The sequence below is a fragment of the Flavobacterium sp. genome, from assembly GCF_044349645.1.
Taxonomy (GTDB): domain Bacteria; phylum Bacteroidota; class Bacteroidia; order Flavobacteriales; family Flavobacteriaceae; genus Flavobacterium.
The window spans coordinates 1-57,671 of sequence record NZ_JBIKQP010000005.1; the positions used below are offsets into that span (position 1 = coordinate 1).

The following is a 57,671-nucleotide window of genomic DNA, read 5'->3' on the forward strand; positions in this document are numbered from 1 at the left end:
TTATTTTATAAAGATAATTCTAATTAAAGATTTTATTGAATTAATATTATTAAAAAGTTTTATTTATTTAAAACTATAGTTTATCTACAGTGAACTGCAAAGTATTTTGTAAATTTCAACCTTATAAGAAAAGAACTATGGGTAAAAGATTAAGAAAGCCAGTAAAAAAACAACTGGATTTTACAGAAAAAATAATAAAAATACTAACTCAAAATAGTAATAAAGCATTCAATTACAAACAAATAGCTGCTAAATTAGAATTAGATGATACACAAAGTAGAAATCAAATTATTAAAGATTTAAAACTTTTAACAGCTAAAAAACAAATTACAGAATCAGAACCAGGAAAATATTTAATACAAGAAACAAGTAAAGATTATTCTGAAGGTGTGATTGATATGACTGGAAGAAAAACAGCTTATTTTGTTTCACCTGATTTTGAAGATGATGTTTTTATTCCAACAAATAATTTAAATCATGCGTTAGATGGCGATAAAGTAAAAGTCTATGTTTACAATCGAAGAAAAGGAAAACGCGTTGAAGGGGAAGTAATTGAAATTATAGAAAGAAAGAAAACTGATTTTGTTGGTGTAATTGATATTCAGAAAAACTTTGCATTTGTGTCAACTGCAAATCCTAAGATGTATACTGATATTTTTATTTCAAAAGATAAATTAGGAGATGCTGAAAACGGTGATGTAGTTTTAGTTCATATTGAAGATTGGCCTTCAAGAGCCGATAGCCCTTTTGGAAAAGTAATAAAAGTTCTAGGAAAACCTGGAGAACATAATACCGAAATTCACGCTATTTTAGCAGAATATGGTTTACCAGCTGAATTTCCATTAGAAGTAGAATTATACGCTCAAAAAATAGATACTTCAATTCAAGAAAGTGAAATTAAAAATCGCCGAGATATGCGCGATACTTTAACTTTTACTATTGATCCTAAAGATGCTAAAGATTTTGATGATGCTTTATCTTTTAAAAAATTAGAAAATGGAAATTACGAAGTTGGAATTCATATTGCCGATGTTTCCTATTATTTACAAGAAGGAACTATTTTAGATGATGAAGCCTACCAACGCGCAACTTCTGTGTATTTAGTTGATCGTGTGGTTCCAATGTTACCGGAAGTTTTATCTAATTTTGCTTGTTCCTTACGACCAAATGAAGAAAAATATACCTTCTCTGCTATTTTTGAAATTACTGAAAAAGCAGAAGTAGTAAATAATTGGTTTGGAAGAACAGTTATTTATTCTGATCAACGATTTGCTTACGAAGAAGCGCAATATATTATTGAAACTAAAGACAGTACCATTCCAATAGAAACTTCAATTACTGGAGCAGCCTATAAAGTTTCAGATGAAATTGTAAATGCTACTTTAAAATTAGATGAATTAGCGAAAATTTTCCGAAGAAAAAGAATGGCTCAAGGTGCTATTTCATTTGATAAAGTAGAAGTAAAATTCAATTTAAATACCAATCACGAACCTGTTGGAGTTTTCTTTAAAACTTCAAAAGACGCCAATCATTTAATTGAAGAATTCATGCTTTTAGCCAATAAAAAAGTAGCTGAATTTATTGGAAAACAAAAGAAAACTTTTATTTATAGAATTCACGATGAACCAAATGAAGATAAATTAATTGCACTTCAAAATGTAATTTCAAAGTTTGGTTACAGTATCAATTTTAAATCAAAAGGAGATATTTCAATGTCTTTAAATAAATTATTGAACGATGTTCAAGGACAAAAAGAGCAGAATTTAATAGATACTTTAGCGATTCGAAGTATGAGTAAAGCCAAATATTCTACTGATAATATTGGGCATTACGGATTAGCATTTGATTATTATTCTCATTTTACTTCACCAATTCGTCGTTATCCTGATGTAATGGTACATCGATTATTACAATTTTATTTAGATGGAGGAAAATCTGTTGATGAAGAAACGTATGAAACTAAATGTTTGCATTCTTCTAATATGGAAAATCTAGCTACTCATGCGGAACGCGACAGTATAAAATACATGCAAGTTCGTTACATGCAAGATCATAAAGATCAAGAATTTTTGGGAGTAATTTCAGGAGTTACCGAGTGGGGAATTTTTGTAGAAATAATAGAAAATAAATGCGAAGGAATGGTAAGAATTCGTGAAATAAAAGACGATTATTACACTTTTGATGAAAAACAATATGCTTTAGTTGGAGCTACAACTCATAATTTACTCCAGTTAGGAGATGAAATTTATGTGAAAGTTAAAAACGCCGATTTAGTGAAAAAACAGCTGGATTTTCATTTTATAAGAGAAAAGGAATAATTGAAAATTCATTTTTTTAATTATATTTGAAGATAAAAAATCAATAAAAACCTATGTTTCAAGATATTTTAACAGCCATTCCACTCGGAATATTTTTAAGTTTTTTAATTGGCCCAGTTTTCTTTGTATTACTAGAAACAAGCGCGGTTAAAGGATTTAGAGCTGCTTTAGTATTTGATTTAGGAGTTGTTTTTGCTGATATTGTTTTTATATTAATCGCCTATTTCAGTAGTTATAAATTAATTGAAGGTTTAAAAAACGATCCCGCAATATTTATTTTTGGCGGAATTTTAATGCTTACCTACGGAATAATGTCTTTTATAAAACTAAAGAAATTAAAAAACGAAGTTTCTGAAGAGGAGATAGAAATAGTATTCCAAAAAAAGGATTATCGCGCACTTTTCATCAAAGGCTTTTTATTGAATTTTATAAATGTAGGTGTTCTACTTTTTTGGTTTTTAATATTAATTACAGTAGGACCAAAATTAGAATTAGAAACTTCCAGAATGATTACTTTTTTCGGAACTTTGATAATTACTTATTTAATTGTAGATATGGGTAAAATTTTATTAGCCAAACAGTTAAAACATAAAATGACTCCAAAAAATACACTTACTATAAAGAAAATAATTAGTGTTTTATTAATTGTTTTTGGAATAGCTATTATGCTTCAAGGATGGTTTCCTAGCGACCAAAAGATAGTAAAAAAGGCGTTGGAGAAAATGGAGTAGAATATTTTAATTAGTTATAATTAAATTAAATACTCGAGTAAGTGGCGCCAATATACTAGTTAGCCACAATTAAAACAAAATGAAGAAAAAAACAAGAAACATTTTACTTATTAGCTTCTCAATATTTGTTGCTCTATTCTTTTATGGAAGTCACAATTTTAGTAACGATAGACAAAGTTATAGAGAAATTGTATCATTAGCAGGCGTTGGTGATGTAAGTACTGCTTTTATCAAAATGGAAGAAAGAAAAAGTTTCTCAAATCCGATTGTGAACATTATTTATCAAAGATGGAAGAAAAAAATGTATGCTCGTTTTGTTTCAAAAGAAGAAGTGTTTGAAAATATCTCCGGAAACAAAATAGTTAACGATATTTCAAATATTTACCGTGAATATTGGCGAGTGGAACTGATGAAACCCTTGCCAGAAAGCAGAACAGACTCCATACTGTATAATAATATCACTGACTATTTACTATCCAACAAGTTAACAAATCTTTCAAAAGATAGTTTACTTAAGAATATTAAGGACGACTCTGTTTTGAAAGAAATAATTGAAAAAGAAGGGTTTAAAGTAGATTTTAAATACCGAAATGGTTTTCAAGAGATATTTATTTGGAATAAAGAAAGTATTAAAAAATATGAAGTGATTTTACCAAAAGTCACGGTAAAAACTACTGTTGTGTTTATTGAAAGCTATTTTATAAACGGATATGATGAATTTGCAACTTTTGGCGATTCTCAAGTGGGTGGCTGGGCTACAAAAGAATCTGCAACGTTATACTGTAATAAAGGCACTTATGATTTAAATTCAGAGGAATTTAAAGTTTCTTATTTAAAACATGAAAGTTTACATTTTACTGATTTAAACAATTATCCAAACTTAAGTTCTACCGATTTGGAATACAGGTCAAAGCTAATCGAATTGATATATTGTACAGAAGGAACTATTTATGACCGAATCTCAGAATTTGTGTCAGGAGCGAATAAAGCAGATAGGGAAAATTCCCATCCGTACGCCAATTATATTTTGATTCAAAATCTGTCGAAATTGATATTCAATTCCAATTTCAACTCAGATATTAATCAGTGGAAAAAAGTATCGGTTGATAAAATTAATAAAGCTGCATCTTCATTGTATGAATCAAGTGAAAATAAACTACGGAAAGACAATAGCTTAAATGATATAATATAAACTGTGGCAAACAGCCTTTTTCGCAATTACTTCCCCCGTTAGCGCGAGCGTCACGCTCGTGACCTGAATGAAATTTAAAAAGTCTTAAGGGTTTTTAACCCTATCTTTCCGGATTCGAACCTTACTTTAATTAATTTTTCCTAAAAATTTAAATAAAAAAACCTTCAAGGAAACTTGAAGGTTTTAGAGGCATCGTCCGGATTCGAACCGGAGTAGGAGCTTTTGCAGAGCCCAGCCTAGCCGCTCGGCCACGACGCCATTATTTAACGGATTGCAAATATAACAAAAAGTTTAAAGTTTAAAGTTTAAAGTTTAAAAAAATTAGTATAATGTATTAATTAGTAAGAATTCTAATTTCTGAATTCTTCCAATTCAATGGTAACCGCCTCAACATCACCACCAATTGGCGGATTTAACTTGGAAACCCGCAATAGTATTCTTGAAACTGAAGGAATTTCAGCAAAAGTTCTCACAATAATTCTATGTCCCACATGTTCTAATAAATTCGACCGAATTGCCATTTCCTCCACAACAATTCGATTCAACAACACATAATCTACCGTATCTTTCAACTCATCTGAAAGGCACGATTTTCTTAAATCAGTTTTTATTTCTAAATCCACAGAGTAATTAGAACCTATTTTACTTTCTTCAACCAAACAGCCGTGAAAGGAGAACGTTCTTATATTTTGTAATTTTATAGTGCCCATTATTAATATTATTTGGTTATTATGTTTTTAGTAATGATAATTAATGAAAACGAACGTATCTATCGTCTAATATCTATTATCTATCGTCTAAATTTTTATCTTTGCTAAAATTAAATAAAAATTATGTCAACCGAAGATAAATCGCTTCATTTTATTGAACAAATTATAGAAGACAGCTTAGCTAGCGGTTTTCCTCAAGATAAATTACGTTTTCGTTTTCCGCCGGAACCCAACGGTTATCTGCATATTGGCCATGCTAAAGCTATTTGTTTGAATTTCGGATTAGGATTGCGTTACAATGCTCCAGTAAATCTTCGTTTTGATGACACCAATCCTGCAAAAGAAGAGCAAGAATACGTTGACGCTATAAAAGAAGATTTGCAATGGCTTGGTTTTCAATGGGCTGAAGAAAGATATGCCTCAGATTATTTCCTACAATTGTATGATTGGGCTGTTGAAATGATTAAAAATGGTAAAGCCTATGTTGATAGTCAATCCTCAGAAGACATGGCCGCTCAAAAAGGAACTCCAACTCAACCAGGAGTTGACGGACCTTACAGAAATCGTTCTATAGAAGAAAATTTATCTTTATTTGAAGCGATGAAAAACGGAGATTTTCCTGAAGGAAGCCACGTTTTGAGAGCTAAAATTGACATGAAATCGACTAATATGTTGATGCGCGATCCGTTAATGTATCGTATTTTACACCGTCATCACCACAGAACCGGAAACGATTGGAAAATCTATCCAATGTACGATTATGCTCACGGCGAAAGCGATTATATCGAGCAAATTTCACATTCTATTTGTACGCTCGAATTTGTAATGCACCGCGAATTGTACAATTGGTTTTTAGATCAGATTTATGACGATAAAAAAGTAAGACCAAACCAATATGAATTTGCTCGATTGAACCTGAATTATACCGTAATGAGTAAACGAAAACTCTTACAATTAGTTCAAGAAAATATTGTAAACGGTTGGGACGATCCTAGAATGCCAACTATTTCAGGATTGAGAAGACGAGGGTATACCGCTAATTCTATTCGTAAATTTTGTGAAACTATTGGAGTTGCAAAACGCGAAAATGTGATTGATGTTTCGCTTTTAGAATTTTGCTTGCGCGAAGATTTAAACAAAACGGCACCTCGAGTTATGGCTGTTTTAGATCCTGTGAAAGTGGTTATTACCAATTATCCTGAAGGCAAAGAAGAATTATTAGATGCCGAAAACAATCAAGAAGACGAAAGTGCTGGTTACAGAAAAGTGCCATTTTCTAGAGAAATTTATATTGAAAGAGAAGACTTTCTAGAAGAAGCTCCTGCTAAATTTTTCCGCTTATCTTTAGGAAGAGAAGTGCGTTTAAAAAATGCCTATATTATTAAAGGAGAAAGCGTTGTAAAAGATGCACATGGGAATATCACCGAAATTCACGTAACGTATGATGACGATAGCCGAAGCGGAAGTGGAACAGAAGCCAGTCAGAGAAAAGTGGCCGGAACCTTACATTGGGTTTCCATTTCAAACGCTATTCCAGCTGAGATGAGATTGTACGACCGTTTGTTTATTGATGAAGCTCCCGACAGTCACAAGGAGAAAAATTTCCTAGATTTTATGAATCCGAATTCTTTACAAATCGTAACTGGATTTGTAGAACCGAGTTTAGAAAACGTAAACCCTGGAGATAAATTCCAATTCCAACGCATGGGTTATTTCAATGTTGATAAGGATTCAACCCCTGAAAAACTAGTTTTTAATAGAACGGTTGGATTAAAAGATACTTGGGAAGAAAAAGGCAAAAAAGAAGAAAATTTATTGATGTCGATGCAAAAAGAGATTAATAAATATGTAAAAGAAAAAGAAGAAGCTGCTGCAAATGTTACTCTGGAGGCTATCATTGAAACCATAAAAAACATCGATAATTTCAGTTTGATTTGCCAAACGATAATTAAAAACGTGAAAAATGATAACAACGCATTGTTGTTTTCAAATTTGATTTTACATTTTTCTGATAAAGTTAATTTTAAAGATATCGATTCAGAGGTTTTGACAAAACTATATTCCATGTCGTTAAAAAGTCAAATGCCATCGGTGCGAATTTTTGCAATTCGTAATTTGAAACACGATATCGAAAATTCAAACGATTTTAATTCTCAACTTTCAGAATTAAGACAATCTGAAAAAAACGAAAAAGTTTTAGAAGAATTGAAATAAACATTTTCATCAAATAAAAAAGCGCCCAAATCAGGCGCTTTTTCTATTATTGATTTTAACTATTGAATGAAGCTATGTTATAAATTTGAACGATTAAAAACGGCTTTCATATATTTATTTTAAAGAGGGTTTTTAATTTTTAGGGCAAATGCCCTATCTTTTTAAAAATGATTAGTTCTGAGCTTTTATTTCAAGTTTTAACTAAATTTTTTTTTAGCTATCCAAAATCCAACCTATAAAACTGAAATTGCTTTTTGAATTCGATTGATGGTTTCTTCTTTTCCGATAAAAGCGGCAATATCAAAAAGATGTGGTCCTTTTAATGCGCCAACCAAACTCAATCGAAACGGTTGCATAATTTTTCCCATTCCAATTTCATTTTCGGTCATCCAGTCTTTTACGATGTTTTCAATTTTCTCTGAAGTAAAAGCATCAATACTTTCCAAAACCACAATTAATTGTTTCATTAAATCGCCAGTATCTTCTTTCCAATTTTTTGTAGCTTTTTCATCGTAGGATGTTGGCGCTTCGAAAAAATAATCAGAAAGTGACCAAAATTCAGAAACAAAATTGGCCCGTTCTTTTATTAAGGAAACTAATTTTGTCAATCGCTCTTCAGAAATAGAAATTCCTTTCGATTCTAAAAATGGCGTATACGATTTTGCTAAATCAGAATCGCTTTGAATTTGTAAATAATGATGATTGAACCATTTGTTTTTTTCAGGATCAAATTTTGCTCCTGCTTTATGAACACGGTTTAAATCGAATTTATTCACTAGTTCTTCCAATGAAAACAATTCTTGTTCAGTTCCGTCATTCCAACCCAATAATGCCAAAAAGTTGATAACCGCCTCAGGATAAAATCCCGATTCTCTGTAACCAGATGAAATTCCCTCGTCTGTTTTCCATTCTAAAGGGAATACCGGAAATCCTAATTTGTCTCCATCACGCTTGGATAATTTTCCATTTCCAACAGGTTTTAAAATAAGCGGTAAGTGCGCAAATTCAGGCGCTTCCCAACCTAATGCGCGGTACAATAAAACATGTAACGGCATTGATGGCAACCATTCTTCACCACGAATTACGTGTGATGTTTCCATTAAATGATCGTCCACGATATTCGCTAAATGGTAAGTTGGCATACCATCGCTTTTAAATAAAACCTTATCGTCTAATAAATTAGTTTCAAATTTTACTTCCCCACGAATGATGTCATTTAAGTGCAAAGTTTCATTAATGGGAGTTTTAAAACGGATTACATATTCCTCTCCATTTGCAATTCTCTTTTCTGTTTCTTCATTTGAAATAACTAAAGAAGTATCTAATTTTTCACGGTTATGATGATTGTAAATAAACGTTTTCCCTTGTTCTTCATGCTGTTTTCTATGAAAATCTAACGCTTCAGCAGTATCAAAAGCATAATACGCCCAACCTGTATTTATCAACTGATCTGCGTATTGTTTGTACAAATGCTTTCTTTCACTTTGACGATAAGGCCCAAATTTTTCGTTTTTTCCAATCGTTTCATCAGGTGAAATTCCTAGCCATCCCAAAGCTTCCAAAATATAACTTTCTGCACCAGGAACAAATCTATTTTGATCGGTATCTTCAATTCTTAAAAAGAAAACTCCGCCATATTTTTTGGCAAATAAATAATTAAATAACGCGGTGCGAACTCCACCAATATGTAATGGTCCTGTAGGGCTTGGCGCAAAACGAACTCGAACTTGCTTTGACATTTTTATAAATTTTAAGCAAAGATACAATTTCAATTTATGTCTATAAAATTTACTTTTTTTTCGTCAATATAAAATCGTAATTTTATCGGTTGTAAAAACGCCATTACTATTGGAAGATTCAAAATCCATTTTTCTAAAATTAGAAACTTTTATAAAAAAGTATTATACGAATGAATTAATTCGCGGCTTGATATTTTTTATCGGCTTAGGGTTAATTTATTTCCTGTTTACCCTTTTTATAGAATATTTCCTTTGGTTGAAACCAATGGGCAGAACGATATTGTTTGCCCTTTTTGTTATTATTGAAAGCTTCTTATTTATTAGATTTGTTGTGTTTCCAATTTTTAAATTATTCAAACTTCAAAAGGGAATTAATTTTGAAGAGGCCTCAGTAATAATTGGAACTCATTTTTCAGAAGTAAGCGATAAATTAATCAATTTTCTTCAGCTTTCGGAAAATAACAATCAGGAAAAATCGGAATTGCTTTTAGCTTCCATAGAACAAAAAGCAAAATTACTAAGTCCAATTCCGTTTAGTAACGCAATAAATTTCAATGTTAACAAGAAATATTTACCATTAGCCATTCTCCCGATTTTGTTTTTCTTGTTTTTCTATGTTTCTGGAAACAGCTATGTAATTTCCCAAAGTTTTGAAAGAGTTGTTAATTTTAAAAAGCAATTTTTACCGCCAGCGCCATTTAAGTTTGTTTTGTTAAACAAGGAATTGCAAACAGAACAAAACAAAGATTTTGTTATTAAAGTTAAATCGGTTGGAAAAATTATCCCTGAAACCGTAATGATAAATATCGGTTCTGAAAGTTATTTTATGGAAAGCAATGGACGCGGAGAATTCCAATATAAAATAGAAAAACCAAATTCTAATGTTTCCTTTTTTATGGAAGCTGGAGAAGTTTCGTCTTTTGATTATGAGTTAAATGTAGTTACGGTTCCTGCTATCACTAATTTAGAAATGACGCTAAATTTTCCATCCTATTTGAATAAGAAAACGGAAACAATTAAAGGAACTGGAAACGCGATTATTCCTGAAGGAACAACGGTAACTTGGAAAATGAATACCGTCGCAACCCAAAGTGTCAATTGGACCGACACTAAATCTAATATTTCCTTTTTCAAACAAGAAAATGTATTTAAATTATCTAAAAACGTTTCTCAAAACACCGAATACAATATTATTACTTCGAATAATAAAGTCAAAGATTACGAACGGTTAAGCTATCAGATTTCGGTAATAAAAGATCAATTCCCCACAATAAACGTGAATAATGCACCCGATAGTTTGAAGGTTTCTAAAAACTATGTATTAGGTCAAGTTTCTGATGATTACGGCCTAAGTAAACTGCAAATAGTTTATTACGAAAAGGACAAGCCACAAACTCAAAAAAGAGGGTTTATTTCGGTTAAAAAAGACATTTACGATCAATTTGTATTTTCGTTTCCAAGCAACCTTCCGGTAGAGCAAGGAATTGCTTATGAATATTATTTTGAAGTTTTTGATAACGATGCTATTCATAATTATAAAAGCTCAAAATCAGCAGTTTTTTACAATAGAATTGCTACTGATCAAGAAAAAGAAGAGCAAATTTTGCAAGAGCAAAATAACAATATCAACAGTTTAGAAAAGTCTTTGAGGAACCAAGACAAGCAAATTTCAGAAATTGAAAAGTTGCAAAAAAGCGGCAAAGAAAAAGAAAACCTGGAGTTTAAAGACCAACAAAAAATCAATGATTTTATTAAACGTCAAAAGCAACAAGACGAAATCATGAAGGAGTTTTCTAAAAAAATGGAAGAGAACCTTGATAAATTTAAATCAGATAAAAAAGACGAGTTTAAAGAAGAATTGCAGAAAAGGTTGGAAAACGCTGACAAAGAATTAGAAAAAAACAAGAAACTTCTAGACGAGCTTAAAGAACTAAACGATAAAATTAAAAACGAAGAATTGTTTGAAAAATTAGAAAAATTCAAACAAATTACCAAAGATCAAACTAAAACTTTAGAGCAATTAGTTGAGCTAACTAAGAAATATTACGTTGAGAAAAAGGCCGAACAAATTGCAGAAAACCTAAATAAATTGGCCGACAAGCAGGATAAATTAGCCGAAAGCGAAAAAGAAAATCAAATTGAAAAGCAAGAGGCGATCAATAAAGAATTTGATAGAATCCAACAAGATTTGAAAGATTTGGAAAAAGAAAACAAGGAATTAAAATCGCCAATTGATCTTCCAAAAGATGCAGAAAAAGAAAAAAATATCGACGAGGATTTGAAAAAAGCTACTGACGAATTGCAAAAACAAAACCAGTCAAAGGCAAAGCCAAAACAGAAAAGCGCTTCAAAGAAAATGAAAGAAATGAGCGGTGATATGATGGAAGGCATGGCCGGAGCAGAAATGGATCAGCTTGAAGAGGACGTGAAAATGCTACGCCAAATATTAGACAATTTGCTCGCTTATTCTTTTTCTCAAGAGGATTTAATGAAGCAATTTAAAGGATTAAAACGGGGTTCTCCTGCATTTAATAAGGATTTAAAAATTCAGCAAAATCTTAAGCAACAGTTTAAACATGTAGACGATAGTTTGTTTGCAATGTCTTTAAGAAACCCAAAAATAGCTGAAAACGTAACCAAAGAAATTGGGAACGTACATTATAATATAGACAAAGCACTATCAAGTTTTGTAGATTCTCAAATTCCAAAAGGCCTTTCTCGCCAGCAATATGCAATTTCTGCATCAAATAAACTGGCTGATTTTCTGAGTGATGCGTTAAACAACATGCAATCTGAAATGAAAATGTCGGGCTCTGGGAAAGGCGGTAAACCAAAACCAGGAAAAGGCCAAGGATCGGGGATGCAGCTTCCGGACATCATTAAAAAGCAACAAGGCCTTGGTGAAAAAATGAAAGACGGAATGAAAAAAGGCGACAAGCCCGGTCAAGGCGACAAGCCCGGCGAAGGGGAAAAGGGCAAGTCAAAAGGCGATGGAAAATCAGGAGATGGGAATACCCCAAGCGGAGAAAACGGCGAAGATGGCGAAGGAAATGCAGGTGAAATAATGAAAATTTATCAAGAGCAAAAGCAACTTCGGGAGGCGTTAGAAAACGCTTTAAATAAAGAAGGAATGGGCGGTGCTGGTCAAAATGCATTGTCGCAAATGAAGCAAATAGAGAAGCAATTATTGAACAAAGGTTTCAATAACGAGACGCTACAGAAGATATTAAATTTGCAATACGAGTTGTTGAAATTGGAAAAAGCAACCCAGCAGCAAGGTGAAGAAAAGAAGCGCCAATCAGAAACCAACAAAAAAGAATTCAACAATCAAAGTAAGCCGCTTCCTGTGAATTTACAAGAATATCTCAACAGCATTGAAATTTTAAACCGACAAACCTTACCTTTGCGATCAAATTTTAACCAAAAGGTTCAAGAATATTTTAAAAACAATGATTAGTTTTAATTACGAAACCGATTTTGAATTGCAGCACGAGTCCGACTTTTCCAAGTGGCTTTCGGCAGTAATTCTCTCTGAAAACAAAAAAGAAGGAGAAATCAATTACATATTTTGTGACGACGACTATTTATTGGAAATAAACCAACAATATTTAGATCATGACACACTTACCGACATCATAAGTTTCGACTATTCTGTTGGAAATGAGCTAAATGGAGATATTTTTGTGTCTGTTGAAAGGGTAAAAGAGAACGCATCTGACTATAATGTTACTTTTCAAGAAGAAATCCAGCGCGTTTTAGTTCATGGAATTTTGCATTACTGCGGATACAAAGATAAAAACGAATCCGACGAGCTTATTATGAGATCAAAAGAGGAAGAAAAAATGAAAATGTTTCACGTGGAACAATAATTTGCTGAAGCGAAATTTTAGGCTTTTCTAGAGTTTATTTTCCCGCTTTCATTCCAAATCTCTCGAAAAAATTCTCGAGGATTTTCCCTTCAATCTGGGCTAATTATTTTTTGTATTTTTGCATTTGAATTTTCAAAAAAAACGTTTCACGTGGAACATAGTTATAACGATTATTAAATAAAAAGAGATTGTTTCAAGATACTTACGATGTTATTGTTGTTGGTGCAGGGCATGCAGGTTCAGAAGCCGCTGCTGCTGCTGCTAATTTAGGAGCCAAAACCTTATTGGTTACCATGAGCTTGCAAAACATTGCTCAAATGTCCTGTAATCCTGCCATGGGAGGAATTGCAAAAGGGCAAATTGTAAGAGAAATTGACGCGCTTGGGGGTTATTCAGGAATTGTTTCTGATAAAACCGCCATCCAATTCAAAATGCTGAATAAGTCAAAAGGTCCTGCAATGTGGTCTCCAAGAGTTCAAAGCGACCGTATGCGTTTCGCAGAAGAATGGAGATTAATGTTGGAACATACACCGAATCTTGATTTTTATCAAGAAATGGTTGCGGGATTAATTATAGAAAATGGAAAAATAAAAGGAATAAAAACCTCTTTAGGAATTCAAATCAAAGCAAAAACAGTAGTCCTCACCAACGGAACTTTTCTTAATGGTTTAATTCACATAGGAGAAAAACAATTTGGCGGAGGAAGAGCTGGCGAAAGTGCCGCCTACGGAGTTACCGAAGATTTAGTAAAAGCGGGTTTTGAATCTGGAAGAATGAAAACAGGTACGCCGCCAAGAGTTGATGGAAGATCATTGGATTATTCCAAAATGAACGAGGAAAAAGGCGATATAAAACCAGATAAATTCTCTTATTCTGATATCACAAAACCTCTTACCCATCAGAAATCGTGTTATATGACCTATACTTCTTTAGATGTTCATGACATTTTAAGAGAAGGATTTGACAGATCGCCGATGTTTAACGGAAGAATTAAAAGCCTTGGTCCACGCTATTGTCCCTCAATTGAAGATAAAATTAATCGTTTTGCCGACAAAGAAAGACACCAATTATTTGTTGAACCTGAGGGTTGGAATACTGTAGAAGTTTATGTAAATGGTTTTTCAACTTCTTTACCGGAAGACATTCAATTTAAAGCTTTAAGCTCAGTTGTTGGGTTTGAAAAAGTTAAATTTTTCCGACCTGGTTATGCCATAGAATACGATTATTTCCCACCTACACAATTAAAACACACCTTAGAAACCAAGCTAGTAGAAGGACTCTATTTCGCAGGACAAATTAACGGCACAACAGGTTATGAAGAGGCTGCTTCGCAAGGTTTAATGGCGGGTATTAATGCCGCTTTAAAAGTTCAAGAAAGAGCGCCTTTAATATTGAAAAGAGACGAAGCCTATATAGGAGTTTTGATTGACGACTTAATCACAAAAGGAACCGAGGAACCTTATAGAATGTTTACCTCTAGAGCAGAATTCAGAACGCTTTTACGTCAAGACAATGCCGATTTTAGATTGACGCCGCTTTCGTTTGAAATTGGTTTGGCCTCAGAAAAACGCCTTAGAAGAATGGAACACAAGCTTAATGAATCTGAAAAAATGGTGGCTTTCTTTAAAGAAACTAGCATCACTCCAGCAGAAGCAAATCCTATTTTAGAAGCAAAAGAAACCGCCTTAATCGACCAGTCCGATAAGATGTTTAAAATGTTTTCTCGTCCTCAAATTGATCTTGAAGACATGATGAAATTAGATAAGGTTAATGATTACATAGATGCAAATGATATCGATTTGGAAATTTTGGAACAAGCAGAAATCCAAGTTAAATATTCAGGATATATTGAAAAGGAAAGAAACAACGCTAATAAATTATTACGTTTAGAAGATCTGAAAATTCCAGACGATTTCGATTATAACAACATCAAATCAATGTCGATAGAAGCCAAGCAAAAGCTCTCAAAAATCCGACCTGTTACTATTTCACAAGCGTCTAGAATTAGTGGAGTTTCGCCAAGCGACATATCGGTATTATTAATTTACATGGGGCGTTAATGATTTCTGATTTTAGATTTCAGAATGCTAATGTTCCACGTGAAACTACTTTGTAAACTCCCGCTATTATTGAGCTGTTTCGATTTTCAGATTATTATTACATTATTAAAATATGGATATTTCTAATAAAAAACACTTTCTTACCGTAACTGATTATTCTGTTTCTAAGGAAACTTTCGACTTGTATTACGACCAAGATCTTGATATGTTAATTACATCGCCGCAACCTTCCCCTGAAAATTTAGGGAGGTATTATGAAAGTAGTGATTACATTTCTCACACTGATTCGAAGAGGTCTTTATTTGAAAAAGCGTATCATTTTGTAAAAGGGATTGCTTTAAAAAACAAATTAAATTTGATTAATAATTGCAGTTTTACAAAAGGCAATTTATTAGATATTGGAGCTGGAACAGGTGACTTTTTGTTAACCGCAAAACAAAATGGCTGGAGTACAATTGGAGTTGAACCAAGTGAAAAAGCAAAAGGAATTGCCATTAGAAAAGGAATCCAATTTACAGATTCTACAGAAGAATTAGAAAGCAACTCATTTGACGTAATTACCATGTGGCACGTTTTAGAACACGTTCCAAATTTGGAAATTCAAATCAAAGAATTAAAAAGATTGGTTAAACCAAACGGCACAATAATTATTGCCGTTCCAAATTATAAATCCTATGACGCTAATTATTACGGAAAATTCTGGGCCGCATTTGATGTGCCAATCCACTTCTGGCATTTTTCAAAAACCGCCATCAAATTACTTTTTGATAAAGAAGAAATAAAATTAGAAAAAGTACTTCCAATGAAATTTGATTCTTTTTATGTGAGTTTGCTTTCCGAAAAATACAAAAACGGGAAAATGAATTTTGTAAAAGCTATTTGGATCGGATTAGTATCAAATTGGAAAGCAATTTGGAGTTCGGAATATTCTTCGCACATTTATGTGCTAAAAAACATGGAAAAAGCGATTTAAAGCGATTTAAAAGAAGATTTTTAGCTTCAACATAACTTTTATCGCCATTTTAATTTAATTGTCTGAAACTAGCTTAAATAAATTCACTTTTTATAACTTATTATTATAGTAAACCAAAAACCAATTATAAAAACTTATAGTTTGTAAATTGGACCAAGTATTAAACATTTTAGTTATTAAATTAAAATTTATACTTTTACCAACAATTAAAAAATCAATATTAAAAAAGGATGAAAAAATCATTAGTAATTATCGCAATCGCATTTTCAATTATCTCATGTAATAAAACTGCAGAAGTTGCATCAACAAAAACCGCTTACGTAGACACCTCAAAATTAATGATTGAGTACACAGAAGCAAAAGACATTGAAGCTAAATACAAAGCTAAATCTGAAGAAATGGGAAGAGAACTTGAAGCTGAAATTGCTAAATTTAAGGCAGAAGCTGGAAGTTTTCAAAAAAATGCACAAATGAACGGTGAAGCTTGGGCGCAACAAAAAGGTGCTGAATTACAAAAAAGAGAGCAACAACTTCAGTATGCACAACAATCAATAGCACAACAATTGCAACAAGAGAGCGGTGTAGAAATTGATTCGGTTGTAAGTAGCGTTAAGAAGTTTATTAAATCTTACGGAAAAGAAAAAGGATATGCCTATATTTACGGAACTGGTGATGCTGCGTCTATATTGTATGCAGAAGACAAATACGATATCACAAACGAACTAATTAAGCTTTTGAACGACAAATATAAATCTTCAAAATCAGAAGCGAAAAAAGAAACAGAAGCGCCTGAGAAAAAGAAATAATATTTCTTCATTAATATTTAAATGCCTTCAATAGAAGGCATTTTTTATTTATATTAATTTGTAATTAAAATATAAATTGTACTTTCAGCATCTAATTTACAACAATGCAAACGATATCCGAAGCCGCAGAATTTACTTTAAAATTTATCAATCAAACCAATCGTTCTATTTTTTTAACCGGGAAAGCAGGAACTGGCAAAACCACTCTTTTAAAAGAAATAATTAAAACCACACACAAAAACACCGTGGTGGTTGCGCCAACAGGAATTGCAGCTTTAAATGCTGGTGGAGTTACGATTCATTCCATGTTTCAACTCCCTTTCGGTGGATTTATTCCAGATCATTCTGCGCCACATTTTTCAGATAGCGTAAAATTTGAAACCAAAAGCACATTAGTTAGACACTTCAAAATGAGCGGTTTAAAAAAAGCGGTCATTCGAAATATGGAATTGATGATTATTGATGAAGTGAGTATGTTGCGTTCCGATTTACTAGACGCCATTGATTTTATGATGCAATCAGTCCGTAAAAATAAATCGCCTTTTGGCGGTGTTCAAGTATTATTTATAGGAGATTTATTGCAATTGCCACCTGTAATTCGAGACGAGGAGTGGAGTACCTTAAGAAAGTATTATAACGGGAAATTCTTTTTTCACTCTCATGTAATTCAGCAAAATCCACCTCTTTATATTGAATTGTCGAAGATCTTCAGACAATCGGACGACGCGTTTATTTCAATATTAAACAACCTTCGAAACAACCAAATCTCCAACCATGATATTGCTGTTTTAAATCAATATGTAAAACCCAATTTCGATTTAAATCAAAATAAAGGGTACATCATTCTTACTACTCATAATGCAAAAGCCGACGCTATAAACGCCAAAGCGCTGGAAGATTTAGATGGAAAATTAATGATTTTCAATCCCGATATTGTGGACGATTTTCCAGATAAAATTTATCCGATTGAATATAATTTACAATTGAAAGTTGGTGCTCAAATTATGTTTGTTAAAAACGATCCTTCCTTTGAAAAAAAATATTTCAACGGCAAAATGGGATTCATAAAATCACTATCAAAAAATGAAATTCTCGTTCATTTTCCGGAAGATGATTTAACTATAGAGGTTGAAAAATTTGAATGGCAAAATATCCGATATAAAATCAATGATAGCACCAAGGAAATCGAAGAAGAAATTTTAGGAACCTTTGTTCATTATCCAATAAAATTAGCTTGGGCAATTACGGTTCATAAAAGCCAAGGACTTACTTTTGACAAAGCAGCGCTTGATGTTTCGCAAGTTTTTGTTCCCGGCCAGGCCTATGTTGCATTGTCAAGACTTCGGGCTTTAAACGGACTTATTTTACTATCGCCTTTGCAAATGAATGGTATTTCAAACGATCAAGATGTAATGGATTATTCTTTGAACAAAGCTTCAGAAGAGGCGCTTGCAGAGTCGTTACAAAAAGATACTAGAAAGTACCTTCATAATTATCTGAAAGCCACTTTTGATTGGGCCGATCTAGTTCAGGATTGGAGAAATCACCAGTTTAGTTATAACGAAAAATCAGAGGTTTCTGAGAAGTCAAAACATGCCGTTTGGGCCAAAAAACAAGCAGAATGTATCGAAGAAATATTGGATCCATCCAGAAAATTTTTATCGCAATTGGATAAACTATTTGCTGCCGAGAATTTTGATATCAATCAAATATCAGAGCGAATTCATGCCGCTTACAATTATTTCTTTGCAACAATGGATCGTGTTGTTTATGAAATTTTATGGAAAATGGAACAGGTAAAACGCGCTAAAAAAGCAAAAGCCTATTTCGATGAATTAGTGCTTTTGGAAGAAATGCAAATCAAAGCTGTTTTCCAATTAATGAAAGCTAAATTACTAATAAATACGGTTGCTTCCGGGGCTGAAATTTCAAAAGAAAATTTAAATTCCAATGAAATTAAATCGTATCGAACAAATAAAATATCTGAAATACAAACAAAGTTCAGAGAGCTGAACATTACTATTGTAGAAGACGATGTCGATGTAAATCGTTACACTAAAAAGAAAAGTTCAAAAACAACCGCGCCGAAAAAATCAACCACCCAAGAAACCTATGAATTGTGGCTTCAAAGTAATTCAATAAACGAAATTGCGTCCATCAGAAAATTGACTTCACAAACCATCTACGGCCATTTTGCAAAATTAATTGAAGCGGGTCAAGTCCAACTTCAAGACGTTATGCCGGAAGACAAAATAGAAGCATTAACCCTTATTTTTAAAGGATTTAAAGGAGAATCTTTAAACGAATTAATGGAAACTCACGGTGATAAATTCACGTGGAATGACATGCGATTGTTTAAAGCAACAATAGGAAAAAAGGATTAGTTTAACCAATAAACCACCATTACGGCAGGAATAAAATAGATTACAATAGTGCGAGCGCCATCATAATCTTTCGCTAATCGTTGTCCAAAAAGCAACATTAAAAGCGTAACACAAGAGAATATTCCTGCATAAAAACCAAAAGTTCGGCCTTCATTTACATACAATTCAATTGCGCCAACAATACTTAAAACACCAGAAATTAACTCCAAAACCAGTACGTGAAACAAAGCAAAAGGAACCGCTTTTTTCAAAATGGTATTGGCAAAATGACCAGTTAACCATCCTACATTATCTTTCCAATGGAACAATTTATCGTAACCTGACTGTAAAAAAGTTAACGCTAAAAAAATCAAAACTAAAATAGAAGCTACATTATTCATAATTGGTTATTTTTTGTGAATTAAACGAGTTAGTTTTATTGATAAATCTGTTAAAATTATTTTTGCATTTCCGTTGCGTTCTATGTGATACATCGCGTCGGAAAGTTCCTTAAAAATATCATTTATATTATTTCCGTTTACAAATGGAGCAAAATTTTCCAATTGGAATTTAGGCACTTTTGTTTCCATGTATACCAGTTTTTTTGTTTCGTAATTCAGCATTAAAGCCTGGCGAAACATATCGATGCAAAAGTTCAAAAATTTTTTCTGTGTTTCCCTTCCTAAACCTGCAATTTGTTCGCTCCAGAGAATCAAATCCTGAATTGCTTCGGCATTACCTTTGGCTCTAAAAGCGGCACGAACCCAAGAAACAAACCATTCTTCAAAAGGAAGTTCTTCACTTTCTTCGTCTAGCAAAAGCAACGCTTTATTGTAATTTCCTTGTGATTGATGCGCAATTTTATCGGCTAAACTTGCTTCAATATTCTCTTTAAGAATCAAACTATCGGCTATTACTTTTTCGCTCAAACCACCAAAATGCAACACTTGGCAACGCGATAAAATAGTTTGAATTATATCTTCTTCATTTTCTGCAATTAAGATAAAAACAGTTTTTTCTGGCGGTTCTTCTAGTAATTTTAAAAGCTTGTTGGAGGCAGTTACATTCATTTTTTCGGCCATCCAAACAATTACAATTTTGTGTCCGCCTTCATAGGATTTTAAGGAAAGTAATTTCAAAATTTCCTGAGCATCGTCTACTCGAATTTCCCCTTGCTTGTTTTGAACCCCTAGAATTTTGTACCAATCAAAAAGTCCTCCGTAAGGATTTTCAGCAACAAATTGACGCCAATCTGCCATAAAATCCAAGCTTTTGGGTTTGGTTTTTACGTCCTCAGTGGTTACGGTTGGAAAAATAAAATGCAAATCGGGATGAGAAATCGAATTGAATTTTAGGTTACAAGATTCGTTTCCGTTGGTGTTTTCGCCGTCAGTATTATGGCATAAAATATATTGAGCATAAGCAATTGCCATCGCCAAAGTCCCGCAACCTTCTGGCCCTACAAACAATTGTGCATGAGGAATCCTGCCCGAAGACGCGCTTTTTGTCAAATGATTTTTAATGTATTCTTGTCCTAATATTTCGGAAAACAGCATAAAGCAAAGATAATAGAAAGTTGGGAAACACCCTATTTTGTCCATCTGAATTTATTTCAGATTCTATTTATTTGTTTAATCGCAAAGAGCGCAAAGTTTTACGCAAGGCACGCAAAGGGATTAACTATTGTGCATTTAGATATTTAAGTGTCTTTTGTTTCTTTTGTGGTGAAAAAAAATTAACCGCAAAGAGCGCAAGGGTTTGTGTGAAGAAGGATTGGCTTAAAATTTAAATATATTGTTTTTTAAATTTATCAAAATTCCAAAAACTGTTGTTCCCATCCCGATAGGAATAAAAATAATAGCTCCATTTGCACATTTTGAATCAATTGAATTTGCACTCAATATCACAGCGGATATCATACAAATCATTCCAATTATGCCGGTAGTTAATATTGAAATTACTTTAGGAAATTTAGTAAAAAATTTAGCTGTTATGTACTTTAAGTAGAGTCCAATTACTATGGGAAATAAGGTTATTAAGAAAGAAAATATAAGTAATTTCATAAACTATTTGCTTAAATGTATAATTGTCTCTTTACAAATCGCTTCTAAAATACCACAATCAAGATCCGACAATTTTTTAAAGTATATACACGCTTTTCCCATTTTGTATTTACCTAGTTTGTCAAGAAGTGAGCTATAGTCTTTATCTGGCGCCACTATATAAAGTGAGAATTCATTTTTTCGTGGGGAAAACCCAATTAGCAACGAGTCGCCTTCGTGGCCACTAGCATATTTATAATGGTAACTTCCAAAACCAACTATCGTTGGCCCCCACATTTTAGGTTCAAAACCCGACCATTTTTTCATTAATTCAATTAATTCAAAGCTGTCTTGCTTCTTTTGTTCATTGTCTACAAATGAATTGATAAAGTCAGTTACGGCGATTTCAGTTTCGGTAGTTTTATTTGTTGCCACTTTGTTTAAATTTAAAATTTGATTGTCATATTTGTTGTAAGCGAATAATTTTGGTTCTCATTTGCAACTATTTTGTCCTTAGAATGATACATTTTACCTTCAATTCTGAATTTAATTTTGCTGTTGAGATCATAGTCAATGTTGGAAGAAAGGCCAAAAGTTTGAAAGCCATTGGCGGTTCCAGTTGAAACAATTATTTGTTTTGGGTCGCTGTAATATTCACCTCTTACAGCAATTTTAGTTTTATCGGTTACGCTTTGTTTAACAATTAAAACAGGGGAGTACCAAGTTCCATTAGTTGTTAGGTCTAACTTATCCGTTCCAATGTCAAATCCCGCAATAATTCCAAACGTGTTTGAAGGTTCGTAGATTGCATAAAGATTATGAAACAATCGCCATGAGTTAATACCGTCGGGCCTATCGTTGCCTATAAAGTTACTGTAATTCAAAATTAATTTAGAGTTTGGTTTGTAATTGAGTTGTAAACCAAAGGAGGGTTGTTTGAAGTAATCGGGGGTTTTAATTTTTTGCCATCCGTTTAATACGATTAAGGAAGCATTAAATTTTTCTGATTTATTAGTATAAGATAATTTGATTCCGGTTTCATAATAAGGAGAATTTTCAGCAAGAATACTTCTCGACAAAGTCCAACAATCCGCGCTAATTGCACTTTCAAAACCGATGTGAGAAGGCATAATTCCTGCGTCCAACCAAATGTTTTGCTTTTTTGAAATCTTGAAACCTACATTGGCTTCAAAAATATATTGCGCCCAATTTGGCTCAGTCGAGAGATTGTATTGGCTATAATTTCCAAGCATAAATGCGGCATTTGCCCGAATATTATTTTGGCTGAATGACCCCTTTACGTATGCTAAATTTATATTGATTTCGTTGTTTCGTTTATGATTATAAAGGAAACTAGACTTTTCATTATTTGTCGAGTTTGACGAATCATAACCATAATATATTTCACCATAACCTTGAAAAGTGAATGGATTTAGGGAGTTTTTAGTTACTTCTGAAGCGTTTTGAGAAAACACCGAAAAAGCAGTTAACAATAAAAGGCTAAAGATGTTTTTTTTCATAAATATAAGGCGGTATTTCTTACTTTTAAGTTGCAAATTTAAAAAAATCTAGCCTTTTAATTTGGAATAGTTAATTCAAAGCTTACCTCTCCAAAAGCTTTAAGGGTATCTGTTCTTTTGCCATCATTTGAAACGCAATTTGTTACCAATCCTGCGCCTTTATAATCCAGTTCAGGAATAAATTCACTAATATGAAAACAGGTGAAACGGTACAGTCGAAATAGATTGAGCTCCGATTTAATAATTTTTAATTCCAAACTATTGGAAAGTTTGGTTTTTGCTTTGTTTTTATAACAATTCAATTTCACTATTTCAAAACTATCCGCTTGTGAAACAGGTATATAATCAAAATAAATAGCACCTCCTGGAGATTTTACACGATTTAGGGAATGGGTATAATTAAATTTATATTTTTTTACGCCGTTTTCATCAATCGATTCAGTAAAAATAAACAGGTGCTCCTTTAGTGCTTTTATATCATAAACATGAGCAACTTGAGGCCCGTCAGGCAGATTAATAATTTGCATAACATAATTGTCGTTAGTAGTTATAGCATAAGCAATTCTATCATAAATCGAATTATCATAACTAGTCGAATATTGCGCCATAACGTCAAAGTTCAGTTTTTGACCAAATAAAGCGGAGTAAGAAGTTAGAAACAGGGTTAGAAATAGTTTCATCAATTGGGATGGTTAAAAGTATAGCTATATAGGCGCAACAAACTTTCGATTATCTCTTCAAATTTAGGTTGATTAACGAAGTGCGTTTCCGCTTTATTTATTTCAAATGTAATAATTATTTGTTTTCCATTATTAAAATTCTAAAATCAGAATTCTAAAATCGGAAATCTAAAATTACTATCTTTGGCACTAATTTAATTTCTAATAAAACCCATTTCAATGAAAACGCTTCAAGACTTCAATTTTAAAAACCAAAAAGCAATAATTAGAGTCGATTTTAATGTGCCTCTAGACGAGAATTTCCACGTTACCGATACCACCAGAATTGAAGCCGCAAAACCAACCATAGACAAAATTCTTGCAGATGGAGGAAGCGTAATTTTAATGTCCCACCTTGGAAGACCAAAGGGCGTTGAAGCAAAATATTCATTGAAACACATCGTAAAAAAAGCCTCAGAAATTCTAGGAACCGAAGTACTTTTTGCCTCGGATTGCGTGGGTGATATTGCCGAAAATGCCGCGAAAAATTTACAACCAGGCCAAGTTTTATTGCTTGAAAACCTTCGCTTTTATGCTGAAGAAGAAGCTGGCGAAGTGGCATTTGCAAAACAATTAGCGTCTTTAGGCGATATTTATGTGAACGACGCTTTTGGAACTGCCCACAGAGCGCACGCCTCAACCACAATTATCGCTCAATTTTTTGAAGGTAAAAAATGCTTTGGCGCGCTACTTACTAAAGAAATCGAGAGTTTGAATCGAGTTTTGAAAAACAGTGAAAAACCAGTAACCGCAGTTCTTGGAGGGTCAAAAGTGTCTTCAAAAATTACCGTTATAGAGAATATTTTAGATAAAATTGATCATATGATTATTGGCGGCGGAATGACTTTTACCTTCGTGAAAGCCTTGGGTGGGAAAATTGGAGACTCTATTTGCGAAGACGATAAAATGGAATTGGCTTTAGAGATTTTGAAAATCGCCAAAGAGAAAGGCGTTCAAATTCATATTCCAGTGGATGTGATTGCTGCAGATGCTTTTTCAAACGACGCAAATACCAAAATCGTGGATGTGAGAGAAATTCCGGACGGTTGGCAAGGACTTGATGCAGGACCAAAATCATTGGAAGCGTTTGGAAAAGTAATTATGGAGTCGAAAACGATTCTTTGGAACGGCCCGTTGGGTGTTTTTGAATTACCAGCTTTTGCCAATGGAACGATTATTTTAGGAAATTATATTGCAAAATCAACTGCAAATGGAGCGTTTTCATTAGTTGGCGGTGGCGATTCTGTTTCGGCAGTGAAGCAATTTGGTTTGGAAGATAGAATGAGCTACGTTTCTACGGGAGGTGGCGCCATGCTTGAAATGCTGGAAGGAAGAACCCTGCCAGGAGTTGCTGCAATTTTAGAATAAAAATTAGTTTTAACACTAATTTCAGATTAATTACGTTTATTACTATTAAATTTGCACAATATCTAATGAATTGATATGTAGCATTTTGACATTAATATTTATGAATATACAAAAAATAACCCTCGGCTTTTTTCTAATTTTATCACTAAATACCTTCGCTCAAGATCCTACAGGAGCATTGAAAAAGCAAACGAAAAACGAATACCTCGATTCTATAAAATCTACCTTTGTTCAAGATAATATTGCTTCCTGTGTAGACAGTTTGTGGATGAAAGAATTATCGAATTTAGACTTATATAACGACCTATCTGTTGATATTAAAAATATCAATATCGACAAGAAAGTAGATTTTGAATTGCCTACTGAATTATTAAAATCTAGGTTGGCTTTAATGGACGCGAAATCGCCTTTTAATATCGAATACAATCAAGGGCTTGAAAATATAATCAAATCATTTTTGAAAAACAGAAAGAAATCATTTGAAAGATTAATGGCTATTTCTGAGTATTATTTTCCCATGTTTGAAGAAGCGATGGCAAGACAAAACGTGCCTTTGGAAATAAAATATTTGGCTGTTGTAGAATCGGCATTGAACCCTAAAGCAGTTTCAAGAGTGGGAGCTACTGGTTTGTGGCAATTTATGTTTCAAACGGGAAAACAATACGGATTAAACATTAACACTTATGTTGATGACCGAAGCGATCCTCTGAAAGCGAGTGATGCTGCGGCGTTGTACATGTCGAATATGTATAAAATTTTTGGCGATTGGGACTTGGTTTTGGCGTCTTATAATTCAGGTCCAGGGAATGTTGCGAAAGCCATTCGTAGATCGGGAGGTCAGCAAAACTTTTGGAATATTAGAAAACATTTGCCAAAAGAAACACAAGGTTATGTTCCTGCATTTTTAGCGACAATGTACATTTACGAATACCATAAAGAGCACGGAATTGTTCCTAATAGAGCGGTAATTAAGCACTTTGCAACCGACACCATAATGGTAAAAAGGGAAATTACTTTCAAGCAAATCTCCGATTTAATTGACATTCCAGTATCACAATTGCAATTGCTGAACCCAGCTTATAAAAGAGATGTAGTTCCTTTCATTGAAGGCGAAAACCACTATTTGCGCATGCCAAATGATAAAGTGGCGATTTATACTTCCAACGAAGATAAAATCTATGCTTATGTGAATTATGAAACGAGCAAAAGAGAACGTCCATACGAAAGTCGTTACGCTTCGAAAGATAACGAAGCAGAAGACGGTCATGTAGTTACAAAAACTAAATTCTATAAAATTAAACGTGGTGATAGCTTGAGCGAAATTGCCAATAAATTTGGAGTTTCTGTATCCGAACTTAAAAAATGGAATCGAATTAAGGGAACCTACGCTCCACGGGGTAAGATGTTGAAAATATACAGTTACGATAATGTGGCTTTAAATCCAAAAGACGTGGAATCAAAAGATGTTGCTGAGGTTAAAAAAGAGCCAGCAGACGATGCCGAAAAACCAGTAGTTGCAGAAACTAAATTCAAGGAAGAGATAGTAGTAACATTGGTTACAACCACTAAAAAGCACAAGGTAAAAAGAGGGGACAATTTAAGTTCTATAGCCAATAAATACGGCGTAACAGTTGAAGAAATTAAAGACTGGAACAATCTGAAAAAGAATAGTGTTGCAAAAGGGAAAGTCTTGAAAATCAAAATTTCTGAAAAGGTAGCCTCTAAAGTTAAGAGAGAAATTAGAACCGATAATAAAGCGATTGAAACGAAAAATGAAGTGCTTGCCGCAAATGAAAAAGCGACTAAAACCGAAAAGGAAACTCCAGTTACCGAAACAAAATCGCCAGAATATTATGTAGTTCAAAAAGGAGATAATCTGAGCAATATTGCTAAGAAATATTCTGTTTCGATAGACGATCTTAAAAAATGGAATAATTTATCTAACGGAAATATTACGTTGGGATTAAAGCTGAAATTAGCATTTGAAAAAGAAAATAACACTTTAAATTCCGATACTGAAGTAGACTTAAAAACAGAATATAAAACTCAGGAATATGTCGTTGTTAAAGGGGACAACCTTGGAAACATAGCAAAAAAGTACAAGGTTTCTACTGACGATCTTAAATTGTGGAACAATCTTACCGATAATAACATCCAATTAGGCAGTACCTTAATAGTTGCAAAAACGGAAATTGTGGCGGTTGAGAAAACAGCCAAAAAGGATAAATCAGCTTCAAAAACTAAAGTAAAAGAAGAACATTATTACGTTCAAAAAGGAGATTCACTTTATAAAATTGCTAAAAAGTATCCAGGAATTACCGTTTCGGATATTAAAAAATGGAACGGAATTAGTAATGAAAACCTCAAGCCGGGAATGAAATTAAAAATTAGCGGTTAATACAATATCTTTACTTAAATTTGGACTTTAATTCATTTAAAACAATATGAATAAAGTCCATTTTTTTTTGCTGCTTACAGCTTTGTTTTTCATTTCCTGTAAAAACAAAGGTGACGATGCCAATGAAAAAACTACTGGCGACATCAATACGATTTCTGTTTTAATTGACGACCAACTATGGAAAGGCGAGATTGGAGACACAATTAGAAATAAATTTGCCACTTCGGTAATTGGACTACCGCAAGAAGAACCCCAGTTCACCATCAATCAATATCCTATTAAGTTTTTGGAAGGGTATGTAGTAAATAGCCGTAACAGTATTGTTATAAAAAAATCGACCACAAGCGAATTTGTAATTAAAAAAAATGAGTTTGCCACTCCGCAAAATATTTTCTATATCTCAGGCAGAAACACCAATGAAATTTTAGATGTTATTGACAAACACACCGCTGAAATTATCAAGTTGATGCGGGAAACCGAAATTGTCGAAAACCAAAGAGTTATCGATACTTCGATTATAAAATCGGACCGAATAAAAAAGAAATTTAAAATTGATATCAATATTCCAAAAGGTTACAATAGTGTTTTGTCTAGAAAAAAATTCATGTGGTACAAAAAGGAAATCACCGGTGGCAGCACTAGCATTTTGATTTATCAAATACCAATTCAAAAAATCGAATCAAGTTATAAATCTAGCTTAATTAAAAACATTATTAAAACCCGAGATTCTATTGGGGCGCTCTATATTCATGGAACCGAACGGTATTCCAAAATGATCACCGAGCAAGCTTATGCACCGTATTTCATGAAAACGAAATTGGCAAAAAGAACTGCTTTTGAAACCAAAGGAACTTGGGAAATGAAAAACGATTTTATGTCGGGGCCTTTTATCAATTACTGTATTAAAGATTATAGAAATCGTAGAATTGTGGTTTTAGAAGGATTTTGTTATGCTCCATCGATGAAAAAAAGAGACCTAATGTTTGAATTGGAGGCGATAATTAAATCGGTTAAATTCATTAAAAAATAAATTTTAAAAGATGTCAATTATCTGGAAAACCAAAATCTTCAACGAGCTTTCAACGCAAGAATTATATCAAATATTGAGATTAAGATCGGAAGTATTTGTGGTTGAACAAAATTGCGTTTATCAAGATATCGACAACAAAGATCAAAAGGCATTGCATTTATTTGGATTACTTGAAGGAGAAATAATTGCATATTCCCGATTGTTTAAACCGGGCGATTATTTCGAATTTTCTTCCATTGGAAGAGTTGTAGTTGCTGAAAAACACCGAGATAAAAATTTCGGTCATGAATTAATTGACCAATCTATCTTTGAAATCAACAATCTATTTAAGGTGCAAAATATCACTATTTCTGCACAATTGTATTTGAAGAAATTCTATGAATCACATGGATTTGAGGCGACTTCAGAAACGTATTTAGAAGACGATATTCCGCACATTGAAATGAAAATCAGTAAGTAAATTCTAGTTTAGAATTTTTTTGTATTCAATTTCATTATTCAAAATTCCGACTGCTTTTTTAATTTCAGAATTGTTTTTGGTGTAATACAAATAAAGTCCTTCTTTGTATTGATAACGCTTGATTATCTCATCTAGAATTAGATTTTTGATTTCCTTTTGATTTTGATTAAGCAAATTTTCCTCACTTTTTTGCAAGGCTGAAAGCAATTGTTGGTATTCATTTGCTATTGAAGTGTCTAATTTTTCCTTTTTTGCGGCCGCTAAAGTCTTTTTTAGCGCCAACTCAGTTTCTGTATCAAATGAGAATTTTTCACGCTTTAAAAACGCTTTAAAATTAGTAAAGTCCAGATCGGAAATTACAGGAATAGTTGTTCCTAAATTAGGATTTTTATAATAATACTCGGTTACAAAATTGAAAATACCGTCGTTTTTAATCAAAGCCTCTGAAATATTACTAAGTTTCGTTTCGTCTAGAATAACATCAGGAAGAATTCCACCGCCATCATAAACGGTTCGTCCTTTCCTAGTTTTGAAGGCATTATAATCGGTTGCAGCAGTTCGAATTGCTTTTCCGTCTTTGTCTTTATTAGAATAATTCAACGCCTGAATACATCTTCCGGAAGGGGTAAAATAACGAGAAATGGTAATTTTAATTTGCGTTCCGTAGCATAAATCAATTGGTCGTTGAACCAATCCTTTTCCAAAACTTCTGCTGCCAATAATCACCGCTCGGTCTAAATCTTGCAACGCTCCTGCGACAATTTCAGATGCCGAGGCGCTTTTCCCGTCCACAATAACTACCAATGGAATTTCAGTATCTATAGGTTCTCTATTGGTTTTAAATGTAATATTGTGTTTCTCGGTTTTGGATTTTGTAGTAACTATAATTTCATCTTTTGGAACAAATAAATTACAAATGCTAACCGCTTCATTTAATAAACCCCCAGGATTTCCTCTTAAGTCCAAAACAATTTTTTCCGCACCTTCTCTCTTTAATTGCTCTAAAGCCTCTTTTACTTGTGCCGCCGCCTTATTTGTAAATTGATTCAAAACAATATATCCTGTTTTTTCGTCTATTTTGCTAAAGTAGGGAACCGCTTTTACATCTACTTCTTCTAAAGTTAAATTTGCTTTCTGAGTTTTTCCTTGGCGAATGAATTTTATTTCCACTTTAGCGTTTTTTCCACCTCTCAACAATTGGCTTGCGTCTTCTTTATAATCAGCTAAACTGATGTCGCCAATTTCAATAATTTCATCTCCGCCTTTAAGTCCAGCCTTGTCTGCAGGATAATTTTTATAGATTTCTTTTACGATTAATTTTGCTTCTTTTCGAGTAATTACAGCGCCTATTCCGGTGTATTCACCAGTATTATTAATCTTGTATTTAACAACATCTTGCTCATTGAAATAATTTGTGTAAGGGTCTAATTCCGCCAACATACTTTTGATGGCTTTATCCATTAAATCACCAGGATTTACATTATCGACATAATTACTATTTACCGCCTTGAATAAGGTCGTGAAAATTTCTATTTGCTTGGCAACTTCAAAAAAATCGTCTTTAAAGCTTACGCCAATAAACAGCATTCCGCTTGCCAATACTGGAATTATATATCGTTTGTTAATGTATTTATACATAGAATTTATTTATTTTATTTCTGTTTTTTGTGCTTCTAAAAACTTTTCAAATAACTGTACTGTCTTTTTATTGATTTCCTCAAATGGCAATCTGTCCTTACTTTGATATAAAAACATAAACGAAAAAGGCATCGATAAATTATCTAAAAGCAGGTGCTTATTCAGGCGATACGTTTCGCGAAGTACTCTTTTAAAATAGTTTCTTTCAACCGCTTTTTTAAAATGTTTTTTAGAAACCGAAACGCCCATTTTTATAGGAATTCCTTCACCAAAATCACCCTCAATATAAACCAATCGCAACGGATATTTCGAAACCGACTTTCCTTTTGAAAAAAGTAAATCAATTGTCGTTTTGCTTTTTAGTTTTTCGGCTTTTGAATAGGTGAAGTTCATTTTTATTTTCTAATTCTGATTTACAAAGGTACGAATGCATTTGAAATAAAAAACCACGGAACTTATCCCGTGGTTTTTGTATTATAATTTCAAATAATTAAAGTGTTTCTTTCAACCATTTGTAAAATTCCTTTTGCCAAACTTGTGCGTTTTGTGGTTTCAATACCCAGTGGTTTTCTTCTGGGAAATACAAGAATCTACTTTTAATTCCGCGTAATTGTGCCGCCTGAAAAGCCTCTTGAGATTGTCCGATTGGAACTCTAAAATCTATTCCACCTTGAATAATTAATATTGGCGCATTCCATTTATCTATGTGGTTTGCAGGATTAAACTCATTATAGGTTTTTTGAGCTGCTTTGTTGTCTTTTTCCCAATAAGCACCACCAAAATCCCAGTTATTAAAGAAAACTTCTTCTGTAGTTCCAAACATGCTTTGCGTGTTAAAAACACCATCGTGAGCTATAAAAGTTTTGAATCTGTTGTTGTGAATTCCAGCTAAATAAAATGCAGAATATCCTCCGTAACTCGCTCCAACACAACCTAATCTAGACTTGTCAATATAGCTTTCTTTAGCTACATCGTCAATCGCTGATAGGTAATCTTTCATCACTTGACCGCCCCAATCTTTACTGATTTGCTCGTTCCATTCTACCCCATGACCATACATTCCTCTTCGGTTTGGCGCTACAACAATGTAACCGTTAGCAGCCATTAATTGGAAATTCCAACGGAAAGAGTAAAATTGTGTCAATGGCGATTGTGGTCCACCTTGGCAATACAAAAGCGTTGGATATTTTTTTGAAGCATCAAAATTCGGAGGTAAAATTACCCAAACCAACATTTTTTTACCGTCGGTTGTGGTTACATATCTTCTTTCTGTTTTGCTTAACGCCAATGTGGAGTAGGTTGCTGTATTCACATTAGACAATTGATTCCAAACTTTTTTCTTCAAATCATACGAATACAATTCGGCAGCGTGGTTCATATCTGAACGCGTCAAAATAATAGTATCACCTACAATTCCTACCAATCCTGAAACGTCAAAATCACCATTGGTAACTTGAACAACTTGAGGCATTTTTTTGGTTAAACCAGGGAAATCAACGACAAATAATTGAAGCGTTCCGTCAACAGGTGCTTGAAAATAGACTTTCTTTCCGTCTTTACTCCAAATATAACTTTCTACACTTCCGTCCCAATTTGCCGTAAGGTTAATAGTTGTTCCTTTAAAACTAACTACAATGTCGTTTTTATCAGCTTCATAACCGTCGCGTTTCATTTGCAACCAAGTCAAATTTCCTGTTGGAGAAAAACTCGGAGCAGTATCATATCCTAAATTTCCTTCGGTTTTATTTTGTGTTTTACCGGTTTCAATGTTGTATTCGTAAATGTCGGTATTTGTAGAAATAGCATAAGCTGTTCCTGCTTTTTTCTTACATACGTATAAAATACTTTTGCTGTCTGGTGACCAAATATAATCTTCGTCACCGCCAAATGGTTTTTGAGGAGCATCGAAATTTTCACCTTTCATAATGTCAATTCCAACTGCTTTTTCAGTGTTTTCTTTATAAAAAACGTGATTGAATTTTCCTTCATTCCAAGTGTCCCAGTGGCGATAATCCAATCCATTATATATCTGAGCATTGGATTTATCCAAATTAGGATAAAAATCTTTTCCGTGCACTTTATCAATTTTCACTTCTTCGTTATAAACGGTATATTTTCCGTCCGGAGAAACATTTTTATCAGATAAAAGCGATTTGTAATCTGAAATTTCTATCACTGTCCCACCAATTACTGGAACTAAATAATACTTTGAATTTGATTTGTTTTCCTCAACAGAAGGCGTTGAGACTTTATAAATAATATTTTTCTCGTCCTTGGAAATTCCTAATGGAGAAATTCTACCCAATTTCCAAAGTAATTCAGGTGACATTAAATTTTGAGCTACAACCGCATTTACACTCATGGTAATCAATGTTAAAATCAGTAATTTTTTCATAGTTATAATTATTTTTCAAGGTTTAAAAGTACTCAATTTTTCTAATATAATTATTTTCTAATTGTCAAAAAGTAGGGTTTAGCGATTAACATTATATTTATTTACCAATATTAATTACATTTGAAATAAAAAAAGATGCAGCTCAGTTATTGGGAAATAAAAAATTGGTTTGCCAATGTTGATTATACCGTTGTAGGAAGCGGTATTGTTGGCCTTCACGCCGCATTACGACTTCGTGAACGATTCCCAAATAGTAAAATCATTGTACTTGAAAAAGGCGTCCTTCCTCAAGGCGCAAGTACTAAAAATGCTGGGTTTGCCTGTTTTGGAAGTTTGTCTGAAATTATTGACGACCTAAAATCCCATTCGGAAGAGGAAGTAATTAATTTGATTCAAAAACGCTGGGAAGGGCTTAAATTATTACGAAAACGCATTGGCGATGAAAAATTAGATTTCAAGCCTTTTGGCGGATACGAGTTGTTTTTAAAAGAACACGAATCGGATTATTTGGAATGTACCAATAAACTTCCTTTTATCAATGAAATTTTGCAACCCCTATTTAAAGCCGATGTATATTCCAAAGAAATAGATCGTTTTGGGTTTAATGGAATATTTGAAAGTGTAATTTTTAACCCTTTTGAGGGCCAAATTGATACTGGAAATCTGATGCAAGAATTATTAAAACAAGCTGCCGCAAATGATATTTTGATTTTGAACCAACAAAAAGTGAATTCATTTAATGACAATGGAACCAATGTTGAGGTGGCGCTTGAAGATTTTTCATTCAAAACCAAAAAACTATTATTTGCCACAAATGGATTCGCTTCCGAACTTACTAAAGGCGAAGTTAAACCAGCTCGAGCACAAGTTTTAATTACCCATCCAATACCAAATTTACACCTAAAAGGAACCTTTCATTTTGACAAAGGCTATTATTATTTTAGAAATATTGACGACCGAATTCTGTTTGGCGGAGGCCGAAATTTAGATTTTCAAGGCGAAGCAACCGATGAATTTGGCGAAACGCAATTAATTCAAAACCATTTGGAAATGCTATTAAAAGAAGTAATTTTACCAAATCAAGAAGTTCAAATTGATCATCGTTGGAGCGGAATTATGGGACTTGGCTCTTCAAAAAACCCAATAGTTGAACCTATTTCAAACAATGTGTTTTGTGGAGTTCGACTGGGCGGAATGGGAGTTGCAATTGGAAGTTTAATAGGCACAGAATTGGCCGATTTAATATAATTTATATGTGGAAAAAATTTGTCCGAATCGCATTTAGAGTTTTTCTTTGGTTTTTGGGAATTTCAATTGGATTAGTAATAATTTTCAAATTTGTTCCTGTCCCATTCACCCCTTTGATGGTTACTAGAGCTATTGAAATGAAATTGGACGGAAAAGAAATGGTTTGCAATCACGACTGGGTTCCTTTAGAAGATATTTCAAAAAACCTACAAAAAGCAGTAATTGCAAGTGAAGACGGTACCTTTTTAACCCACCATGGATTTGATTTTATTGCTATGAAAATGGCCCTTAAAAACAACCAAAAAGGGAAAAAAATAAAAGGAGGAAGTACTATTTCACAACAAACCGCTAAAAACGTTTTTCTTTGGCAAGGCAGAAGTTACATCCGAAAAGGATTTGAGGCCTATTTCACGGTTTTAATTGAATTGATTTGGGGTAAAGAAAGGATTATGGAGGTTTATTTAAATTCAATTGAAATGGGTGATGGAATTTATGGAGCACAAGCCGCAACGGAATATTGGTACCGTAAAGGCGCATCTAGTCTAACTCCAAGAGAAGCTGCCGGAATTGCTGCTATTTTGCCCAACCCAAGAAAATACAAAGCTACAAACTCAACCGTTTATATTAATAAAAGAAAAAGCAGAATTGTTAAGGCAATGAGGTATGTGGGGAAAATTGAGTATTAAAAAAAGCAGACTAATTTAAACTAGTCTGCTTTTTTAGAACCTGTAATTTAATTATGGCAAGCTATTAAATCCCATGTTATACAGCGTGAACGCTTGAATATCAGAAGCTTCTTCAATAGTTTTTGAAACCGGTTTCCCCGCACCGTGACCAGCATTAGTTTCTATTCGAATTAAAACGGGATTGGCTCCCACATGTTTTGCTTGTAATTCAGCAGCAAATTTAAAGCTATGTGCAGGCACCACACGATCATCATGATCTCCAGTTGTTACCAAAGTGGCAGGATATTTTGTACCCATTTTTACATTTTGAACAGGAGAATAACCTTTGATGTATTCAAACATTTCTTTCGAATCTTCAGCAGTTCCATAATCATAAGCCCATCCCGCTCCCGCAGTAAAGGTGTGGTAACGCAACATATCCATTACTCCCACTGCCGGAAGTGCTACTTTAATCAATTCTGGTTTTTGCGTCATTACTGCGCCAACTAATAAACCGCCGTTGGAACCTCCTTTGATAGCTAAGAAGTCAGATGATGTATATTTTTCAGTAATTAAATATTGTGCTGCAGCTATGAAATCATCAAATACATTTTGCTTTTGAAGCTTGGTTCCTGCATCGTGCCATTTCTTACCGTATTCTCCACCTCCACGAAGGTTAGCAACTGCATAAATTCCTCCCATTTCAAGCCAAACCGCATTTGCAATACTAAAACTTGGTGTTAAGCTTATATTGAAACCACCATAACCATAAAGAATAGTAGGGTTTTTCCCCTCTAATTTTAACCCTTTTTTGTGGGTAATAATCATTGGAATTTTAGTTCCATCCTTTGATGTATAAAAGACTTGTGTTGAAATATAATTTTCACTTTTGAAATCTACAACTGGTTTTTTATAAACCGTAGCCTTACCTTCTTTAGGATTGAAACTGTATATAGTTGCCGGAGTAGTATAATTTGTAAAAGAAAAATACAATTCGGTATCTTTTGCTTTTCCACCAAAACCAGAAGCGGTTCCAATGCCTGGAAGTGTCACTTCTCTAATTAATTTTCCTTTAAAATCATATTGTTTTACTAACGAAATAGCATCTTTCATATAAGTTGCAAAAATATATCCTGCTCCGGTACTTGGAGATAAAACATTGTCGGTTTCAGGGATAAAATCTACCCAGTTTTCAGTACCCGGATTACTTGCATCTACACTTACAATTCTTTTATTAGGTGCGTTTATATTGGTAAGGATAAATAATTTTGAACCTAAATTATCAATCACATCAACATCAAAATCAAAATTAGATACAATAGGAATTATTTTAGAATTAGGGGTGTTCAAATCTTTTAAATAAAGCTCGTTCCCTGAGGTAGAATTTGCTGCGGAAATAAACAAATAGCGATCGTCTTCAGAAACACTTCCGCCCACATAACGACGTTTTACTTTATCTCCAAAGATAACTATGTCTGTTTTTTGAGCGGTTCCTAATTGGTGAAAATACAATTTGTGTTCGTCGGTTTTAGCCGAAAGCTCACTTCCTTTTGGTTTTTCATAACTTGAGTAAAAAATCCCTTCGTTACCTTTCCAAGAAAGTCCGCTAAATTTAACATCAACAAGTGGTGTGTCAATTTCTTTTTTGGTTTTGGCATCTATGAAAATGACCGTTCTCCAGTCACTTCCTGCTTTAGAAACGGAATAAGCAACCTTAGAGCCATCTTTAGAAAAACTCACGCCATCAAGAGATGTTGTAGCGTCTTTTGAAAAAGTATTAGGATCTAAAAAAACTTCTTCTTTTCCAGATTTATCGGTTCTGTATAATACCGATTGGTTTTGAAGCCCATTGTTTTTATAGAAATAAGTGTAACCTCCTTCTTTGAAAGGAGCAGAAATTTTTTCATAATTCCATAATTTCTCCATTCGTTCTTTGATCTTATTTCTAAAAGGAATTTTAGATAAATAATCAAATGTAACTTTGTTTTCTTCCCTAACCCAAGCGGCTGTTTCCAAAGATTTGTCGTCTTCTAACCATCGATAAGGATCATTAACTTCAGTACCAAAATAAGTATCAACGGTTGCTGTTTTCTTTGTTTCTGGGTAGGTTAATGGTTCCATTTTTTGATTTTGACTAAACGTGGCAATGGAAGTAGTTACCGCCATTACTAAAATTATTTTTTTCATATGAGATTAGTTTTACACAAAAATAGGGAGTTTATTATCAATAAAATATATTTTATTGCAATGTACATTTTATAAATTAAAATTGATTCCTAAAACGATATTCCTTCCCATATTTGGGATACCATCATTTTTTAATCTTGACAAATGAGCAATATAGTTTTTATTAAACAGATTGTTTCCATTGATATTAATATTAAAATGGGTTTTCCAAAAAGTTACTTGCCCTCCAATTCCTAGATTAACCAAAGTATAGCCGTCTGTATAAGTTTCAAAACCACTAACTTTCCTTTGATCGAACGTATTTGAAACGTTCAAAGTTGCAAACCCGTCTTTCAACCAATTTTTAATATTGAATTCTGCTCTCAAGGTGTTATTCCAATTATTGGCAGGAATAAACGGTAAATATTCTCCATTTTGTTTTTCTCCTGTTACCGTTTCAAAACTACTTTCAAAGTGTAACCAATCTAATGGGTGTGGATGAAAATGAACTCCAAATTCACCGCCGTATAATTTGGCATTGGTTTGAAAATAGTTGAATACATCATAACCAGCAATTGTAATTGCCGAAGGATTTAAATAAATATAATTATTGATTTTATTATAGAATCCGTTGGCAAAAAACTCAAAATGACTGTTTTGATATTCTAAATTTAAATCCGTTTGAATATTTTGTTCAGTTGATAAATTACTGTTTCCAATTTCATATCGATTAGCACCTTCGTGAACCCCATTTGAAGTTAATTCAGCTAAATTTGGAGCTCGGAAACCTGAAGCTACATTAACTCTCAATGTAAATTCTTTAGTCAAATCAGTTTTGAAACCTAGCGAACCATTAAAACTGTTGTAGTTTTTTGCAATTGCTTCAAATGAGCCTTCATCTCCTAAAACACCATAACTTTCAGTATTGATATTTCTATTATCAAAACGAATTCCTGCCTGTAAAACACTCGAATTCCATTCATAATTTGCCGTTCCAAACACTCCAAAATCTTTTGTATTGGCATTAGGAATTAGGTATTCTGAACCTGAATTTACATTGGTTTGAGCCATACCTTGAATTCCAAAAATAGATTCTAATTTACCCGCTTTTGGCAAATGGTATTTCAAATTATAATTTAAAGTATTCAATTTCATTTTCAAATTTGCAACTTCGCTATCCTCAAATTCGCTTCGATTATTTGAAATAAATCCCAAGTCAATATCCAGTTTTGAGGTATTGAAAAATAAGGTAGAATTTAAACTTAAAAGATGATTGGTAACCGCTTGTTTTGGATATTCGGGAGTTGAACTTGTAGTTTGTTCTGCAATTCCATTTTCAGGAATTCCTAAATCCAGTTTGTTAAAATTATATCGTAAAACAGATGAAAATATTGAGTTGCTATAGCCAATTCCCGTCTTTAAATCACTTTCATTAAACCTTGTGTTTGTCACCCGATTCCCTTCTGCAATTTTATAATCCGAATGAAAACTATTGCTCCCACGAACTAGATATTTCCAATTTTCGGATGAAGCTTTTGATCCCAAAGAAGTGTTGCTTCCAAGTGTATTTGAGAACAATTTTTGACTAAAATCTCCTTCAAATGTGTTTGATTTCGCAAACTTTTCAGGATTAAAATAAAGAACCCCGCCCAAGGCATCAGATCCATAAAGTAAAGAGGCAGGCCCTTTAATAATTTCAACACTTTCCACGCCGGCATCGTTTAATCCTAATCCATGTTCGTCTCCAAATTGCTGATTTTCAAGTCGAACGCCTTGAGAATAAACCAAAACTCGATTGCCGCTTAACCCTCGAATCACTGGCTTGCCAATGGAAGCTCCTGTTGAAATTTGAGAAATCCCAGGAAGTGTTTCAAGCCCTTCAATTAAGGTAACTGTCCCTTTTTGTTGTAATGACTTAATGCTTTCATGATCTACTTTCATTACATTTTGTGATTGTAATTTATGAAATGAAGTGGCCACAATTACCTCGTCCATTTGAAACAAAGTAGGCTCTAAAATGACATCCAATGTATTCTCCCCATTTTGAACCAAAAGAGTTTTATTTTGGGATGTAAAACCTAGTAATGTAAAGGTAATTTTTATAGTTCCATTGGGAATATTATTAATTGTGTACGTTCCATTTTCATCTGTTTCTGAACTTTTATGAAGTTCTGAAACGAATATATTCACCCCTTTTATTGGGTTATTATCTTTATCTGTAATTTTTCCTGATATTTTATTTTGCGCATTTACAAATGCTGAAAACCCTATGAAAAGGGCAATTAGTATCTTTTTCATTTTTATGTTTTTTTATGTTGAAATTTCAGTTTAAATCAGCCACTTTAACTGATTTGTTAATTTTTAAACAATAAAAACAGGGGGTCCTCGAAGAAGGTATGAATTTTTATCAAAGGTTATAACAACGTCAGAATAGTAAAAACTAAACTGGGTTTTATATGATATTCTTTGTGGTTTAAATTCAAAGGCAGAAAATGATACTGCCGAACTGAAAGCAAATTCACACACAAAACAGTGTTCCAACGAATGGTGCTGGTGCGTGATTTGGTGTTTAGATGAACTTTTATGGCTACATTCTGCCTCAGCTTTTTCTTTAATAAAGTGAGCATACGAATCGTGTGATTGAAACAATATTGAAAACAATATCGCAATCACTAAAGAAAAATTAATAAGTATTTTATTCCTTTTCAACTTTCGTATTTTATTTATTCAATGCATGCAAAATTGGTTTTTATACCAAATGATTTGCTACTAAAAATTCTGCAATTTGAACCGTATTTGTAGCAGCTCCTTTTCTTAAATTATCAGCTACAATCCACATATTTAGTGTGTTTGCTTGGCTTTCGTCACGACGAATTCTTCCCACGAAAACCTCGTCATTACCTTCAGCATAAATAGGCATTGGATAATTAAAATTATCAGTGCTGTCTTGAACCACAACTCCTGCTGTGTTTTCTAAAATAGAACGCACTTCCTTAACGTCGAAATCTTTAGAAAATTCGACATTTACAGCCTCACTATGTCCGCCAACAATAGGCACACGTACTGCTGTTGCAGTAACGTTTATTGAGTTATCGCTTAATATTTTTTTAGTTTCACGAACCAATTTCATTTCTTCTTTGGTGTAACCGTTATCTTCAAAACTGTCACATTGTGGAATTGCATTTCGGTGAATTGGGTACTTGTAAGCCATATCGCCTTGAACTCCAGAATATTCATTTTCCAATTGCTGAACCGCTTTAACCCCAGTTCCAGTAATTGATTGATAAGTGGAAACGATAACGCGTTTTACATTGTATTTTTTGTGTAATGGAGCTAAAACAAGCACCATTTGTATGGTTGAGCAATTTGGATTTGCAATAATTTTATCTTCTTTTGTTAACTCTGAAGCATTTATTTCAGGCACAATTAATTTTTTTGTTGGGTCCATTCTCCATGCCGACGAATTGTCAATTACGGTAGTTCCAGCTGCAGCAAATTTTGGAGCCCACTCTAAAGAAGTGTCGCCACCAGCAGAAAACAACGCGATATCTGCCTTCATATCAACAGCAGTTTGCATACCAACAACCTTGTAAAATTTACCTTTGAATTCCACTTCTTTCCCAATAGATTTTTCAGAAGCAACCGGAATTAATTCAGTTACAGGGAAATTTCTTTCGGCTAAAACTTTTAGCATAATTTCTCCTACCATTCCTGTCGCACCAACAACTGCAATTTTCATATTTTTTTAATTTTAATTAATTTGCTTTGCAAAAGTACATAATCTTCATTTCAAAATAACAAGCTTAACAAAAATCCAACAATTGTTATGGATGTAACAAAAAAAGAACCACGCTCTTGACGTGGTTTAAATTAGAATATATAATGTAGCGGTATTATTTTTTTAATAAATCTCGAATTTCAGTTAGCAATTCTTCTTGAGTTGGACCTTTCTTTTCATGATCATCGTCAATTCCGTTTTTCTTTTTATAAACATTCACCGCTTTTACTACCAAAAACAGCACGAATGAAACGATAATAAAATTAATTAGTGACGAAATAAAAACGCCATATTTCACTCCTCCAAAAGCCACCAATTGATCAATTTCTGTAATTTTTGCTGCTTCTAATGCAGGTTTTAGAATCAGTGGCGTAATTACATCGTCAATTAAAGAGCTGATAATTTTTCCAAATGCCGCTCCAATTACAACCCCAATTGCTAATTCAATCACGTTGCCTTTCATCGCAAAGGCCTTAAATTCAGATATCATTTTCATAAAAATGGTTTTTAATTATTCTCTATAAAAAACGCGTTTCACCCTTTGGGAAATGCTGGTTAGAATTTCATAGGAAATTGTTCCTAATTTTTCAGCAATGAAACTCACCGTTGGGTTTTCACCAAATAAAACGACTTCATCGCCTTCATGACAAACAATTTCTGAAACATCGGCCATCAACATATCCATACAAATACTTCCTACAATTGTAGCTTTTTGACCGTTTATAGTTACAAATCCCACTCCATTTCCCCAATGTCTAGAAATTCCGTCGGCATAACCAATAGGAATTGTAGCAATAGTAGCTTCTTTCTGTGCTATAAATCGTCTGCCGTAGCCCACGCTTTCTCCCTCGTTTATTACTCTTATCTGAGAAATTATAGATTTTAATGTCCCTACATTCTCTAAAAATCGCTGTTCTTGAGGGTTATTCGAAACGCCATACAATCCAATTCCAAGGCGAACCATATCCAATTGTGCTTCCGGGAAATTACTTATTCCGGAAGTATTTAATAAATGACGAATCGGGGTTATATTTAACTCAGATATAATTTTTGAAGATAATTTTTCAAATAATTGAATTTGGTAAAGAGCAAAATCTCTATTATCCATGGAATCGCTGGTTGCCATGTGTGACAAAATACTTTTCACTTTTACCGACTTATTATCTTTTAAAATTGAAATAAGCGCCTCAATATTTTCTTCTTCAAATCCCAATCGGTGCATTCCGGTATCCAATTTTATATGAATTGGATAATTTTCCAACTGATTGTTTTTTGCTATTTGTAAAAAGGAATTTAAGCCTTTAAAACTATAAATTTCAGGTTCTAAATGATGTTGAATAATTGCTGAAAAACTTGTGCTTTCAGGATTTAAGACCATAATTGGCAACTTAATTCCAGCATTTTTAAGGGTAATTCCTTCATCGGCGAAAGCTACTCCTAAATAATCTACATGGTGGTGTTCTAATAGTTTTGCAATTTCAAAGCCTCCATTTCCATACCCAAAAGCTTTAACCATCACCATAATTTTGGTAGTTGGTTCCAACTTAGATTTGTAATAATTTAAGTTGTGACTAATGGCGTTTAGATTGATTTCAAGAACTGTTTCGTGTGTTTTTTCTTCCAATAAATGAACTATTTTTTCAAATTCAAATAATCTTGCCCCTTTAATTAAGATGGTTTCATTACCAAAATTAATCATATTAAAATCAGCAATAAAGGCTTCGGTGTTTTTATAGATAATGCAGTTTTCGAACTTGTTCTTATAGTCGGAAATAGTTTCTCCAATACCAATTACACGATTGATTTTATTGGAAACTATTAACTCCGAAACTTTAGAGTATAAATCCTCATTGGATAAACCACTTTGAAAAATATCAGATAGAATTATCGTTTTATTGACATGTTGTTTTTGGCTTTCAAGAAAATCCAAAGCAATTTTTAACGATTGAAAATCAGAACTATAACTATCATCAATAAGGGTGCAATTATGAATTCCAGTTTTCACTTTCAATCTCATTTCCACAGGATAAAGCAATTTTAAACGGCTTTGAATCACCGAAGTTTCGTATTTTAAATACAATAAAACCATCAGGCAATGAATAGCATTTTCTATTGAAGCATTGTCTTTAAATGGAATGGTAATTTCAATTTTTTCTCCTGAATAATTTACTTCTAGCACCGTTTTATCGGAAAGTGATTTTTGCGAAATAAATGCATCAGCAGTTGAATCATTGAAAGACCAAGAGAAGGTTTTTAAATTCCAATTTAAAAACGCTTCAACTACTTTTTCTTTTTTATAAATTAAGATTTCGGCATTTGCAAAAAGCCCTACTTTCTCTTTAATTTTTTGCTCAAAATCGGCAAATCCTTCGTCATGAGCTGAACCTAAATTAGTTAAAATCCCAATGGTTGGCTTAATAATTTGCTCCAGCTTACTCATTTCATTGGTGGTAGAAATTCCAGCTTCAAAAATCCCAAGGTTGTGATTTTCATTTATTGAAATAATTGATAGCGGAACACCCACTTGAGAATTATAACTTTTCGGACTTCTAATTATTGAAAAATCTGGGCTCAAAAGAAAATTCAGCCATTCTTTTACAATCGTTTTTCCGTTACTACCTGTGATTCCAATTATTGGAAAATGGAATAAACTTCGGTAATAACCAGCAAATTTTTGAAGTGCATCAAGGGTGTTTTCCACCACTAGAAAATTCGCTTTTTCGTTTATATTTTCTGGGATTGAGTTAACAACAAAATTTTGAACTCCTTTTTGAATTAATTCAGCAATGTAATTATGACCATTATTATTGGGTCCAACCAATGCAAAAAATAAAGTTCCAACGCCATTTTGCATCGAACGACTGTCTATTGAAATATGAGAAATTTCGGTAGCATTTGACGATCCAAACCATTTGGAATTTAAAATTTTGGCTATATTTTCAGCTTTTAAACTCAAGTCTAAATTATTTATTTTTTGCTTTTTTTAGCTGCCTTTGAACTTTCCTGATTTTCTTTCATCGCATAAAAATAGGCAGCACGACTTAGCGGTTCGTATTCTTCAGTTTCACCCAGCAAAACTAAATTATCACCATCTGCTTTTCTAAAACTATAATTGGCCAAATTTCCGGTTCTTGTGCATACGGCGTGCACTTTGGTAACATATTCTGCGGTTGCCATAAGCGCAGGCATTGGGCCAAAAGGGTTTCCTTTAAAATCCATATCCAAACCAGCAACAATTACTCGAATTCCTTGGTTTGCCAAATCATTACAAATTTTTACAATTTCATCATCAAAGAATTGCGCCTCGTCAATTCCAATCACATCACATCCCTGAGCCAAAATTGCAATATTTGCAGCAGCAGGAACAGGAGTAGAACGAATTTCATTGGCATCGTGAGAAACTACCATTTCATTGTGATAACGAGTATCAACCGAAGGCTTGAAAATTTCTACTTTTTGCTTTGCAAATTGCGCTCTTTTCAATCTACGAATTAACTCTTCGGTTTTACCAGAAAACATTGATCCGCAGATGACTTCAATCCAACCAAATTGTTCTTTATGATTTACTGTATTTTCGAGAAACATTTTTTTACTTTTCTTGCTCTTAAAATGAATAGTTTTTATTACTTTGTAACGCTAACGAAACGATATGAAAATTTTATACTTTTACGTCGATTCAAATGTAGAAAATTTTTATCAAAGGTTACTTCTTCCTTTGCCTAAATAATAGATTTAAGAAGACATTTTATACGGAAACAACCTCACACAAAATAATACTATTGTTATGAAAAAAAAGTTGGAAGCTGATTTAATCAGTATAGCACACCGAATTTTAAAGCTAAAAAACAAAGAAGATCTTGCGCAATTGCATTTAGAAACTCAAAAACTTTATGAGAAATTGTCGGTTTTGAAATTTGTTGAAGAGAACTTTTCGGATGTAAAACCAACCATTGGAAATTCTAATATTCAAGAATTAGTCAACGAAGCACTAGAAAACGAACCAGAAGTTGATGAAGTAGAAGTTGCAGTTGTTCCTGAAGAAATCGAAAACCAACAAGAATTAGTTGAAGAAATCGAGTCGGAAGAGGAAATTGAAGAAGATGATTTTTCTGAAGACGAAGAAGAAGAAACGGAAGAGGAAATTGCAGAAGAAGAATTAGAAGACGAAGAAGATTCTGAGGAAGAAGAGGAAGCTGAAGAGGAAGAAGAATCTGAAGAATCTGAAGAAGAATCAGAGGAGGAAGAAGGAGAATTCGAGCCTAACTTTGAGCTTTTCAATGTGGAAGAAGAAGAAGATAAAAAATCTAAAACTGAGGCAAAACAAATTTCATTTGAAGATTTATTAGGGTCTAATTCTGATCCTGTTTTTGAACGTGTTTTTGATCCAATTCAAGAGGAATTAAGAGACGGAGAAGAAACAGAATCCGAAGAGGATGTTTTTTCTCCTGTTTTTGAAATGGAAGCTTCAGCAGAAATTGAAGAGGTAGAAAAAGCGATTCCCAACTTTGAATTTGATAAAGAAATAAGCATCAACGAAGCTTTTGCAAAAACAATAACTTTCGGATTGAACGACAGAATTGCATTTGAAAAACAATTGTTTGCCGGAAGTAGTGAAGATTTAAATCGCGTAGTTTCTCAGTTAAGCACTTTTGATACTTATGAAGAAGCCCAAAATTTCATTGAAGACATGGTTAAACCTGACTATGATAATTGGGAAGGAAAAGAAGAATATGTTGCTCGTTTTATGGAAATTGTAGAGAAGAAATTCGCCTAAATTCCATTTAGATTTACCAATACCGTTTGAATTTAATTTATTTTTATGTCGAAATTATATATCGTTCCCACGCCTATTGGAAATTTGGAAGACATGACTTTTCGTGCCATTCGAGTGCTGAAAGAAGTCGATTTAATTTTGGCTGAAGATACTCGAACTAGCGGAAAATTGCTGAAACATTTTGAAATTGGCACCCACATGCACAGTCATCACATGCACAACGAGCACAAAACAATTGAGAATTTAATTTCAAGATTGAAAGCGGGCGACACGATGGCATTGATTTCTGACGCTGGAACCCCAGCAATTTCAGACCCTGGATTTTTATTAACGCGCGCTTGTGTAGAAAACGGAATTACCGTAGAATGTTTACCTGGAGCAACTGCATTTGTGCCCGCATTAGTCAACAGTGGATTGCCTAATGATAAATTTGTTTTTGAAGGATTTTTGCCTGACAAAAAAGGAAAACAAACACGATATTTGGCTTTAGCCGAAGAAACGCGCACAATGATTTTATACGTTTCTCCACATAAATTTGTTAAAACCTTAACCGAGTTTATTACGTATTTTGGTGAAGACCGCCCAATTTGTGTTTCTCGAGAATTGTCAAAATTACACGAAGAAAATGTTCGTGGAACTGTTCGAGAAGTCCTCACTCACTTTGAAAATAAACCTCCAAAAGGGGAAATTGTAGTTGTAGTTGGTGGAAAATCAACGAAGTAAATTAGATATTTAACCCATTCAAAATATAAATATGCGCTGGAAAATAAAATCAAAACCCGATCCCCAGAAAGTTACCGAACTCGCCAAGGCACTAAATGTTGAAGATTATGTAGCAACTCTTTTGGTGCAACGTGGCATCGAAACTTTTGACGCAGCGAAAGATTTTTTCCGTCCTAGTTTAGAACATCTGCACGATCCGTATCTTATGAAAGACATGGATAAAGCGGTTACAAGAATTGAATTGGCTATAGCCAACGAAGAAAAAATTCTCGTTTTTGGTGATTATGATGTCGATGGAACTACCGCAGTTTCATTGGTTTCATCGTATTTAAAATCCTATTATACAGATGTAGCTACTTATATTCCAGATCGTTACGACGAAGGTTACGGAATTTCTTATAAAGGAATTGATTACGCAGACGACAATGCTTTTTCTTTAATCATTGCTCTGGATTGCGGAATAAAATCTATAGATCATGTGGCTTATGCCAAAGAGCGAAACATTGACTTTATTATTTGCGATCACCACCGACCAGGAGAAATTTTGCCTGATGCAGTAGCTGTTTTAGACCCAAAAAGAGACGATTGTAATTATCCTTACGATGAATTGTGTGGCTGTGGAATTGGTTTCAAATTGATTCAAGCGTTAGGAAAAAATAGAAATCAAACCATTGAAGATTTAACGGAATATCTTGATTTAGTGGCTACCGCAATTGCAGCCGATATTGTTCCAATGACAGGTGAAAACAGAGTACTGGCGTATTTTGGACTGCAAGTAATAAACTCAGATCCAAGGCCAGGAATAAAAGCGCTTACCTATCAAATAAAAAAACAAGTGCTCGATATTACAGATGTTGTGTTTATAATCGCGCCTAGAATTAATGCAGCCGGGAGAATCAAACACGGAAATCATGCAGTAGAATTATTATCAGAATTTGATTTTGAGCAAGCTCAACAGTTTGCTTTTGAAATAGAAAAAAACAACACTGACCGAAAAGAATTAGACAAACAAATTACCATTGAAGCGCTTTCGCAAATAGAACAAAATAACGAAACCGAGGGTTTTACCACCGTAGTTTATCAAGAAAATTGGCATAAAGGAGTTATAGGTATTGTGGCGTCAAGATTAATGGAAACCTATTATCGCCCAACATTGGTTTTCACCAAAAGCGGAGATAAATTAGCCGCATCGGCACGTTCTGTAAAAGGATTTGATGTATACAATGCCTTGGAAGCCTGTGCAGAACATTTGGAACAATTTGGAGGTCATATGTATGCGGCAGGATTGACATTAAAGGAAGAAAACTACATTGCTTTCAAACAAGCATTTGAAAAAGTAGTTTCCGAAACCATTGATCCAGAATTATTATTACCAGAAATTTCGATCGATTTAGAAATTGATTTTCCTCAAATTACTCCAAAATTTCTCCGAATTATCAATCAATTTCAACCTTTTGGACCTTTGAATATGACACCTATTTTTATGTCTAAAAATATTTATGACACTGGTTTTCCTAAATTAATGGGAGCCGATCAATCGCATTTGAAACTATTTGTAAAGCAAAATAATTCTCAAGGAATTGCCGCAATTGGTTTCGGGATGGGAAATAAATTAAATTTAGTTACCAATAAAAAGCCTTTCGATGCAGCTTATTGCATAGATGAAAACGAGTGGAATGGCGCCGTTTCAATTCAACTACGATTGAGAGATATAAAAAGCAACGTATAAAAAATGGCAAAAAACGATCCTTATGCTGCGTTGAGAATAAGAGAATTTAATATTTTCTTGTTACTTCGTTTTATTATGGTTTTTTCCTGGTCAATGCAATTTATTGTAATCGAGTGGGAAGTTTATAGTTTGACGAAAAGCGCTCTTTCGCTTGGAATTGTAGGATTAATGGAAGTCGTTCCTGCTATTTTGATGGCTTTATTTGCCGGTCATTTTGTCGACCAGAATGAAAAAAAAGGTTTGCTATTGAAGTGCATAATTGGGTTTTTAATTATTAGTTTGGGTTTGTTTTTATTGACATGGGAACCATTTAGAGGCAATTTATCGGGCAAAACAATTTTATATTCCATATACTTTTTAGTGTTTCTTGGCGGAATAGTTCGAGCATTTTTAGGGCCTACTATTTTCTCGTTACTTTCATTAATTGTCCCAAAAAATCTTTATCCAAATGCTGCGACTTGGAGTAGCTCAGTATGGCAAATAAGTTCCGTTTTAGGGCCAGCAGTTGCTGGATTTTCTATAACTATAATTGGTGTTTCCGGATCGATGTTATCCGTTTTAGCGTGTTCCTTTTTAGCTTTAATTACATTAAGTCAAATAAGCACAAAGCCAATTTTAAATCCAAAAATTGGCGAACCCATAATGCAAAGTTTGAAAGAAGGAGTGAAATTTGTTTATAACAACAAAACCATTTTAGGCGCCATATCATTAGACATGGTTGCCGTTTTATTTGGTGGTGCAGTTGCATTATTACCAATTTACGCTCAAGATATTTTGAAAGTAGGACCCGAAGGATTTGGAGTTTTGCGAGCAGCACCTGCGTTAGGGGCCTTTGTTACGATGTTTATTTCTGCATATGTTCCATTGAATAAAAACGCTGGTATGAAGTTGTTATTTTCCATTTTTGCCTTTGGAATATGTATTATCGTTTTTGGAATTTCAACGTTATTTTGGTTATCAGTAATAGCATTATTTTTAAGTGGTGTAGTAGATGGAATTTCTGTGGTAATTCGACAAACTATCTTGCAACTGAAAACTCCCGATCACATGCGAGGACGAGTTTCGGCCGTGAATTCAATTTTCGTGGGTTCTTCCAACGAACTTGGCGCCTTTGAAAGCGGATTGACCGCGAAGCTAATGGGAACAGTAACTTCGGTAGTTTTTGGCGGTACAATGACGTTAATTATTGTTGTTTTTACCGGCTTTGCTTCCCCAACATTTAGAAAATTAGACTTGCAAAAAGACATCGATGAAAACGAGCAGTAATTGGAATTTTCGCGCTATAAAATCAAAAACAGTTGCGCTTTTTAAACAAGGTCTAACCCCAATTCAATTAATGCAAAGTATTCTCGTTTCGGTATTAATCTCAATTATTCCAATTCTTGGAGTAACTACTATTTTATTAACGGCGCTTTCTTTAAAAAGAAAACTAAATTTACCAATAATGATTGCCATAAGCTACATGATGTGGCCTATACAAATTATAATGATTATTCCTTTTATAAATATAGGAGAATTTATTTTTTCAGTCCCGCAATCCAATCATTCCGTTCAGGAAATTATTGCTTCATTTCAGGAGCGTTTTTTTGGGACCCTTTCCGATCTTTCTTTGGAGTTGCTTTGTGGTTTTGGAGGATGGTTGTTAACAGCAGTTCCTATATTTTCTTTAGTTTATTTGGTTTCAAATTTCTTAATTTCAAAATTTTCCCCATCGAAAACGCCGTAGGTAAAATAACTTATCCAATCCCCTAAATTTACGTATTCGGAGTTTTCACCAACGTTAATTTTCATAGGTAAATGACGATGGCCAAAAACCAAATAATTGTAGTGTTTTGTTTCTAATTTTCTTTTTGCGTAAAGCACCAACCATTCGTTTTCCTCTCCTAAAAATTTTACATCTTCATCACCAGAAATCAGTTTGTTTTTTACCGATAAATATTGACCCAATTTTATACCAATATCAGGATGAATCCATCGAAATAGTGCTTTCGAGAAGGAATTGGTAAAAACGCGTTTCATTCTTTTGTAACCTTTATCGCCAGGTCCTTTTCCGTCTCCATGTCCAATTAGGAAAGTTTTATTGTTAAAAGTAAATTCTTTATTATCGCGGTAAACAGGGATATTAAGCTCTTTTTCAAAGTAATCGCTCATCCATAAATCATGGTTTCCAACAAAAAAATAGATTGGGATTCCGCTGTCGCGAATTTCAGCAAGTTTACCTAAAACTCGAACAAACCCTTTAGGGACAACGGTTTTATATTCAAACCAAAAATCGAATAAATCTCCTAATAAAAATAAAGCTTCCGCATCCACTTTAATTTCGTCTAGCCAAGCCACAAATTTTTGTTCTCTAGGAAAACTCAATTCCGCAGTTGGCGCGCCAAAATGTTGGTCGGATGCAAAGTAGATTTTTTTGTTTGAAGATAGTTGCATGTTGGTTATTTGAAATCAAAGATATAAAATGCTAAACAAATAGGGATATTTTTATTTCAATTCATAAACGTTGTTGTCTTTTTTGACATCAGCCATAAAGCCACTTGGGTCAATTGTGATTTTTTTAATACTGGCTTTAGTAGTTGGAATCTTAAATTGATAGTTTGGATTTCCCCAAGCCCAATCGTTCAAAATCGTTCTTTTCATTGAGGGATTTGGATTGTCTTTTACAAAACTCATCATACGTAATGGCACATAAAAAGTTTCTTTTGATCCATCTAAATATTCTACCTCAAGGTCTATTGGCATTGGCATTCTACCTATTCTTTCCAAATTAATTATAGTTTTATCACCTTCTTCATTCACTGATTTTATTCCGTAATCAATGGTATTTGTTGTAAGCGTCCAATCGGTCAAATACCAATCCAATTCTGCGCCCGAAACTCGTTCTGCCGTTCTTTTAATGTCATTTGGTGTAGGATGTTTGAACTTGAATTCGGAATAATAACGCTTCAATGTTTTGTATAAATTTTCCTTTCCAATGAGGTAATGAAGTTGTGCCAAGAAAACTTCGCCTTTACTGTAGGAGGTAATGCTGTAAACTCTGTTTTCATCATATCGATCAGCATGAGTTCCTTGCGGTTGTTCCTTACCAGAATTGGCCATGTTTATATAGCTTTTATAGCTTCCTTCAAATGGGTTTTCCGATTTCTTTTCAGCCAATTCGTTCATTCCTAAATCTTCTATAAATGAAGTAAATCCTTCGTCCATCCATCCGTGTTTGCTTTCATTGGAAGCCAATATGTGTTGGAACCACGAGTGACCCATTTCATGTGCAATAACACCAAGAAGTCCGTCATACGTGCCTTCACCCAAAATTAAAGTACACATTGCATATTCCATTCCGCCATCGCCTCCTTGAATTACTGAATATTGTTCATAAGGATATTCACCAACTGTAGCATTATAAAACTGCATTAATTCAACCGTTTTTGATTGCACTTTTTTCCAGTTTTCAATAATTTTAGGATTGTTTTTATACAAAAAATGTAAAGTCGCTCCACCGGGAACTTGAGCGATGTCGTGAAGATAATTTTTGTCAGCCGCCCAAGTAAAATCGTGCACATTTGGCGCTATAAAATGCCAAGTTAGGGTTTTTGTTTTCTTTGGGTAAACCACATTTATTCCTGCATCTTGATAGCCGTGACCAATTTCGTTTTTGTGTTGTAAATACCCAGAACCTCCTAAAACATAGTTCTTATCAATAGTGATTTTTACATCAAAATTTCCCCAAACTCCGTGAAATTCTCTAGCAATGTAAGGGTCTGCATGCCATCCTTCAAAATCAAATTCTGCAATTTTTGGATACCATTGTGCCATTGAAAGTTCAACACCTTCTTTATTATTTCGACCTGAACGACGTATTTGAACTGGCACTTGTCCTTCAAAATCTAATGAAAATGTTGTTTTTTCTCCAGGCAATAAGGCTTTCGCCAATGTTACTTCTAGAATTGTTTCGACTTCTTTTGCAACAGCAGCAACACCATCTTGTTTAAAATTAGAAACATGTAAAAATCCAATTTCATTTGGTTTTAAGCTTTTTATCCTGCTTTCTTTTACTTCTTTGTCACCCACTTTAACCTTGGTTACCATTCTAGCATCGGGATCTTTGATGTTTTGCAATCTCATATCCATTTCGCTGCTTGGCTGAAAAGCGTTATTGTACAAATGATAATATACTTTTTTTAACGTATCATTTGAATTATTGGTGTAAACTAATTCTTGCTTCCCTTTGTAAAAATAGGTTTTTACATCCATGGAAACTTCCATTTTGTAATCTACTTTTTGTTGCCAATAGTTAGTATTTTGAGAAACGATATTCCCAATATTCATAATAATTAGGGAAAGCACAAAGAATTTTTTCATAAGGGACTAATGATATTAATATTAAAAAATAAGCTTGCCGAAATATATAAAATCCCTGCAAGCTTATTGATAAGTTGGATTATTTTTTATCCTTTAATTTTTACTGGAGCTGGTTTTTTAGCTAATTTTTCAGCCATAACCATTGCATTATATGCGTTTACCATTCTTCCTGATTTTGATAATTCAGAAAATAGGCGGCTTTTTTCTGGATCTCCTCCAACGGCTACACTTGTTGTAATTGCTGTTCCAGATTCCATTAAAATGTGTTTTACTTGTTTAGCAGTTAACGTTGGATAATAAGAACGAATTAAAGCTGCTACTCCAGCAACATTAGGCGCTGCCATTGAAGTACCTTGTAAAAATTGGTAAGTATTATTTGGCGTTGAAGCATAAATTTTAACCCCTGGAGCAAATACATCTACATTTAGTTTTCCGTAATTAGAAAAATCGGCAACTACATTTGTACCATATTCATAGTTTAAAGCGCCAACCGTAATCATATTGTCTGCAAACTCGTTTACTTTATCGTCAGAATCATTTGGAAAATTATCTTCTTTATCGATATCTTTTGCATCGTTTCCAGCTGCGTGAACTATAAGTACATCTTTAGATTCTGCATATTTAATTGCATCGTAAACCCATTGTTTATGAGGAGAAAATGCTTTTCCGAAACTTCCGTTAATCACTTTAGCACCGTTATCAACCGCATAACGAATTCCTAGTGCAATATCTTTATCATATTCATCTCCATCAGGAACTGCACGAACAGTAAGAATTTGAACATTATTTGCAATTCCGTCACCACCAAATTTGTTATTTCTCACTTGAGCTACAATTCCGGCAACGTGCGTTCCGTGAAGAATTTCTTCTTTGTCTGGCCCCATAACATTATTGTCACCGTATTTCGTGTCTTTAATATTATCAGGATCGTCACCTAATATTTTTCTATAATTGGTTTTCAAATTTTCACCGCTTTGAATTTTAATGTAAGATTCTAGTTCTTTTTCAATTTCTTTTTTCAAATCGGCTACACTTAATCCATAAGCAAGCATTTGTTTCATTATAGCTACACTTTGAAGTACTTCTTGATCGTTAGACTCAATTTTATCTAATTCTTCAGCAGTATAGGTTGGTTTTCCTAATAATTTTGTTAATGTTTCATCTGCTTTTTTAGTTCCATTTAATGCAAGTTCAATTTGAAATTTCGTTTGATTTGCCTCTTCAATTTTCCCGTCATTAATTGCTTTTGCTTTTAAATAAGTAGCTTCATCAACTAATTTTTTGTTATTGATAATTCTCTCGTATTCGTAATTTTCTTTGGTAATATTTCCTAAAAAATTCCATCCATAAATATCATCCACATAACCATTTTTATCGTCATCAATTTTATTACCTGGGATTTCTTTTTTGTTAGTCCAAATCACCGATTTTAAATCTTCGTGTTCAATATCTACTCCAGAATCCACAATTCCAACAATAACTGGAGTTGAATTTTTTCCTTTTAATAATTCAGAATATACTTTGTCAACGCTCATTCCAGGAATACTGTCTTTCACTAAATCCAGATGGCTCCATCTTTTTAGTTCATTTTCAGTTAAAGCTCCTTTTTTTGCTACAGCAACTTTTTCCGTCGATTGTGCATTTGCTGAAAACGACAAGGTTAATGCGGCAATTAGCGATAAATAAGTTAATTTAATTAATTTCATGTTGGTTTTGTTAAAATTATGATTCAAAAATACTTTAAGATATTCAAATTTACGATATTGATTAACACTATTTTAAGATGTCATTACAAGAAAATACTTCTTTTAATCGAACCCCCTTTTCGGTTTTTTCGACTGTTATTATTTCATTGTGAGCATCGTGTTCCAAGAATAAATAATAATTATTCTCAGCTGCAGCATTCATAAATTTCGCCTTTTCGTCCAATGTTAACAGCGGTCTTGTGTCGTATCCCATTACATATGGAATCGGAATGTGCCCGGCTGTAGCCAATAAATCAGCGCAAAAAACAATCGTTTTATCCTGGAATTTTATGTGCGGAATCATCTGTTTTTCAGTATGACCATCGGCAAAGAAAATGCCAAATCCAAGTTCAGAATTTTCTAGAAAATCACTGTTTGGTTTTTGAATAAAATTCAAATGACCGCTTTCTTGAATAGGGATGATATTTTCATGCAAAAACGAAGCTTTTTCCCTAGAATTTGGCTTTGTAGCCCATTCCCAATGGTTTTCATTAGTCCAGTATTTTGCATTTTTAAATGCAATTTCATAACCCGTTTTGCCGGAATTCCAATTCACACTTCCACCACAATGATCGAAATGCAAGTGCGTCATGAAAACATCGGTAATATCCTCTCGGTGAAATCCATATTTTGCCAAAGATTTATCAATAGAATGCGTTCCCCAAAGGGAATAATAGCTAAAAAACTTCTCCGATTGCTTGTTTCCCATTCCAGTATCAATCAAAATTAAGCGATTGCCTTCCTCAATTAATAAACACCTTGCGGCAATATCAATTAGGTTATTTTCATCGGCAGGATTGGTTTTATTCCAAATGGTTTTTGGGACAACGCCAAACATAGCGCCGCCATCCAACTTAAAATTTCCAGCTTCAATGGGATATAATTTCATGATTTATGATCTTTAATTTAATTTGTGTTGCAATTTATGAAATATCAATGGCTTTATTCCGATGAAATTCTATTTTTATATTTAATAATTCGTTAAAAAGTATTGAAGTAATTGGAGAAAAACATTTTATTGTAATATCTTTGCCCTTTATTTAGACAAAATCAAAATAAGGAATTTTCCTAGGGTTTAATTTTCAAAATAAATCAATAAAATGATACAAGTTTCAGATACAGCGAGTAAAAAAATTGTCGACATGATGAAAGACGACGGTTTTGACGCAGCCGTTGATTATGTTCGTGTTGGCGTTAAAAGTGGCGGTTGCTCAGGATTATCATATGAATTAAAATTTGATAAAGAAATTGGAGAAACCGACAAAGTTTTTGAATTAAATAACGTTCGAATTGCAGTTGAAAAAAAATCGTTTTTGTATTTAGCAGGAACTATTTTAGAATTTTCAGGCGGATTAAACGGCAAAGGATTTGTATTTAATAATCCAAACGCAAGTAGAACTTGTGGTTGTGGGGAATCTTTCTCGCTATAAATATTAAATTAAATGAGTAAATATACCGAAGACGATTTAAAAATCGAGCTCGAAACCAAGGAATACGAGTACGGATTTTACACCGATTTAAAATCGGAGACTTTCCCAATTGGTTTAAATGAAGACATTGTTCGCGCCATTTCTTTGAAAAAAGAGGAGCCAGAATGGATGACCAACTGGCGTATTGAAGCCTTTCGTGCTTGGCAAGAAATGATCGAACCAGAATGGGCAAATGTAAATTATCCAAAACCCGATTTTCAAGCTATTTCTTATTATTCTGCTCCAAAAGCAGTCGATCCTAATAAAACATTAGACGATGTAGATCCTGAACTTTTGGAAATGTATAAAAAGTTAGGAATTTCTATCGATGAACAAAAAAAGTTGAACAATGTAGCCATGGATATTGTGGTTGATTCTGTTTCTGTTGCAACTACATTCAAGAAAACATTGGCTGAAAAAGGAATTATTTTCATGAGTATTTCTGAAGCAATTCGAGAATATCCAGAATTAGTTCAAAAATATCTAGGGACCGTTGTGCCTCAAAAAGACAACTTTTATGCGGCTTTAAACTCAGCTGTTTTCTCAGATGGATCGTTTTGTTATATTCCAAAGGGTGTAAAATGTCCAATGGAACTTTCAACCTATTTCAGAATCAATCAAGCGGGAACGGGGCAATTCGAAAGAACACTTTTAATAGCTGACGAAGGTAGTTACGTATCTTATTTAGAAGGATGTACAGCACCAAGTCGTGATGAAAACCAATTGCACGCAGCGGTTGTAGAATTAATTGCCTTGGAAGATGCTGAAATAAAATATTCTACCGTTCAAAACTGGTATCCAGGGAATAAAGAAGGAAAAGGTGGAGTTTTCAATTTTGTAACTAAAAGAGGAATCTGCGAGAAAAACGCAAAAATATCTTGGACTCAAGTTGAAACAGGATCTGCAGTAACTTGGAAATATCCTTCGGTGGTTCTAAAAGGGGATAGTTCTGTTGGTGAATTTTATTCGATAGCAGTAACCAATAATTTCCAACAAGCCGATACAGGAACGAAAATGATTCATATTGGTAAAAACACTAAATCAACAATTATATCAAAAGGGATATCTGCTGGAAAATCACAAAATAGTTACAGAGGTTTAGTAAAAATTGGCCCAGGAGCTGAAAATGCTAGAAATTTCTCGCAATGCGATTCGTTATTAATGGGTAATAATTGCGGAGCACACACATTTCCTTATATCGAAAGTAAAAATACCTCTGCAAAAGTAGAGCATGAAGCAACGACCAGTAAAATTGGCGAAGACCAAGTTTTTTATTGCAACCAACGCGGAATTCCAACCGAAAAAGCCATAGCATTAATTGTAAATGGTTTCAGTAAAGACGTTTTGAATAAGTTGCCAATGGAATTTGCAGTTGAAGCGCAGAAGTTGTTAGAGATTAGTTTAGAAGGAAGTGTTGGGTAATAATTAATAAAGTATAAAAACACATTAGAAAATGTTATCAATAAAAAATTTACACGCATCAATAGGTGATAAAGAAATATTAAAAGGAATAAACCTTGAAGTGAAAGCGGGAGAAATCCATGCAATAATGGGTCCAAACGGAGCTGGTAAAAGTACACTTTCGGCAATTATTGCAGGAAATGAAAACTATGAAGTTACCGAAGGAGAAATCTTTTTAGAAGGCGAAGATATAGCGGATTTAGCTCCTGAAGAAAGAGCTCATAAAGGCGTTTTCTTGTCTTTTCAATATCCTGTTGAAATCCCTGGAGTTTCAGTAACCAATTTCATTAGAACATCAATTAATGAAACTAGAAAAGCAAATAATTTAGAGGAAATGCCCGCTAATGAAATGCTAAAAGTGATTCGTGAAAAATCGGAATTACTGGAAATAGATCGAAAATTTTTGTCTCGTTCTTTAAACGAAGGATTTTCTGGGGGAGAGAAAAAGAGAAATGAGATTTTCCAAATGGCCATGTTAGATCCTAAATTGGCGATACTTGACGAAACAGATTCAGGATTGGATATTGACGCGCTTCGTATTGTTGCCAACGGAGTAAATAAACTGAAAAGCGATAAGAATGCTATCATCGTAATCACGCATTACCAAAGACTTTTAGATTATATTGTACCTGATTTTGTTCATGTTTTATACAATGGAAAAATCGTGAAATCTGGCGATGCTTCATTGGCATTAGAATTAGAAGAAAAAGGTTACGATTGGATTAAAGCGCAAAACTAAAATGGAATTAAAAGAAAAATTAGTATCGTCTTTTATGGCATTTGAAGAGCGAATTGATGTGAATTCAGATTTACATGAAGTTCGAACTTCGGCAATAAAAAACTTTGAAAATAAAGGTTTCCCTACAAAAAAAGAGGAAGCTTGGAAATACACGTCTTTGAATTCGGTTTTGAAAAATGATTTTTCTGTTTTTCCAAAAAACGAAAATAATATTGAGTTTGCCGATGTAAAAAAATATTTCATTCACGAAATTGACACTTATAAAGTAGT

Annotated in this window: 45 protein-coding genes and 1 tRNA gene (1 of these 46 running past the window's edge); 25 read left to right on the plus strand and 21 right to left on the minus strand. The window is 33.5% G+C overall.

Annotated features, from left to right (window positions below; translation table 11 throughout):
- The first annotated feature begins 137 nt into the window (after window positions 1-137).
- The 3 genes from rnr (at window position 138) to AC9UFV_RS01865 (ending at window position 4,241) form a co-directional block, all read left to right on the plus strand.
- Complete coding sequence (rnr, locus tag AC9UFV_RS01855; protein WP_509572191.1) at window positions 138-2,318, plus strand: ribonuclease R; 2,181 nt, start codon at window positions 138-140, stop codon at window positions 2,316-2,318.
- 53 nt (window positions 2,319-2,371) lie between these two features.
- On the plus strand, window positions 2,372-3,049 hold the full coding sequence (locus tag AC9UFV_RS01860; RefSeq protein ID WP_509572193.1) for a LysE family translocator: 678 nt from the start codon (window positions 2,372-2,374) through the stop codon (window positions 3,047-3,049).
- 79 nt (window positions 3,050-3,128) lie between these two features.
- Window positions 3,129-4,241, plus strand: a complete 1,113-nt coding sequence (locus AC9UFV_RS01865; protein ID WP_509572195.1) for a hypothetical protein — start codon at window positions 3,129-3,131, stop codon at window positions 4,239-4,241.
- 187 nt (window positions 4,242-4,428) lie between these two features.
- Here the strand turns inward: AC9UFV_RS01865 and AC9UFV_RS01870 are convergent.
- A tRNA-Cys gene (locus AC9UFV_RS01870) sits at window positions 4,429-4,499 on the minus strand.
- 92 nt (window positions 4,500-4,591) lie between these two features.
- A complete protein-coding gene (gene folB, locus AC9UFV_RS01875; RefSeq protein WP_509572197.1) occupies window positions 4,592-4,951 on the minus strand; it encodes a dihydroneopterin aldolase in 360 nt (119 codons plus the stop codon).
- A 123-nt stretch (window positions 4,952-5,074) separates the two neighbouring features.
- Here folB and AC9UFV_RS01880 point away from each other — a divergent pair, with 123 nt between their 5' ends.
- On the plus strand, window positions 5,075-7,165 hold the full coding sequence (locus AC9UFV_RS01880) for a glutamine--tRNA ligase/YqeY domain fusion protein (RefSeq protein ID WP_509572199.1): 2,091 nt from the start codon (window positions 5,075-5,077) through the stop codon (window positions 7,163-7,165).
- 233 nt (window positions 7,166-7,398) lie between these two features.
- Here the strand turns inward: AC9UFV_RS01880 and gltX are convergent, their stop codons facing one another.
- Window positions 7,399-8,904 (minus strand): glutamate--tRNA ligase, encoded by a 1,506-nt coding sequence (gene gltX, locus AC9UFV_RS01885; protein WP_509572201.1) that lies wholly within the window; start codon window positions 8,902-8,904, stop codon window positions 7,399-7,401.
- 265 nt (window positions 8,905-9,169) lie between these two features.
- On the opposite strand from gltX, the gene AC9UFV_RS01890 reads away from it, so the two are divergent.
- The 6 genes from AC9UFV_RS01890 (at window position 9,170) to AC9UFV_RS01915 (ending at window position 18,996) form a co-directional block, all read left to right on the plus strand.
- Window positions 9,170-12,361, plus strand: coding sequence for a hypothetical protein (locus AC9UFV_RS01890; RefSeq protein WP_509572203.1), 3,192 nt, complete (start codon window positions 9,170-9,172; stop codon window positions 12,359-12,361).
- Complete coding sequence (gene ybeY / locus AC9UFV_RS01895; protein WP_509572205.1) at window positions 12,354-12,773, plus strand: rRNA maturation RNase YbeY; 420 nt, start codon at window positions 12,354-12,356, stop codon at window positions 12,771-12,773. Before AC9UFV_RS01890 ends, ybeY begins: the two co-directional genes overlap by 8 nt.
- A gap of 188 nt (window positions 12,774-12,961) precedes the next feature.
- Entirely contained in the window at window positions 12,962-14,833 is a 1,872-nt protein-coding gene (mnmG, locus tag AC9UFV_RS01900; protein ID WP_509572207.1) for a tRNA uridine-5-carboxymethylaminomethyl(34) synthesis enzyme MnmG, read from the plus strand.
- A gap of 112 nt (window positions 14,834-14,945) precedes the next feature.
- Window positions 14,946-15,806: a class I SAM-dependent methyltransferase gene (locus tag AC9UFV_RS01905; protein ID WP_509572209.1), complete on the plus strand. Its 861-nt coding sequence runs from the start codon at window positions 14,946-14,948 to the stop codon at window positions 15,804-15,806.
- Between the two features lie 230 nt (window positions 15,807-16,036).
- A complete protein-coding gene (locus tag AC9UFV_RS01910; protein ID WP_509572211.1) occupies window positions 16,037-16,612 on the plus strand; it encodes an OmpH/Skp family outer membrane protein in 576 nt (191 codons plus the stop codon).
- Window positions 16,613-16,716: 104 nt separating this feature from the next.
- Window positions 16,717-18,996 (plus strand): helix-turn-helix domain-containing protein, encoded by a 2,280-nt coding sequence (locus tag AC9UFV_RS01915; RefSeq protein WP_509572213.1) that lies wholly within the window; start codon window positions 16,717-16,719, stop codon window positions 18,994-18,996.
- Here AC9UFV_RS01915 and AC9UFV_RS01920 read toward each other — a convergent pair.
- From AC9UFV_RS01920 to AC9UFV_RS01940, 5 genes are all read right to left on the minus strand, one after another.
- On the minus strand, window positions 18,993-19,376 hold the full coding sequence (locus AC9UFV_RS01920; protein WP_509522404.1) for a DoxX family protein: 384 nt from the start codon (window positions 19,374-19,376) through the stop codon (window positions 18,993-18,995). The two genes, AC9UFV_RS01915 and AC9UFV_RS01920, sit on opposite strands and share 4 nt — an antisense overlap.
- A gap of 6 nt (window positions 19,377-19,382) precedes the next feature.
- Window positions 19,383-20,531: a DNA polymerase III subunit gene (locus AC9UFV_RS01925; protein WP_509572294.1), complete on the minus strand. Its 1,149-nt coding sequence runs from the start codon at window positions 20,529-20,531 to the stop codon at window positions 19,383-19,385.
- A 510-nt stretch (window positions 20,532-21,041) separates the two neighbouring features.
- Window positions 21,042-21,452: a DUF1801 domain-containing protein gene (locus AC9UFV_RS01930; protein WP_509572215.1), complete on the minus strand. Its 411-nt coding sequence runs from the start codon at window positions 21,450-21,452 to the stop codon at window positions 21,042-21,044.
- Between the two features lie 11 nt (window positions 21,453-21,463).
- Window positions 21,464-22,537: a porin gene (locus AC9UFV_RS01935; protein ID WP_509572217.1), complete on the minus strand. Its 1,074-nt coding sequence runs from the start codon at window positions 22,535-22,537 to the stop codon at window positions 21,464-21,466.
- A gap of 56 nt (window positions 22,538-22,593) precedes the next feature.
- The gene (locus AC9UFV_RS01940; RefSeq protein WP_509572219.1) at window positions 22,594-23,217 is read right to left on the minus strand and encodes a hypothetical protein; all 624 of its coding nucleotides are present in this window, start codon (window positions 23,215-23,217) and stop codon (window positions 22,594-22,596) included.
- A 219-nt stretch (window positions 23,218-23,436) separates the two neighbouring features.
- Here AC9UFV_RS01940 and AC9UFV_RS01945 point away from each other — a divergent pair, with 219 nt between their 5' ends.
- The 4 genes from AC9UFV_RS01945 (at window position 23,437) to AC9UFV_RS01960 (ending at window position 28,512) form a co-directional block, all read left to right on the plus strand.
- Window positions 23,437-24,624, plus strand: coding sequence for a phosphoglycerate kinase (locus tag AC9UFV_RS01945; protein ID WP_509572221.1), 1,188 nt, complete (start codon window positions 23,437-23,439; stop codon window positions 24,622-24,624).
- Window positions 24,625-24,724: 100 nt separating this feature from the next.
- Window positions 24,725-27,022 carry a LysM peptidoglycan-binding domain-containing protein gene (locus AC9UFV_RS01950; RefSeq protein WP_509572223.1) on the plus strand — a complete coding sequence of 766 codons (2,298 nt, stop codon included), beginning with the start codon at window positions 24,725-24,727 and terminating at the stop codon, window positions 27,020-27,022.
- A gap of 46 nt (window positions 27,023-27,068) precedes the next feature.
- Entirely contained in the window at window positions 27,069-28,052 is a 984-nt protein-coding gene (locus AC9UFV_RS01955; RefSeq protein WP_509572225.1) for a DUF4837 family protein, read from the plus strand.
- Window positions 28,053-28,062: 10 nt separating this feature from the next.
- A complete protein-coding gene (locus AC9UFV_RS01960) occupies window positions 28,063-28,512 on the plus strand; it encodes a GNAT family N-acetyltransferase (RefSeq protein WP_509572227.1) in 450 nt (149 codons plus the stop codon).
- A gap of 3 nt (window positions 28,513-28,515) precedes the next feature.
- Here the strand turns inward: AC9UFV_RS01960 and AC9UFV_RS01965 are convergent, their stop codons facing one another.
- The 3 genes from AC9UFV_RS01965 to AC9UFV_RS01975 form a co-directional block, all read right to left on the minus strand.
- Complete coding sequence (locus AC9UFV_RS01965; protein ID WP_509572229.1) at window positions 28,516-30,150, minus strand: S41 family peptidase; 1,635 nt, start codon at window positions 30,148-30,150, stop codon at window positions 28,516-28,518.
- A 9-nt stretch (window positions 30,151-30,159) separates the two neighbouring features.
- On the minus strand, window positions 30,160-30,543 hold the full coding sequence (gene rnpA / locus AC9UFV_RS01970) for a ribonuclease P protein component (protein ID WP_509572230.1): 384 nt from the start codon (window positions 30,541-30,543) through the stop codon (window positions 30,160-30,162).
- A gap of 97 nt (window positions 30,544-30,640) precedes the next feature.
- Window positions 30,641-32,545, minus strand: a complete 1,905-nt coding sequence (locus AC9UFV_RS01975; protein ID WP_509572232.1) for a S9 family peptidase — start codon at window positions 32,543-32,545, stop codon at window positions 30,641-30,643.
- A 135-nt stretch (window positions 32,546-32,680) separates the two neighbouring features.
- Between AC9UFV_RS01975 and AC9UFV_RS01980 the strand changes: the two genes are divergently transcribed.
- The gene (locus tag AC9UFV_RS01980; RefSeq protein WP_509572234.1) at window positions 32,681-33,793 is read left to right on the plus strand and encodes an NAD(P)/FAD-dependent oxidoreductase; all 1,113 of its coding nucleotides are present in this window, start codon (window positions 32,681-32,683) and stop codon (window positions 33,791-33,793) included.
- 5 nt (window positions 33,794-33,798) lie between these two features.
- A complete protein-coding gene (mtgA, locus tag AC9UFV_RS01985) occupies window positions 33,799-34,479 on the plus strand; it encodes a monofunctional biosynthetic peptidoglycan transglycosylase (RefSeq protein ID WP_509572236.1) in 681 nt (226 codons plus the stop codon).
- A gap of 51 nt (window positions 34,480-34,530) precedes the next feature.
- Here the strand turns inward: mtgA and AC9UFV_RS01990 are convergent, their stop codons facing one another.
- From AC9UFV_RS01990 to AC9UFV_RS02015, 6 genes are all read right to left on the minus strand, one after another.
- A complete protein-coding gene (locus AC9UFV_RS01990; protein WP_509572238.1) occupies window positions 34,531-36,645 on the minus strand; it encodes a prolyl oligopeptidase family serine peptidase in 2,115 nt (704 codons plus the stop codon).
- A gap of 69 nt (window positions 36,646-36,714) precedes the next feature.
- Window positions 36,715-38,922: a TonB-dependent receptor gene (locus AC9UFV_RS01995; protein WP_509572240.1), complete on the minus strand. Its 2,208-nt coding sequence runs from the start codon at window positions 38,920-38,922 to the stop codon at window positions 36,715-36,717.
- 451 nt (window positions 38,923-39,373) lie between these two features.
- Window positions 39,374-40,363: an aspartate-semialdehyde dehydrogenase gene (locus tag AC9UFV_RS02000; RefSeq protein WP_509572242.1), complete on the minus strand. Its 990-nt coding sequence runs from the start codon at window positions 40,361-40,363 to the stop codon at window positions 39,374-39,376.
- A gap of 154 nt (window positions 40,364-40,517) precedes the next feature.
- Window positions 40,518-40,898, minus strand: a complete 381-nt coding sequence (mscL, locus tag AC9UFV_RS02005; protein WP_509572244.1) for a large conductance mechanosensitive channel protein MscL — start codon at window positions 40,896-40,898, stop codon at window positions 40,518-40,520.
- A 15-nt stretch (window positions 40,899-40,913) separates the two neighbouring features.
- Window positions 40,914-43,358, minus strand: coding sequence for a bifunctional UDP-N-acetylmuramoyl-tripeptide:D-alanyl-D-alanine ligase/alanine racemase (locus AC9UFV_RS02010; protein WP_509572246.1), 2,445 nt, complete (start codon window positions 43,356-43,358; stop codon window positions 40,914-40,916).
- Between the two features lie 11 nt (window positions 43,359-43,369).
- Complete coding sequence (locus AC9UFV_RS02015; RefSeq protein ID WP_509572248.1) at window positions 43,370-43,987, minus strand: thymidine kinase; 618 nt, start codon at window positions 43,985-43,987, stop codon at window positions 43,370-43,372.
- A gap of 199 nt (window positions 43,988-44,186) precedes the next feature.
- Between AC9UFV_RS02015 and AC9UFV_RS02020 the strand changes: the two genes are divergently transcribed.
- From AC9UFV_RS02020 to AC9UFV_RS02040, 5 genes are read left to right on the plus strand one after another with little or no spacing between them, the layout of a single operon-like run.
- Window positions 44,187-45,176 carry a DUF8457 domain-containing protein gene (locus AC9UFV_RS02020; RefSeq protein WP_509572249.1) on the plus strand — a complete coding sequence of 330 codons (990 nt, stop codon included), beginning with the start codon at window positions 44,187-44,189 and terminating at the stop codon, window positions 45,174-45,176.
- Window positions 45,177-45,221: 45 nt separating this feature from the next.
- A complete protein-coding gene (gene rsmI, locus AC9UFV_RS02025) occupies window positions 45,222-45,899 on the plus strand; it encodes a 16S rRNA (cytidine(1402)-2'-O)-methyltransferase (RefSeq protein ID WP_509572251.1) in 678 nt (225 codons plus the stop codon).
- 31 nt (window positions 45,900-45,930) lie between these two features.
- Window positions 45,931-47,628: a single-stranded-DNA-specific exonuclease RecJ gene (gene recJ / locus AC9UFV_RS02030; protein ID WP_509572252.1), complete on the plus strand. Its 1,698-nt coding sequence runs from the start codon at window positions 45,931-45,933 to the stop codon at window positions 47,626-47,628.
- A 3-nt stretch (window positions 47,629-47,631) separates the two neighbouring features.
- Entirely contained in the window at window positions 47,632-48,894 is a 1,263-nt protein-coding gene (locus tag AC9UFV_RS02035) for an MFS transporter (RefSeq protein ID WP_509572254.1), read from the plus strand.
- Window positions 48,878-49,354 carry a DUF2062 domain-containing protein gene (locus AC9UFV_RS02040; RefSeq protein ID WP_509572256.1) on the plus strand — a complete coding sequence of 159 codons (477 nt, stop codon included), beginning with the start codon at window positions 48,878-48,880 and terminating at the stop codon, window positions 49,352-49,354. The genes AC9UFV_RS02035 and AC9UFV_RS02040 overlap by 17 nt, the downstream gene beginning before the upstream one ends.
- Here AC9UFV_RS02040 and AC9UFV_RS02045 read toward each other — a convergent pair.
- From AC9UFV_RS02045 to AC9UFV_RS02060, 4 genes are all read right to left on the minus strand, one after another.
- Window positions 49,300-50,061: a UDP-2,3-diacylglucosamine diphosphatase gene (locus AC9UFV_RS02045; RefSeq protein WP_509572258.1), complete on the minus strand. Its 762-nt coding sequence runs from the start codon at window positions 50,059-50,061 to the stop codon at window positions 49,300-49,302. The genes AC9UFV_RS02040 and AC9UFV_RS02045 overlap by 55 nt on opposite strands.
- A 51-nt stretch (window positions 50,062-50,112) precedes the next feature.
- Window positions 50,113-51,987, minus strand: coding sequence for a M1 family metallopeptidase (locus tag AC9UFV_RS02050; protein WP_509572260.1), 1,875 nt, complete (start codon window positions 51,985-51,987; stop codon window positions 50,113-50,115).
- Between the two features lie 86 nt (window positions 51,988-52,073).
- Window positions 52,074-53,693 (minus strand): S8 family peptidase, encoded by a 1,620-nt coding sequence (locus tag AC9UFV_RS02055; protein WP_509572262.1) that lies wholly within the window; start codon window positions 53,691-53,693, stop codon window positions 52,074-52,076.
- Between the two features lie 67 nt (window positions 53,694-53,760).
- Window positions 53,761-54,621, minus strand: a complete 861-nt coding sequence (locus tag AC9UFV_RS02060; RefSeq protein ID WP_509572264.1) for an MBL fold metallo-hydrolase — start codon at window positions 54,619-54,621, stop codon at window positions 53,761-53,763.
- A gap of 211 nt (window positions 54,622-54,832) precedes the next feature.
- Between AC9UFV_RS02060 and AC9UFV_RS02065 the strand changes: the two genes are divergently transcribed.
- The 4 genes in view from AC9UFV_RS02065 to sufD are tightly spaced (at most 31 nt apart) and all read left to right on the plus strand, a layout consistent with a single transcriptional unit that may run on beyond the window.
- Window positions 54,833-55,162 carry a HesB/IscA family protein gene (locus AC9UFV_RS02065; RefSeq protein ID WP_509572266.1) on the plus strand — a complete coding sequence of 110 codons (330 nt, stop codon included), beginning with the start codon at window positions 54,833-54,835 and terminating at the stop codon, window positions 55,160-55,162.
- A gap of 12 nt (window positions 55,163-55,174) precedes the next feature.
- The gene (gene sufB / locus AC9UFV_RS02070) at window positions 55,175-56,623 is read left to right on the plus strand and encodes a Fe-S cluster assembly protein SufB (protein WP_509572268.1); all 1,449 of its coding nucleotides are present in this window, start codon (window positions 55,175-55,177) and stop codon (window positions 56,621-56,623) included.
- Between the two features lie 31 nt (window positions 56,624-56,654).
- Window positions 56,655-57,401, plus strand: coding sequence for a Fe-S cluster assembly ATPase SufC (gene sufC, locus AC9UFV_RS02075; protein ID WP_509572269.1), 747 nt, complete (start codon window positions 56,655-56,657; stop codon window positions 57,399-57,401).
- 1 nt (window position 57,402) lies between these two features.
- Window positions 57,403-57,671, plus strand: the 5' end (the start) of a protein-coding gene (gene sufD / locus AC9UFV_RS02080) for a Fe-S cluster assembly protein SufD (protein ID WP_509572271.1). 1,048 nt of this gene lie beyond the right edge of the window; only the first 269 of its 1,317 coding nucleotides appear in the window; its start codon is at window positions 57,403-57,405; its stop codon lies beyond the right edge, outside the window.

Bases quoted from the DNA above. Each gene is read 5' to 3' on its own strand.
- AC9UFV_RS01945 (WP_509572221.1), top strand. From the start codon at position 23,437: ATGAAAACGCTTCAAGACTTCAATTTTAAAAACCAAAAAGCAATAATT.
- AC9UFV_RS01865 (WP_509572195.1), top strand. From the start codon at position 3,129: ATGAAGAAAAAAACAAGAAACATTTTACTTATTAGCTTCTCAATATTT.
- AC9UFV_RS01960 (WP_509572227.1), top strand. From the start codon at position 28,063: ATGTCAATTATCTGGAAAACCAAAATCTTCAACGAGCTTTCAACGCAA.
- folB (WP_509572197.1), bottom strand. From the start codon at position 4,951: ATGGGCACTATAAAATTACAAAATATAAGAACGTTCTCCTTTCACGGC.
- AC9UFV_RS01955 (WP_509572225.1), top strand. From the start codon at position 27,069: ATGAATAAAGTCCATTTTTTTTTGCTGCTTACAGCTTTGTTTTTCATT.
- AC9UFV_RS02020 (WP_509572249.1), top strand. From the start codon at position 44,187: ATGAAAAAAAAGTTGGAAGCTGATTTAATCAGTATAGCACACCGAATT.
- AC9UFV_RS01860 (WP_509572193.1), top strand. From the start codon at position 2,372: ATGTTTCAAGATATTTTAACAGCCATTCCACTCGGAATATTTTTAAGT.
- sufB (WP_509572268.1), top strand. From the start codon at position 55,175: ATGAGTAAATATACCGAAGACGATTTAAAAATCGAGCTCGAAACCAAG.
- AC9UFV_RS01950 (WP_509572223.1), top strand. From the start codon at position 24,725: ATGAATATACAAAAAATAACCCTCGGCTTTTTTCTAATTTTATCACTA.
- mscL (WP_509572244.1), bottom strand. From the start codon at position 40,898: ATGAAAATGATATCTGAATTTAAGGCCTTTGCGATGAAAGGCAACGTG.
- AC9UFV_RS01940 (WP_509572219.1), bottom strand. From the start codon at position 23,217: ATGAAACTATTTCTAACCCTGTTTCTAACTTCTTACTCCGCTTTATTT.
- AC9UFV_RS02050 (WP_509572260.1), bottom strand. From the start codon at position 51,987: ATGAAAAAATTCTTTGTGCTTTCCCTAATTATTATGAATATTGGGAAT.
- AC9UFV_RS01980 (WP_509572234.1), top strand. From the start codon at position 32,681: ATGCAGCTCAGTTATTGGGAAATAAAAAATTGGTTTGCCAATGTTGAT.
- AC9UFV_RS02035 (WP_509572254.1), top strand. From the start codon at position 47,632: ATGGCAAAAAACGATCCTTATGCTGCGTTGAGAATAAGAGAATTTAAT.
- AC9UFV_RS01995 (WP_509572240.1), bottom strand. From the start codon at position 38,922: ATGAAAAAGATACTAATTGCCCTTTTCATAGGGTTTTCAGCATTTGTA.
- AC9UFV_RS01925 (WP_509572294.1), bottom strand. From the start codon at position 20,531: ATGCTGTTTTCCGAAATATTAGGACAAGAATACATTAAAAATCATTTG.
- AC9UFV_RS01910 (WP_509572211.1), top strand. From the start codon at position 16,037: ATGAAAAAATCATTAGTAATTATCGCAATCGCATTTTCAATTATCTCA.
- AC9UFV_RS02015 (WP_509572248.1), bottom strand. From the start codon at position 43,987: ATGTTTCTCGAAAATACAGTAAATCATAAAGAACAATTTGGTTGGATT.
- AC9UFV_RS02065 (WP_509572266.1), top strand. From the start codon at position 54,833: ATGATACAAGTTTCAGATACAGCGAGTAAAAAAATTGTCGACATGATG.
- gltX (WP_509572201.1), bottom strand. From the start codon at position 8,904: ATGTCAAAGCAAGTTCGAGTTCGTTTTGCGCCAAGCCCTACAGGACCA.
- AC9UFV_RS01920 (WP_509522404.1), bottom strand. From the start codon at position 19,376: ATGAATAATGTAGCTTCTATTTTAGTTTTGATTTTTTTAGCGTTAACT.
- AC9UFV_RS01935 (WP_509572217.1), bottom strand. From the start codon at position 22,537: ATGAAAAAAAACATCTTTAGCCTTTTATTGTTAACTGCTTTTTCGGTG.
- AC9UFV_RS02055 (WP_509572262.1), bottom strand. From the start codon at position 53,693: ATGAAATTAATTAAATTAACTTATTTATCGCTAATTGCCGCATTAACC.
- rsmI (WP_509572251.1), top strand. From the start codon at position 45,222: ATGTCGAAATTATATATCGTTCCCACGCCTATTGGAAATTTGGAAGAC.
- AC9UFV_RS02000 (WP_509572242.1), bottom strand. From the start codon at position 40,363: ATGAAAATTGCAGTTGTTGGTGCGACAGGAATGGTAGGAGAAATTATG.
- ybeY (WP_509572205.1), top strand. From the start codon at position 12,354: ATGATTAGTTTTAATTACGAAACCGATTTTGAATTGCAGCACGAGTCC.
- AC9UFV_RS01975 (WP_509572232.1), bottom strand. From the start codon at position 32,545: ATGAAAAAATTACTGATTTTAACATTGATTACCATGAGTGTAAATGCG.
- AC9UFV_RS02040 (WP_509572256.1), top strand. From the start codon at position 48,878: ATGAAAACGAGCAGTAATTGGAATTTTCGCGCTATAAAATCAAAAACA.
- AC9UFV_RS02060 (WP_509572264.1), bottom strand. From the start codon at position 54,621: ATGAAATTATATCCCATTGAAGCTGGAAATTTTAAGTTGGATGGCGGC.
- AC9UFV_RS01965 (WP_509572229.1), bottom strand. From the start codon at position 30,150: ATGTATAAATACATTAACAAACGATATATAATTCCAGTATTGGCAAGC.
- rnpA (WP_509572230.1), bottom strand. From the start codon at position 30,543: ATGAACTTCACCTATTCAAAAGCCGAAAAACTAAAAAGCAAAACGACA.
- AC9UFV_RS01890 (WP_509572203.1), top strand. From the start codon at position 9,170: ATGGGCAGAACGATATTGTTTGCCCTTTTTGTTATTATTGAAAGCTTC.
- sufC (WP_509572269.1), top strand. From the start codon at position 56,655: ATGTTATCAATAAAAAATTTACACGCATCAATAGGTGATAAAGAAATA.
- AC9UFV_RS01915 (WP_509572213.1), top strand. From the start codon at position 16,717: ATGCAAACGATATCCGAAGCCGCAGAATTTACTTTAAAATTTATCAAT.
- AC9UFV_RS02045 (WP_509572258.1), bottom strand. From the start codon at position 50,061: ATGCAACTATCTTCAAACAAAAAAATCTACTTTGCATCCGACCAACAT.
- rnr (WP_509572191.1), top strand. From the start codon at position 138: ATGGGTAAAAGATTAAGAAAGCCAGTAAAAAAACAACTGGATTTTACA.
- recJ (WP_509572252.1), top strand. From the start codon at position 45,931: ATGCGCTGGAAAATAAAATCAAAACCCGATCCCCAGAAAGTTACCGAA.
- AC9UFV_RS01990 (WP_509572238.1), bottom strand. From the start codon at position 36,645: ATGAAAAAAATAATTTTAGTAATGGCGGTAACTACTTCCATTGCCACG.
- AC9UFV_RS01905 (WP_509572209.1), top strand. From the start codon at position 14,946: ATGGATATTTCTAATAAAAAACACTTTCTTACCGTAACTGATTATTCT.
- AC9UFV_RS01880 (WP_509572199.1), top strand. From the start codon at position 5,075: ATGTCAACCGAAGATAAATCGCTTCATTTTATTGAACAAATTATAGAA.
- mtgA (WP_509572236.1), top strand. From the start codon at position 33,799: ATGTGGAAAAAATTTGTCCGAATCGCATTTAGAGTTTTTCTTTGGTTT.